Raw genomic sequence first — 56,604 nt, 5'->3', positions numbered from 1 at the left:
GACCGATGTCCTAGTCCGAAGCCCCGGGGCGAGTGCCCCGGGGCTTCGGCTTGCGGTCACTCCCCCGTCGCCCGCTGACCGCGAGGAGACCGTCGTGTACGACCACCGAAAGCTCGGCCGGGAACTGAACCTGTTCGCCACGGACCCGCTGATCGGCGCCGGGCTGCCGTACTGGCTGCCCGACGGCGCGACCGTACGGCACACCCTGGAGGAGTACATCCGCGCCGCCGAACGACGCGCGGGCTACGACCACGTCTACTCACCCGTCCTCGGCAAACGGGAGCTGTACGAGATCTCCGGACACTGGGCGCACTACCGCGACGACATGTTCCCCCCGATGGACCTCGGCGGCGAACAGGTCGTCCTGCGGCCCAGCCTCTGCCCGCACCACGCGGTGATCTACCGCTCCCGCGCCCACAGCTACCGGGAACTGCCCCTGCGGATGGCGGAACTGGGCGGAATGTACCGCTCGGAACTCTCCGGCGTCCTCGGCGGACTGACCCGGGTCCGGGCCATCCAGCTCAATGACGCGCATATCTTCTGCACCCCGGACCAGGTCGCGGACGAGACCCGGTCGGCGCTGGAGATGATCCGCCGGGCGTACGAGGACCTCGGCATCGTCCCCGCCCGCTACCGGCTCTCCCTCCCCGGCCCCGGCGGCAAATACGTCGCCGACCCCGAGAAGTGGCGGCGGTCCACCGCCCTGCTCACCGAGGTCCTCGACGCCTCCGGCCTGCCGTACGAGGCGGCCGAGGGCGAAGCCGCCTTCTACGGCCCCAAGATCGACGTCCAGATCACCGACGCCGCCGGCCGGGAATCCACCCTCTCCACCGTCCAGATCGACTTCCACCAGCCCGAACGATTCGATCTGCACTACATCGGCCCGGACGGCGCCAAACACCGCCCGGTCATAATCCACCGCAGTATCGTCGGCAGCGTCGAACGCGTCGTGGCCCACCTCCTCGACCACCACGGCGACGCGCTCCCCCCATGGCTCGCCCCCACCCAGCTGGCGATCCTCCCGCTCTCCGAAACCGAACTCCCCGCCGCCCACGCCGTCGCCGACCGCTGCGCGACCCTGGGCCTGCGCGCCCGGATCACCACCCCGGACGCGGGCAGCCTCGGAGCCCGTGTCCGGGAGACCCGCCGCATCCCCTACCAGGCGGTCATCGGCCCCCGCGAAACCACCCACAACCACCTCTCCCTCCGCCTCCGCGACGGCCGCCGCCCGGCCCCGGGCTCGGTGGAGGAGATCCTCACCCGCATCGACGCGCTGATCACGGCCCACAGCACCGAACTGTGGCCCGTGGGGTCGTAGAGCGTGTCCCTTTGACGGGTTGATCGGCTGATCGGATGTGCCTGTCCGGTTAGTGATCACTGCTTCTACGTGAGACCGGAGCGAGCCGCCGACACCGGCAGATCCGGTCCGCGGGCGGCGATGGCCCGACCACCACCGCACCATCGAGGCCATCGCGTGGAGGGGACGCGCTGGTTCGCCCTGGCGGGGATCTGCACGACAAGTTCGGGTTCGTTCAAAACCGCATACAAGCGGCTGCTCGGATGAGCCGTCGATGGCACCTGGGAAAGGATCTCCGCTGCCGTGATCGCGGTAGCTGACGCCAACAGCGGCATCGGCTGGACCGGGTCCGTGGACTCCACGATCTGCCGGACCCACCGGCCTGCCGCCGAAGCCAGGGAAGGGGGCTCCCAGCCGGGCAGAACCCGATCATCACGCGCTCGGACGCTCCCGGGCGCACTCCGCTTCTCCGCCGTCCTCATCCGGACACGACACCGAGTAACAGTCTTGGCAATCAGCTCAGTGAATGGACTACAAGCCGGTTCTGTTCTCCGTCGAAGATGCCCGCCAAGACCTCGCCATCTCTCCGACCGCCTTCGAAGAGCCCGCGTTGATCGACGTGCACGACCAGGACGTCGTAGCTGTCGATTACATCCGATATGCCGCGCGTGTGAATCGTGTCCGACCAGGCATCCGGATTCCTGCCGAACCACTCCGGCAGCCCGCACGGCTCGGCGACCGCATCCCAGAAATCCTTGAGTGTCTCGATCCGGCGACCCCGCAGGTCAACCGTCAACTCGCTGTCTTTCGTCACCGCAGCAGAGTAGTCAGCGAGACGCGGCAGCGACCGACCGAGGAGACAGAGCCTCGGGCCCTCCGGCCTCAGGCGGACCCCGCCACGGTCCCAGCCCCGGTGTCCGCCGCCGTCCGGGCGCATCCGGAACAGAAAGCGTGTCGCACTCGTCCGGCGCACCCCGAACTCGTACAGGACGAGGATCACGGCTAGTGCCCCGGAATCCGTCGCCTCCATACGCCCCACCCCATCGCGCCCTAGTGTGAAGCCGCCCCCGCCCGGAGGACAGTGTTCCCACGGCCTATGGACCCCTACCCGAGGCCGCTGCCAGTCGGGGGAGGCGGATGGGTGACCCCCGCGGGTGCGGGGAAGACACTTCTTCACCTGGGGTTTTGTTGGTGATCAAGGCCGTTTTCATTCAATTGCCTCAGCGGCGCGAAGCCCAGCTCCAAGTCGCCCAAGAGTCACCGCCGTAGCTCGAACCCTAGCCTCTGCGGCTGATCGATCAACCGGCAAATCGCCTGAATGGAAGCTGCGTTGGTAAACGGACGATCCGGCTGGTCCTGCCGTGATCGGCTGGGGCCGACGCCCTCCCCGATACGAGGGTGACCGCGACGGGCAGGGCGACGCCTTGGACATGGGGCTTCGTGCCCTACGCCTACGTGATCTCGTCCTCGGGGCTGGGCCCGGCGCCGTGTTCAGATGCGCAGGCGGGGCAGGCGTACCGTACGAAGCGGCAGCCGTTCGGCCAGTCCCCGGCACCGACGACAACAGGCGCGGCGGTCTCCCGGTCGCAGTACGCGCACGGTGGGGTGAACGGCGCGGGGGTGCGGAGGAGGGCTTCCCGGGTCACGGAGTCACCTCCGTGGGAATCCGGTAGTCCCGACCGGACTCCGCCCACGCCGCCGCCGCGTAGAACCACTCCCGTTGTTCGGGGGGCAGCTCTCGCGCTGCGGCCGCCATGAAGATCGCTCGGGCGGTACCGGATGACGGGCCGGTCCAGGGGCGGGACCAGGCAGAGACGGCGACAGGTGGCGGGAGCGGAGCGGCTCGGGCGCGGGCCCGGTGTCGGCCTCCGGAGGGAAGTAACAGATTCAGCGCCCATGAGAACGCGTGGACGATAAGGTCTCGCATGTCGGTTCAGCTCCTCGAAAGCTGATTCGGCGGAGCCCCGATGGACCGGCCCTAACCGATCCGTCGGGGCGTTCTCGTCGCTACGTGGCGCTTTCCGTGGCCGCCACGGGTACGCCGTCGTGAGCGGGGTGGCGGCGCATCAGCACGCGACAGTCCGTGGCCAAGGTGTGATCCCCGGCCGCCTGCGCCCGTGCGAGGAGTGCGCTGAGTCGTACGCACTCCGGGCAGTCCTCCAGCCGGTTCACCGCCGCCCTCCCGCGCGCTGATTCGCCTCGTCCACGAGGGGCCGGACCCGTGCCATGGTCGGGCTCTGCGAACGGGCGGGCTCGGGGACGGGCTCGACGCCCGAGTCCTCGGCGTCGGGGCATTTCGGGTGCCCGCATTCGCAGGGCGGCCAGCGGAATACGGCCTCGGAAACCAGTCGGGGCCCGGTCCCACCGACCCGGGCGTTCTCACGCCGGGCGGTCATCGACGCACCCGCCGTACGACCAGTGCGCTCGCGCACCTCGGTGGTGGGTTATTGATCATTCGACAACCTCCTCGTGCCGGTTTTCCGTTTCGAGCCCAGAGGAGCACAAGTTGCCGTACAGTAAGTGCAGTTGAACGACTCCAGTTAACAAATCGAAAAGCGTTCGACCCTGACCGGGTGACGAAACACAGAGGTCACATGCCATGGAGAATGACAGTCCGCAGTCGGCGTTAACTCCTGTTGAACAATTCGGCGTTGACGTGCGCGCACTTCGGGTCGCCCGAAGGATGAGCGTGCGCGGCCTGGGGTCGGTCATCGGCTGCTCAGGGGCCTACGTTTCCAAGGTCGAGAACGCCAAGCTCGTGCCCAGTGAGCGGTTTGCCGAAGGCTGCGATCGAGCTTTCGACACCGGGACAATGCTTACTCGGCAGCGACAATCGGCTGTCGAGGGTGATCACCCGACATGGTTCGAGCCCTACACCCAGCGCGAACGAAACGCGACGCAAATCCTCAACTACTCCACCATTTTCGTGCCCGGACTCTTCCAGACTCCGGACTATGCTCGCGCCGTATACCGCGCCAGTGCCCCACGTCTTTCAACTTCCGCGATCGAATCGCGGCTGGCCGCTCGAATGAGACGCCATGACGTGCTCGAACACAGCAACCCACCTGAAGTCTGGGCAGTTCTGTACGAGGCATGTTTGAGGATGCTGGTCGGTTCGTCCGAGGTGATGGCTCAGCAACTTGAGCGCCTAATGCTTGAATCGGAGGCGCCGAACATCACGATCCAACTCATCCCCTTCACCGCAGTGCCCGCATCCAGCACGGCCTTTACGTTGCTGGGCTTCGACCGAGCTCCCACTGTGCTCCATGTCGAAGGCCCCCACGGGGGTCGCCCGCTGGAGACACCGAAGGTCGTCAAGACCGGATTGGCTATCTACGATCGCCTACGGGCCGAAGCCCTGGGGCATGATGCGTCTATCGCTCGTATCGAGGAAATCCACAAGGAGTACGCACGATGACCTCCGAGTTCAACATAAAGGCTGCCATGTGGGTCAAGAGCACCTATAGCGGCCCTGAAGGCGGCGAGTGCATCGAGTGGGCACCCAACCACGCGACCATGACCGGCGTAGTCCCCGTACGGGACAGCAAGCGTCCGGACGGACCCGTCCTGATGGCGTCCTCCGCAGCCTTCGCCGGGCTCGTCGCTCTTGCCAAGGACGCCGGCGTCTAGCAACCGCGCAGACCGAACGAGGCATGAAGGGGTATTCCGTGACGACGATCAACTCCTCCCACCTCCACTGGGTGAAGTCCAGCTACAGCACCGACAACGGCGGCTCCTGCGTCGAGTGGGCGCCGTCCCACGCTTCCGCCACCGGCACCGTCCCCCTCCGGGACAGCAAGGTTCAACAGGTCCGATCCTGATGGTGTCCCCCACAGCGTTCGCCGCGCTGGTTGCGCTCGCCAAGGGACCGGCGTTGAGTAACCGAACATGCTGACTCCATGCCCGTGATCGACAAGGAGTGGCCCGTGACGACCACGACCCGTCCCGTCGCCCCACGTTGGCGGAAATCTAGCTACAGCGCTCCGAATGGCGGCGAATGCGTTGAATGGGACCCCGCCCTCGTCGCCGTAACCGGCACGATCCCCGTACGGGACAGCAAATGCCCGGACGGACCCGTCCTCATGGTGTCCGCCGCCGCATTCACCAGGCTGGTCACGCTCGCCAAACGGGCCGACAACTGAGCATCCGCACAGGCTGACCTTCCTATCCGTCCTCGACAGACACGAAGGAGCATCCCGTGATGACAAGCAACGCCTCCGCCCTGCGCTGGGTGAAGTCCTCCTACAGCACCGACAACGGCGGCTCCTGCGTCGAGTGGGCACCCGACCACGCGGCGGCGACCGGCATAGTCCCGCTCCGGGACAGCAAGCGCCCGGACGGGCCCGTCCTCATGGTGTCGCCCGCCGCGTTCGGCGGGCTCGTCGCGCTCGCCCGGGGTGCCGACGCGGGCTGACGGCGGCACGGCTGGAACTCGTCCGGCCCGGCCATGGTGTGGCCGGGCCAGACGCGCTCACTCACCGTCGCGTCAGTGGTGCCACGCCCGCCCGCCCGTGTTGTGGATGAACCGCTGCAACACCTTGAGGGTGGCCCGGTACTCCTCGTCGGAGATGCCCGTGTGCCGTTCCGCCCACAGTTCGTCCTGAAGGGCCGCCGCCTTGCCGTAGAAGGCCCGGCCCTCGGTCGTGAAGGCCAGGCGGCCCTCGGTGTCCTCGGTGATCCAGCCCTGGGCGACGACCGCGTCGATCTCCGAGTCCATGGTTTCCGGGCCGGTGTCGAGGTAGTTCCGAAGGACGCGGGAGACCTCGTCACGGGTTCTGGCCGGGGCGGCGCCCGCCACCTGGGCGAGGACCCACCACTGTGGTTGGGTGACACCGATCTCGGCCAGGGCGGCCCGGGTACGGGAGACGACTGCCTTGTAGGCCGCCCAACTCCAGTAACCGATGGGCTGCTTGATCAGATCGGCGTCGCTGTGCGAGTACTCCATGGCCAAAACCCCTGTCGCCGGCCGAGTTCGGTTCGATGAGTCCGACCGTAGAAACTCGACCAAACTTGAGGTCAAGGGCGTGCCGGGCGGCTGTCGCCGCGAACGAGAACGGACAGGTAGTGACTGACGCTCGCAGCACCGCGTGGGACACGTACTCGCAGAGCAAGCCCCAGCGCCGGAGGACCAATGCCGAGGGCGAGACCACGTGGTTCAACTGGACCCAGTACCCGGACCACGGCCCCGGAGCCGATGTACTCCGGCTCGAACCGGGAGACAGCGCGCTGGACCTCGGGTGCGGGTCTGGAGGGAATGCCGCTCATCTCGCGACGCTCGGCATGAAGTCCGTCGGGATCGACCTCTCCGCCAAGCAGCTCGACAAGGCGCGCGAGCGGTGGCCGGGTGTGGACGGGATGGAACTCCGCCAGGCCGACGCCCTCACGTACCTCGGAGACACATTGACGATCTTCGATGCGGTCTACAGCGTGTTCGGCGCCGCCTGGTTCACCGACCCCGGCTTCCTGCTGCCGGTCGTTCACGCGAACCTCAAGCCGGGTGGTGTCTTCGCCTTCTCCCAGCGGCCCCCGGTCGAGGGGTGCTACGGCTGCCAGGCGTCGTACATCCCCCGAGGGCCCGAAGAAGACCCCGCTGTCGTGAAGCGGTGGGACTACGAACCCGACGTGTGGGGGCTGATTCTCAAGGAACACGGCTTCGTGGACGTGTCGGCGTCCGTGCTCGCCCCGCCCCCGGGGAGCCGCCGCACAGGCACCCTGCTCGTCCGGGGCACCCGAGGTGTCGCGCCAGGCGGCTCGACGCCCGAGAACGGCGCGATTCCGGGTGGATTTCCGGGGGACTCGGGTTGATTCCGGCAAGAGGGCAAAACCGCGCGACACGATCAGTAGCGTGACGAAGTGACTACTGCAAGAGACAAAGACATTGATGAAGAAGCGGCCCCGTTGCGGGCGGCGATGGTGCGTGAGTTGCGCGAACTGGGCGCGATCATCTCTGATTCCGTCGCCGACGCGGTGGCCGCTGTGCCCCGGCATCTGTTCTCCGTCGGTGAGCCGTTGGAGGCCGCGTACGCCGCCAACCGGGCCCTGGTGATCAAGCGGGACGAGGACGGAACGGCCCTCAGTTCGCTGTCGGCCACGCATATCCAGGCGGTGATGCTGGAGCAGGCCGCGATCGAACCCGGCATGCGGGTCCTCGAAGTCGGCTCCGGTGGCTACAACGCCGCGCTGATCGCCGAACTCGTCGGCAAGGAGGGCGCGTCGATCTCGGTGGACATCGACGCGGAGATCGTGGAGCGCGCCCGGACGTGTCTGGACGCGGCGGGGTACGAGCAGGTCGAGGTGGTACGGGCGGACGCCGTCGCCGGAGTCCCGGAGCTGGCTCCGTTCGACCGGATCATCGTCACCGCCGGAGCCTGGGACATTCCGTCGGCGTGGCTGGACCAGCTCTCCGAGCGCGGCCGGATCGTCGTCCCGCTCCGGATGCGTGGGCTCACCCGGTCGATCGCCTTCGACCGGGTCGACGGCCCGGGACCGGAGCTGATCAGCGACAGCTACCGCCTGTGCGGCTTCGTGCCCATGCAAGGGGCCAGCGCGTACACGGAGCGGCTTATCCACATCACGGACGGCCTCGCGCTCCGGGTCGATGACCAGAAGCAGGACTTCGACACCGACGCCCTGGCCGCCGCCGTGCGCTCGCCCCGGCTGGAGGTGTGGTCCGGCGCGGCCTTCGACCTGCCGGACGAGTTGGAACTGTTCCTGGCGACGAATACGCCGGAGATGATGATGCTCCACGGCAGCAAGGACTTGGTCGATCAAGGTCTCCTCGCGCTGTCGGTGACGCGCGGAGTCCCGGCGCTGGTGAGCGGCGGGAGCTTCGCGTACCGCACCAAGAGGGCGAACGAGGCCACCGGCGGATTCGAGAGCGGCGTCCTCGCCCACGGCCCCGACGCCGAGCAGGTCGCGGCCCGGTACGCCGAGTTGCTGCGGCGGTGGGCGTCGGACCACCAGCGGCGCGGCGCTGCCCGGATCTCGTACCGGCCGATGCCCGCCGGTACGGCCGAACCGTCCCAAGGAGTCGTGGCGAAGCGGCTCGGCGCCGTCGCCTTCTCCTGGAAACGCACGTCGGACGACGTGTGCCAGCCGATGCCCGAACGCCGGTGCTCGTGGTCGTAGTACGCGATGAACGCTTCGAACCACTCACAGGCGTGGGTCGGCGAGTCGAACCGTTCGGGGTAGGACGACGGCCTTGTACGCCGCCCAACTCCATTAACCAATGGGCTGCCTGATCAGCTCGGCGTCACTGTGCGAGTACTCCATGGCCAAAACCCCTGCCGTCGACTGAGTCCAGTTCGATGAGTCCGACCGTAGAAACTCAACCAAACTTGAGGTCAAGCGCGGCTCAGCCGAGCGGGCACCGGGTACGTCGGCCCGGCGGGCCGGGCCGACGTCGTCGTTCCTAGGTGTTGAAGGTGTAGCAGCCCGTGCGGGCACCCGTCTCCAGGTGGTACTTGCCCCACTTCATCTTGTTACGGGTCTCGGGACCGTAGACACCGTCCACGGCCGCGCCCACCCGGCTCTGCACGTCGCGCAGCGCCGCCTTGGTTGCGGGGCCGAAGCTGCCGTCGATCTGGAGCTTCTTGCCGTAGCACTGGTTGAGGTTCTTCTGGAGGGCCTTGACGCCCGTGCTCTTGACGCCCTGGTACAGCGTGCAGGAGACCGTGTTCGGGTTCTTGTGGTATGGGTACCAGCTGTAGGTGGGGCTGTCCGACCAGTATCCGGTGGTAGTGGTGGTGCACACCGGAGTGGCGGCTGCCGCCGCCGAGGGGGCCGCCGCAATCGCGCCCCCCAGGAGGGTCGCGACCATCGCGCCCGTGGCGAAGACCGTCCGGGTCCGGCTGGCCGTGCTCGGCTTCCGTAGCCTCACTGCGCTCTCCTTGCGTTTGGAGCCTGCGTACTCAACCGCCCTACATCGAGACGCCGTTGAATCGTGTAGGCGAACAACAAGCCAGACGATCAGCATCCGATGGCCGGTTCCCGCCATTCCGACGAGATTCAGACGCACGGCCCCGGCCGGAAGCCCGCGACCGGGGTCCCGGCTACGACTCCGCGCCCCCGTACGTGCCGTACTCCGCCGTGCCCGTCGGGGCGTAGCGGTGGATCGCGATGCCGCCGGGGGTCGTCTCGTGGTGGAGCAGGCGCAGGCCGACCGGGGGGCCGTCCGGGGGGAAGAGGTGGCGGCCGGTGCCCACGACGACCGGGGCGATCGCCAGGCGGACCTCGTCGATCAGGCCCGCCGCCAGCAGGGCGTGGCCGAGGCGGGCGCTGCCGTGGATCTGGAGTTCGCGGCCCGGGCGGGCCTTTACCTCCGCGACCCGGGACGGGATGTCGCCGGAGAGGATCGTCGTCGGGTTCCAGCTCGCGTCCGCCTCGGTGAGGGTGTCGGACGCGACGTACTTCGGCAGACCGTTCAGGATCCGGGCGTTCGGGTGGTCCGGCATGTTCGGCCAGTCGCGGGCGAAGTTCTCGTACGTACGGCGGCCGAACAGGAACGCGTCCGCCTCCGCGAGCCAGCCCGACACCACCGTCTCGAACCGCTCGTCCAGGTGCGGGACGAGCCAGCCGCCCCGGGTGAAGCCGTCGCTGGTGTCCTCGTCGGGGGAGCCGGGGCCCTGGGAGACACCGTCCAGGGACAGAAACTCCTGCAACACCAATTTCATCGCGCGTCACTCCTCGTCTCGGGCCGCTTCCGCCCCTTCAGACCCCGTGATACGCCGGGACTCATCGGTCGCGGCTGAGGCGCGCCCGCCCGAATGGCAAGCTTGAAGCATGAACGACGCCGCCCCGGCCCCCGGCCAGGCCCCCGCTCCCGCGCCCCGCCGACGTGCCCGTGTCCGTGCTCCCGAGCTGGTCGGGGCGGGCGGCTGGCTGAACACCGGGGGCAAGGAGCTGAACCTCTCCGAGCTGCGCGGAAAGATTGTCGTACTGGATTTCTGGACCTTTTGCTGCATTAACTGCCTGCATGTCCTCGATGAGCTGCGCGAGCTGGAGGAGAAGCACCGCGACACCCTGGTGATCGTCGGGGTGCACTCGCCGAAGTTCGTGCACGAGGCCGATCATCAGGCCGTGGTCGACGCCGTCGAGCGGTATCAGGTGGCGCATCCCGTACTGGACGATCCCGAACTGGTGACCTGGAAGCAGTACGCCGTCCGGGCCTGGCCGACGCTCGTGGTGATCGACCCCGAGGGGTACGTCGTCGCCCAGCACGCGGGTGAGGGGCATGCCCACGCCATCGCGCGGCTGGTGACCGAGCTGGAGGCCGAGCACGAGGCCAAGGGGACCCTGCGGCGCGGCGACGGGCCCTATGTGGCGCCCGAGCCGGTCGCCGGGGATCTGCGGTTCCCCGGGAAGGCGCTGCGGCTGCCGTCGGGGAATCTGCTGGTCACCGACACCACCCGGCACCAGCTGGTCGAGCTGGCGGACGACGGGGAGACCGTGGTCCGGCGGATCGGCGGGGCCGGGGAGTTCAACGAGCCGCAGGGACTCGCGCCGCTGCCGGACGGGCGGATCGCCGTCGCCGACACCGTCAATCACCGGATCCGGGCGTACGACCCGGTCAGCGGCGCGATCGAGACCGTCGCCGGGACCGGGCGGCAGTGGTGGCAGGGATCCCCCACCGAGGGGCCCGCGCGCGAGGTCGATCTGTCGTCGCCGTGGGATCTCGCCTGGTGGGAGGGGCGGCTGTGGATCGCCATGGCCGGTACGCATCAGATCTGGACCTACGACCCCGATAGCGGGACCGTGCGGCGGGCCGCCGGGACCACCAATGAGGGGCTGGTCGACGGGGCCGCCGACGAGGCGTGGTTCGCCCAGCCCTCGGGGCTCGCGGCGGCCGGTGACCGGCTGTGGATCGCCGATTCGGAGAACTCGGCGCTGCGCTGGATCGACCGGGACGGGCAGGTGCGGACGGCGGTCGGGACCGGGCTGTTCGACTTCGGGCACCGGGACGGCGACGCCGGTCAGGCGCTGCTCCAGCATCCGCTGGGCGTCACCGCCCTGCCGGACGGGTCCGTCGCGGTCTGCGACACGTACAACCACGCCCTGCGCCGCTACGACCCGGCGAGCGGGCAGGTCACGACGCTCGCGACCGGGCTGCGGGAGCCTTCGGACGCGGTGCTAGTGGACGGCGACATCGTGGTGGTGGAGTCGGCGGCACACCGGCTGACCCGGCTGCGGCTGCCGGAGGAGGCGGTACGGGTGCCGGAGGTGGCGCACCGGACCCGGCGGGCGGCTACGGAGATCGCGGGCGGGGCGCTCCGGCTCGATGTGGTCTTCGAGGCGCCGACCGGGCAGAAGCTGGACACCCGGTACGGGCCGTCGACCCGGCTGCTGGTCTCCGCGACGCCGCCGGAGCTGCTGCGGGCCGGGGCGGGGACGGGGACGGAGCTGTCCCGGGAGCTGGAGATCGATCCGGCGGTGGGGGCGGGGGTGCTGCACGTCTCTGCGATGGCCGCGTCCTGCGACGACGATCCGGCGAACGAGTATCCGGCCTGCCATGTGCACCAGCAGGACTGGGGCGTCCCGGTCGTGGTGACGGAGGGCGGCACGGCCCGGCTGCCGCTGATCCTGGCGGGGATGGCCTGACGGGGGCGGGGTTGGACTGACGGGCCGGTCCGGGCGGCGGGGAGCCGGGTCGACGGTCGGGACCCGGGCCCGGGTTACGCGCGGGGCCCGGGTACGGGCCGGAGGCGGGCTACGGGGCCGGAGGCGCGCCCGCCAAGGCCGGAAAGCACGACGCGGGCGGTCGTGGGAGCCCTCGCCACGGCCGCCCGCGTCGCGGGATCTCGTAACCGGGGTTACGGGAGCTTGTTCTCCGCGATCGGGGAGACCGCGATACACGCGCTGATCGCCGCCGCGCCTTCGCTCTTCTTCTCCACGAGGACCTTGCCCTCGTGGGTCACCTTGCAGGTGATGTTCGCGGAGGCGGTCAGGTCGACGGCGGACGGGATCACCGTGGGGGCCATGATGCCGCGCAGCGTGACCGTCTTGGTCCACGGGAGCTTCGGGTTCTTGACCGTCTCCAGGGTCGGCTTGAGGGCGGTGCCCTCGCCGTTGGCGAACTCGATGGAGTCGATGCTCGCCCCGGTGACCTCGTAGGTCACCTGGTACTCCTTGTTGACCGTCTTGTCGACGGCGTCGGTCGCCTTGTCCTTCGCCGCCTCCTCCACCTCGGAGCAGGCGGAGAGGCCGAAGACGAGTCCGGCGGTGGCGAAGGCGGCGATGGCGGTGTGGCGCAGGTTGCGGCGCATGGTGGGGGACCCCCGGGGTCTCGATCGGCAGAGCCCGCAGACAACCGTAAAGGGAAGGTAAAAGTCAAACCGGGGGCCCCTGTTGACCCTGGTCAGCCCTCCAGGAATGCGGCCAGGGCGTTGGCCAGCAGATAGGGGTCGCGGGCGCCGCACAGTTCGCGGGCGCTGTGCATGGAGAGGATCGCGACGCCGATGTCGACGGTCTGGATGCCGTGCCGGGCGGCGGTGATGGGGCCGATGGTGGTGCCGCAGGGCATCGCGTTGTTGGAGACGAACGTCTGCCACGGGACGCCCGCCCGCTCGCAGGCGGCGGCGAACACGGCCCGCCCGGAGCCGTCCGTGGCGTACCGCTGGTTGACGTTGACCTTGAGGATGGGGCCGCCGTTGGCGCGCGGGTGGTGGGTGGGGTCGTGGCGCTCGGGGTAGTTGGGGTGGACCGCGTGGCCGGTGTCGGAGGAGAGGCAGACCGTCCCGGCGAAGGCGCGGGCCCGGTCCTCGTAGGCCCCGCCGCGGGCGTACACGGAACGTTCCAGCACGGTGCCGAGGAGGGGGCCCTCGGCGCCGGTGTCGGACTGGGAGCCGTTCTCCTCGTGGTCGAAGGCGGCGAGGACGGGGATGTACGGCAGGGAGCCGCCCCGGGCGGCGACGGCGGTGAGGGCGGCGACGCCCGCGTGTACCGAGAGGAGGTTGTCCATCCGGGGACCGGCGACCAGTTCGCGGTCCCGGCCGAGATAGGCGGGCGGCTCGACGGGGTGGACCATCAGGTCCCAGCCGGTGACGGAGCCTTCGGGCAGTCCGGACTCCTCCTCCAGGAATCGGATCAGATCGCCCTCGTGGACGTCGCCGAGGCCCCAGACGGGCTGCATATGGCGCTGCTTGTCGAGCTTCAGCCCCTCGGTGTTGACCGAGCGGTCGAGATGGACGGCGAGCTGCGGCACCCGCAGCAGGGGGCGGTCGACATTGACCAGCCGCTCGGAGCCGTCCCGGAGGGTGAGCCGGCCCGCCAGCCCCAGATCGCGGTCGAGCCAGGTGTTGAGCAGCGTTCCGCCGTACAGCTCGACGGCGATCTGCCGCCAGCCCGCGGAGCCCGCGTCCGGCTGCGGCTTGACCCGCAGGTTCGGCGAGTCGGTGTGCGCGCCGACGATCCGGAAGGGGGTGTGCGGCTCGGCGCCCGCGGGCACGTACCACGCGATGATCGCGCCGCCGCGGACGACATAGCGCCCGCCGGTCTCGCCGTCCCAGGCGTCGGCCTCCCGCACCTCGCGGAACCCGGCCTTCTCCAGCCGCTCCGCCGTGTTCGCCACGGCGTGGTACTGGGAGGGGGACGCGGCCAGGAACGACATCATGTCGTCGGTGTGCGCGGGGCCGAAGGACCCGGCCGCGCTGCTGGTGCTCTGCGGGCTGCTGCTCATGAGCCCACTTTAACGACCACCGCCCGAACGCCCCCGGGGCCTGTGGAAAACCTAGAGCCGGTCGTATTCGCCCAGGTCGATGTCGACGGCGAAGGGCCCGTCCACCTTCAGCCGGTCCCGGTGGACCCCGGTCGGCTCATAGGCGCGGCCGTCGGCGGAGCGGACGTGGGTGTGGACCACGGGCCGCTTGGTACGGGGGTCCATCTCGACGAGCCAGAAGTGGGGAATCCCGGCGGCGGCGTACTTGAGCGGCTTGGTCTCACGATCGCGGGACTCGGAGTCCGGTGAGACGACCTCGACGGCGAGAACGACGTCCTCGGCCCGGTAGCGGGTCTGCTCGTCGGCACCGTCGCTCTCGGCCGTCACGACGATCAGATCGGGCTCCGGGACGGTCTTCCGGTTCAGGACCACCGCCATCTCCCGGCGTACCCGCAGATGCCCGGGGACGGTCCGGCGCAGACCCACCTCCAGCAGGAACATCACCAGCGAGTGGAACTTGCGCTGCGGACTCACGAAGACCAGGCTCCCGTCGATCATCTCGGTGTGCGGCGGGAGATCGAGGGCGAAGTAGTCGTCCGCGGTGTAGCCGTCCTGCGGGGGCATGGGCCACGCGGAGCCGTCGGGCTGCCGGTGCTGTGCGTGGTTCCCGGCCTTGGCAGTCATGGTGATTCCTCCCATGGACGAGATCCTGGACGCCGATTTCAGCGTACCCAGTTGATACGAGGAAACCGTCGCCCGAAAGAGCGGCGTACCCGCCCGGAGTTGACGGTGACAGTACGGGTCCCCTGCTCGGCGGCCCCGCCCGGGTCAGTTCCGCTTCTCGTACGTCAGCGCGTTCTTCGGCAGGGACGCCGTCAGGGGCTTGCCCTGTTGCGCCTGGCGGGAGCGGTCGGCGATCAGGGTGCCGAGGGCGGCCAGCTCACTGGCCGTGTACTTCTTGGCGTGGTGTTTCATGCCGCCGGTGTGAAAGGTGACCACCGTCGAGCCGACGACGCTCACCACGACCGAGCCGGGGCCGTCGAGCCGCGTGGTGCCCGTCCTGGCGGTGGCCGCGTCGCCGACCCGGACCGGCAGGGCCGTGTCGGCGACGCCCCTCGGGAGGAGTTCCGCTTCCACGGTCCGGGCGGTGATCTGGGGGTACGCGGCGTTGGCCGCCTTGCCCGTCTTGTACGCCTGGACCGAGAACCGCAGGGTGCCCGCGTCGTCGTGGACGAAGAACCCGGTGGTCACCCGGAGGACGTCCGTACACCAGGCGGCGCCCTTGCAGGTGCGGGCCGCCGGGGCGAGGTCCGTCGTGGCCGGGGCGGCGGTGCGGCGCCAGCCGGGGAGTTCCGTGTCGGACGGGATCACGGAGACCATCCGCTCCTCGGTAAGAGGAGGGCCGGTGACCTCGGCGTCGTCCACCCGGGTGCGGGGCGCCAGGCCGGCGGGCGGCTTCCCCTCGTCGGTATGGGTCCAGCCCGGCTTCCGGCCCGGGTCCGGACCGGCCTTGTCGTCGTTGCCGGAGTTGCCGGACTCGCCGGACGAGCAGCCGGTCAGCAGGACGGCCGTGGCCGTCAGCGTCGCCGCGAGGCCGATGAGACGCGCGTTCCCCACCAGAGCCATGATCCCCCCATCCCGTTGGCGCGATCATACGAACGGTCCAGCTCCTTGGGGAATGCCAGGGGAGCCGGACCGGCGTACGCGTTCGGCTACAGGATCGCCACGAGCGAGCAACCCGGCAGCTCAGCGGGGGTACGGGATCAGAACGCGGCCTCGTCCAGGTCCATCAGCGACCCGTCGACCGACGCCGCCAGCGCCCGCTCCACCGAGACACCCGGCAGGACGTTCGCGGCGAAGAACTTCGCCGCGGCGACCTTGCCCTGGTAGAACGGCACATCCTTGGCGGACGCCGTGCCCGTGCGCAGCTTCTCCGCCGCCACGGCCGCGCCGCGCAGCAGCAGATAGCCGACGACGACATCACCGGAGGCGTAGAGCAGCCGGGTCGTGTTGAGGCCGACCTTGTAGATGTTCCTCACGTCCTCGCCGGTGGCGATGAGGTCGTTGGTCATGGTGCCGACGATGGCCTCCAGGTCGACCGCCGCCCTGGCCAGCGCGTCGCGGGCCGGGGCCAGCTCCTCGCCGCCCTCGCCGACCGCGAGGAACTTCTTGATCTCCTCGGCCAGTCCGTTCAGGGCCTGGCCCTGGTCGCGGACGATCTTCCGGAAGAAGTAGTCCTGGCCCTGGATCGCGGTGGTGCCCTCGTAGAGGGTGTCGATCTTGGCGTCCCGGATGTACTGCTCCAGCGGGTACTCCTGGAGATAGCCGGAGCCGCCGAAGATCTGGAGCGACTGGGCGAGCTGCTCGTACGACTTCTCCGAGCCGTAGCCCTTGACGATCGGCAGCAGCAGGTCGTTGAGGGCGACCAGGGCCGCCGCGTCCTCGCCCGCCGCCTCCTTGGCCGCGATGTCGTCCTGGACGGAAGCGGTGTAGAGGACCAGCGCCCGCATGCCCTCCGCATACGCCTTCTGCGTCATCAGGGACCGGCGGACGTCCGGGTGGTGGGTGATGGTCACCTTGGGCGCGGTCTTGTCCGCGAAGTCGACCAGATCCGTCCCCTGGACGCGCTCCTTGGCGTACTCCAGCGCGTTCAGGTAGCCGGTGGAGAGCGTCGCAATGGCCTTCGTGCCGACCATCATCCGGGCGAACTCGATAATCATGAACATCTGGCGGATGCCGTCGTGCTTGTCGCCGATCAGCCAGCCCTTGGCGGGGTGCCGGTCGCCGAACGTCATCTCGCAGGTGTTGGACGCCTTCAGGCCCATCTTGTGCTCGACGTTGGTGGCGTAGACGCCGTTGCGCTCGCCCAGTTCGCCGGTCTCCCAGTCGAACTCGTACTTCGGTACGAGGAAGAGGGAGAGGCCCTTGGTGCCGGGTCCGGCGCCCTCGGGGCGGGCCAGCACGTAGTGGAAGATGTTCTCCGCCATGTCGTGCTCACCGGAGGTGATGAAGCGCTTCACGCCCTCGATGTGCCAGGAACCGTCGTCCTGCGCCACGGCCTTGGTACGGCCCGCGCCCACGTCCGAACCGGCGTCCGGCTCGGTCAGCACCATCGTGGAGCCCCAGCGCTTCTCCACCGCGAGGGCGGCGACCTTCTTCTGCGCCTCGTTCCCCTCCGCGTAGAGGATCCCGGCGAAGGCGGGGCCCGAGGCGTACATCCAGATCGCGGGGTTGGCGCCGAGCAGCAGCTCCGCGTAGGACCAGATCAGGGAGCGGGGCGCGGTGGTGCCGCCGACCTCCTCGGGCAGGCCGAGCCGCCAGTACTCGGAGTCCATGAAGGCGTCGTAGCTCTTCTTGAAGGACTCCGGGACTGGCGCGGTGCCGGTCGCCGGGTCGAAGACCGGCGGATTGCGGTCGGCGTCGGCGAACGAGGCGGCCAGGTCGTTCTCGGCGAGCCTGGCCAGCTCCTCCAGGATGCTCTTGGCGGTGTCGGCGTCCATCTCGGCGAACGGACCCGTGCCGTACAGCTTGTCGCGTCCGAGGACCTCGAAGAGGTTGAACTCGATGTCGCGGAGATTCGACTTGTAGTGGCCCATGGCGACGGCTCCGTAAAGATCGAAACGCAATACCGGTGAGTAGCTACGCATGATGCTACCCATCGGTAATAAGGCGCAACCCCCTGACGCTCATCTGTGACTCGTTACTCTTACGGTCATGTACGGCTACGACCAGAGTCAGGGCGCTCAGCAGCAGCAGTACGCGTCCCAGCAGTCCTACGGGGCCCAGCCGCACGGCCAGCCGTCCCACGGGCAGCACGGCTCGGTACCGGGGCAGCACGGCTCGGTGCCCGGGCAGCCGCTCTACCCGGAGCCGTCCCCGCCGTCGCTCGCCGACGCCGTACGGGCCTTCACCACGGGATCGCTCGCCGCCGAGGACTTCCAGCAGATCTTCGCCACCTCGAAGGTCTACTGCCCGCGCGGCGACAATCCGGGCTTTCTGGCGCTGCACAACACCCAGCAGCCGGTGATCCCGATGTTCACGTCCCTGAAGGAGCTGCGGCGGTACGCGGGCAAGGAGTCCAAGTACTTCGTGATCACCGGCGCCGAGGTGATCGATCTGCTGCCGACCGGCTACGGCTTCGTCCTCGACATGGAGGGCGAGCACCGGATGGTCTTCGACGCGAAGGCCGTGGAGCAGATGGTCGACTTCGCGATGCGGCGGATGTACGGCTGAGACACCGGCCCGCACGGGCGGCACCGGCACAAGGGCACAAAGGCGCAAGGGCACAAGCGCAGGGCAGGACCCGAGGGTCCGGGGAACATCCCCGGGCCCTTCGTCGTTCCCGGTAGCAGGAAGTTCAGTATTCAACTAAACTGGCAACCAGAACATGGGTCACCAGCCGTACGAGGAGGTAGTCCCCATGCCCGCAGTGACTGTCGAGAATCCGCTCACCCTGCCGCGCGTCGCCGCGCCCGCCGACGCCGCGCCCCGCCCGGTGCTCGCCGTGTCCACCGCTCCCAGCGGCGTCGAGGGCGAGGGCTTCCCGGTCCGCCGGGCCTTCGCCGGGATCAACTACCGCCATCTGGACCCGTTCATCATGATGGACCAGATGGGCGAGGTGGAGTACGCGCCGGGCGAGCCCAAGGGCACCCCCTGGCACCCCCACCGCGGCTTCGAGACCGTGACCTACCTGCTGGACGGCGTCTTCGTCCACCAGGACAGCAACGGCGGCGGCGGCACCATCCAGAACGGCGACACCCAGTGGATGACCGCCGGTTCCGGCCTGCTCCACATCGAGGCGCCGCCGGAGGAGCTGGTGGTCTCCGGCGGTCTCTTCCACGGCCTCCAGCTCTGGGTCAACCTGCCCGCGGCGGACAAGATGATGGCCCCCCGCTACCAGGACATCCGCGGCGGCCAGGTCCAGCTCCTCACCTCGCCCGACGGCGGCGCGCTGCTCCGGGTGATCGCCGGTGAGCTGGACGGACACGAGGGTCCCGGGGTCACCCACACCCCGATCACCATGATCCACGCCACCCTGCGGCCGGGCGCCGAGATCACCCTGCCGTGGCGGCCGGAGTTCAACGGCCTCGCCTACGTCATGGCCGGACGCGGCACCGTCGGCGCCGAGCGGCGTCCGATCCGCCTCGGCCAGACCGCCGTCTTCGGCGACGGCGGCTCCCTGACCGTCCGCGCCGACGAACGCCAGGACGGGAACGCACCCGACCTGGAGATCGTCCTCCTGGGCGGCAGGCCGATCCGCGAGCCGATGGCGCACTACGGGCCGTTCGTGATGAACACCCAGGACGAGCTGCGGCAGGCGTTCGAGGACTTCCAGAAGGGCCGCCTCGGGACGGTCCCGGCGGTCCACGGGATGGGGTCCGAGGGTCCCGGAGGCGCGTGACGCCACGCCGGGCCGCGTGACGCCACGCGGCCCGGGAGCCCGGGCCCGGCCCGGGAACCGGCGCGCGCACGCGAGTGGAGCGGCGGCCGGATTCGTACCGGATTCCTATCATCTGCAATGATTGGCACTGACGGACCTGGTCTCACCGGCCTCGTCCCGTCCCAGACGCCGCCGGGCCGTTCCCCCCGACAGCCCGGCGGCCCCAGCCGCCCGCCCGGTCCCCCGCCAGGCGGGCGGCTCCTTTTCCGTCCCGGGGTACGGCTCCGAATCCGGCCGTACGGCTCCGGAAGCGGTACGGCTCCGGAAGCGCGGCGGGCCCCGGGACACGGCGGCCCCCGAGACGCGCCGTACGCCCCCGGCCGCCCCGCTCACCCGTCCGGCCGCCCATCCCGCGCCCCGCGCCCCCACCCGTGATCGCTTGGGAGCGTGCACACCCTGCTTCCCGAGCCGGTGCGGCGGTTCGCCGCCTGGTGCGTCGTCCTGCTGCTGGTCGCCGGGGTCGTCGCGGTCGGCATCTGGCTGGTCACCACCTTCCGGGCCGCCGTCACCCCGCTCCTGCTGGCGATCCTCGGTACGGCGCTGCTCGGACCCCTCTACCGGCGGCTGGTGAAGATGCGGGTCCACCCGTCGCTCGCGGCCGGGCTGACCTGCGTCGCCGTGGTAGCCGTCGTCGGCGGGGCGATGTACATCATCGTGGTGGCGCTGATCGACAACGGCGCCCAGATCGTGTCGTCGCTGCGGGACGCCGCCCAGGGCGTCACGGAGCATTTCGGCGCGGCCGGGACGTCCCTCTCCGACGTCGCGAAGAACGCCAAGGACCTGCTCACCAAATTCGGCGGAACCGCCGCGTCCGGTGTGATCAGCGGACTGAGCGTGGTCGGCCAGGGCATCGCCACCGCCGTACTCGCCCTGCTGCTGATCTTCTTCTTCCTCCGGGACTCCGACAAGGCCGCCGGACTCGCCCGCTCCGTGATCCCGGGCTCCGCCGGGGAGACCGTGGAGGCCATGGGCCGCCGGGCCTTCGAGGCGGTCGAGGGCTTTATGCGCGGTACGACCCTGATCGCCCTGATCGACGCCGTACTGATCACCGCCGGACTGCTGATCCTGCGGGTGCCGGGCGCGGTCGGTCTGGGCGCGCTGGTCTTCGTCGGCGCGTACATCCCCTACCTCGGCGCCTTTCTCTCCGGTGCGGTCGCCGTCCTGGTGGCGCTGGCCGACCGGGGCTGGGTGATCGCGCTCTGGGTGCTGGGCGTGGTGCTGGCGGTCCAGGTGATCGAGGGCCATCTGCTCCAGCCGATGATCCAGAGCCGGACCGTCCAGATGCACCCGGCGGCGGTGATGCTGGCGATCACGGCGGGCGCGGCGGTCGCGGGCATCCTCGGCATGCTGCTCGCGGTCCCGGTGACGGCGGCGGCGTTCGGCATCATCGGCGAACTGCGGAAGCGGTACGGCCGGGCTGACGAGCTGCCGGGCGGCCCGGGGAGCGGCGGGGCCGGGGCCGGACCCGTCGCCGATTAGTACGACCGGCGGGCCGGGACGCGGACTCCGGTGGCGTTAGTACGACCGCGCCACGGTGACCGGGTCCCGTAGAAGCCCCCGTACGACCCCACCGTCCCGCCCCCGGAACGGCGAAGGGTCCCGTACCGCCGTTCACACGGCGGTACGGGACCCTTCGGCGCTACTCGGGCCCTACGCGACTACTCGGCGGCGGCCGACGGCTTCGCGACCGGCTTGCGGAGCTGGAGGTTCAGCTCCCGCAGCCGCGCCTCGTCCAGCTCCGTCGGCGCGCCCATCATCAGGTCCTGGGCGTTGCCGTTGAGCGGGAAGGCGATGGTCTCGCGGATGTTGGGCTCGTCGGCCAGCAGCATCACGATCCGGTCGATACCGGGGGCGATACCGCCGTGCGGCGGGGCGCCGAGGCGGAACGCGCGCAGCATGCCCGCGAAGGCTTCCTCGGTGGTCTCCCGGGCGTAACCGGCGATCTCGAACGCCTTCAGCATGACCTCGGGCTCGTGGTTCCGGATGGCGCCGGACGACAGCTCGATGCCGTTGCAGACGATGTCGTACTGCCAGGCCAGGATGTCCAGCGGGTCCTTCTCCTCCAGGTCCTTCATGCCGCCCTGGGGCATCGAGAAGGGGTTGTGGGAGAAGTCGATCTTCCCGGTCTCCTCGTCGCGCTCGTACATCGGGAAGTCCACGATCCAGCAGAACCGGAACACGTTCTCCACGAACTGACCGGCGCGCTTGGCGGCCTCGACCCGGACCGCGCCCATAATCTTGGAGACCTCGTCGTAGTCCCCGGCGCCGAAGAAGATCGCGTGTCCGGCGGCGAGGCCGAGGCGCTCGGTGAGGACGGCGACGTTCTCGGCGGTGAGGAACTTGGCGATCGGGCCGGAGAGCGTGCCGTCGTCGCCGACCCGGACCCAGGCCAGGCCCTTGGCGCCCTGCTCGACGGCGTAGTCACCGAGCTGGTCGAAGAACTTCCGGGGCTGGGCCGCGACGTCCGGTACCGGCAGCGCGCGGACGTGCTTGCCCGCGAACGCCTTGAACTCGGAGCCCTCGAAGACATCGGTGATGTCCACCAGCTCCAGCTCGGCCCGCAGGTCGGGCTTGTCGGAGCCGTACTTCGCCATCGCCTCGCGGAACGGGATCCGGGGGAACGGCGAGGTGGCGTGCCGCCCGCCGCCGAACTCCTCGAAGATCTCCGTCATCAGCTTCTCGACCGGCTGGAAGACGTCCTCCTGCTCGACGAAGCTCATCTCCAGGTCGAGCTGGTAGAACTCGCCGGGCGAGCGGTCCGCGCGGGCGTCCTCGTCGCGGAAGCAGGGCGCGATCTGGAAGTAGCGGTCGAAGCCGGAGATCATCAGCAGCTGCTTGAACTGCTGCGGGGCCTGCGGCAGCGCGTAGAACTTGCCCGGGTTCAGCCGGGACGGGACGACGAAGTCCCGGGCGCCCTCGGGGGAGGTCGCGGCCAGGATCGGGGTCGCCATCTCGTTGAAGCCGAGGGCGGTCATCTTGTGCCGGATCGCGGAGATCACGGCGGTCCGCAGCATGATGTTGCGGTGCATCCGCTCGCGGCGCAGGTCGAGGAAGCGGTACTCCAGCCGGCGCTCCTCGTTGACCCCGTCCTCGGCGTTGATCGTGAACGGGATCTGGGCGGCGGCGCCCAGCACCTCCACCTCGGCGACCTCGACCTCGATCTCGCCGGTGGCCAGCTCGGGGTTGATGTTGTCGGCGCCCCGGCTGACGACCTTGCCGTCGATCCGGACCACGGTCTCCTTGGTGAGGTGGCTCAGCGCCTCGTTCGCGGCGGTGCCGGGGCGGGCCACGAGCTGGGTGATGCCGTAGTGGTCGCGGAGATCGATGAAGAGGATGCCGCCCAGGTCTCGGCGATTGTGCAGCCAGCCGCTCAGCCGGACGTCCGTGGAGACGTCAGAGGCGCGGAGCTCGCCGCAGGTGTGGGACCTGTACCGATGCATCGTCGTTCATCCAGTCTTGTGGTGGTCGGGGCGGGTGCGCCCGGTCCGGGCGGCCGGGGTCCGGGCCCGGTGACGGGCGCCGGGCCGGTAGGCGGCGGCGCCGGGGGGCGCGTGGTGCGGAGCCGCATACGCGCCGCACGCGAGGGCGAGGCCGAGCATGCGACCCTCAAAGGTTACCGCCCGCCCCTCGCGACCCTCATTGGCTTATACATGCCAGGCACCGGAACCGGCCGCGCGGGACGGCGGCGGGTTCCGGGGAAACGGGGCCCGGGCTGCGGGCGGCGGCGTACGGTCCGGGGCGCGTACGGCACCGTACGCGCCCCGGACCGTACGGAAACACGTACGAAGCCCCCGCCTGCCCCCGCCCGCCCCCGGGCCGTACGGGAGCCCGTACGCACCCCGTACACCGGCCTCCACCCGCCCGGACGCGAGCCGGGGGGCCCGCCCCGCGCACGCCCCCGGCCGGATCCGGGGCCGGTCAGGCGCCCCCGCCCCGGTGGGCTCACGGCCACCGGATCGGAATAAAGTGAGCAAATGCGTACCGAGGACGTCCTGGCCGCCATCGCGACGGGCCTGTGGCGATGGGACAACGCGGGCGGCACGGTCACCCTCGACGCGGAGGCCGCCCGCCTGCTCGGCCTGCCCGACGACCCCGCCGCGCCCGCCCCCGGCGGCTCCGCCGGCCCCGGGATCTCCGCCGCACCCGCCGACCCCGCCGTCTGCGGGATGTCCGGCGCCCGGGTCTCGTACCCCGAATCCGCCGTCCGGGCCCGGATCCACCCCGTCGACTGGAACGAGATCAACGGCGTGGTCTCCCTCTCCGTCGCCGAAGGCACGGTCGCCGAGGGCAGGCTGCGGGTCGTCGACACCGCGGGCCGGGTGCTCCGTACCGTACGGACCCGGACCAAGCCCACCTCCGTCGACGGCGGCGGCTTCGAGATGACCGGCATCATCCAGGAGGTCGCCGAACCCGCCGAGGGCACCGCCGCGCAGACCCCCGTCACCGGCGACTGGCGGCGCTCCCGCGAGGCGTTCCTGCTGGACGCGGGACGCGCCCTGGCCGAGGCCCGGTCCACCGCCGAGGTACTGCGGGTCGCCGCGTCCCTGTCGATGCCCGGCTTCTCCCCCGACGGCCTCGCGGTCTTCGGCACGGCCGCCGGGGACCGGCTGACGATCATCGGCCAGCACGGACACCAGAGCGCCGGGGGCGACCCGTTCTCGGACATGCGGGCCGACGCCGACCACCCGGCGGCCGAGGTCGTCCGGACCGGCCGGGCGATCTACCTCCCCTCCCCCGGCGACTACGCCCGCCGCTACCCCACGAGCTGGCCGCTGGCCCAGCGGCTGGGCCGCCGCTCGTGGGCGTACCTCCCGCTCATCGTCTCCGGGCGGACCATGGGCGCCTGGCTGGCCGCCTTCCGCCACCAGGTCGTCTTCACCCCCGACGAGCGGTCCGTCCTCACCACCGTCGCCCGGATGCTGGCCCAGGCACTCGCCAGAGCCGGGGTCGCGGAGACCGAACGGGAGCTGTCCGAGGGCCTCCAGCGGACGATGATGCCGGTGATCGGCCCGGCGATCCCCGGTATGGCGGTCGCCGCGCGCTACGTCCCGACCGGCGGCGGACTCCAGATCGGCGGCGACTGGTACGACATGATCCCGCTGCCGTCCGGCCGGATCGCCCTCGTCATCGGCGACGTCCAGGGCCACGACGTCTGGGCCGCCGGACTGATGGGCCAGCTCAGGATCGCCCTGCGGGCCTACGCCTCCGAGGGCCACCGCCCCGACGCGGTGCTCTCCCGGGCGTCCCGCTTCCTGCACGGCGTCACCGACGCGTACGACGGCGCCGAACACTCCGGGCTGCGGTTCGCGACCTGTCTCTACATGGAGTACGACCCGGCGAACGGCTGTGTCGAGATCGCCAGGGCCGGACACCCGGAACCCGCCGTACGGATGGCCGACGGCACGGTCATCATCCGGCCGACGGAAGGCGGCCTTCCGCTCGGGATCGACCCCGACTCGGACTACCCCACGACCCGGCTCACCCTCGAACCGGGCGAGACGATGATGATCTGCACGGACGGCCTGCTGGAGACCGGCGGCCACGACCTCGACACCGGCTGGGCCCGGCTCCGGGAAGTCCTGGAACGGCACCCGTCGACCGGATCGCTCGAAGAACTCGCCGACTCCCTGGTCTCCGCCGTCCACGGCCCCGTCTCCCACTACACGGTCGGCCCGCTCGCCGACCGCCGCGAGGACGACGTGGCGCTCGTGCTGCTCTCCCGCGAGGGCGAGCCGGGCCCGGTCGAGGAGGCGGCGCGCCGGACCGCGATGACCATCGCCCAGGCCGAACCGGAACGCATCGCGGCGGCCCGGGGCACCGTACGCGAACTCCTCCACGACTGGACCGACCCCGAACAGGTCGACTCGGCGGTCCTGATGGTCTCCGAGATGGTGACGAACGTGCTGGTCCACACGGACGGCAACGCCTATCTCGTCGCCCGGGTCACCACCCCCAACGGCACCGGACCCGCCGCCCGGGCCGGGGGCGCCGGACCCGCCGGACCCGACCCGTCGAAGTCCCGTCGCGTCCTGCGCGTCGAGGTCGCCGACACCAGCGACGAACTCCCCCACAAGCGCCGCCCCGGCGAACTCGCCTCGTCCGGACGCGGTCTGGTGCTGATGGAGATGCTGGCGGACGCGTGGGGGGTCGACCCCCGGGGCGAGGGCAAATGCATCTGGTTCGAACTCCACGAACCCCCGAAGAACGACTGACGACCGAGAGCAGGTACTTCTTGCCCGACTCCTACGACATATGGCGCCTCGCGGCCCTGCGCCGCGACGCCAACGCCCTGGCGCCCTTCGTCGCCTACGCCACCGACGACCCGGACACCGCCCGGCGGGCACCGCGCCTCGCGGCCCGGGTCTTCGCCGCCGCCCCGGCCGACCTGGACGAGGCACAGGACGCGGTCGACACCCTCCGCGCCTGGTCCCGGGCCCTGACCCCGCACCCCCACCAGCCGGACACCCCCCGCCCGGCGGAGGCCGACGCCCGCACCCGCGACTACGTCGCCGACATCCGCCGCGAAGCCCTGGACGGCGCCGCCCCGGAGTGGCGCTTCACCGTCGAGCTCTTCCTCTCGGTGGGCCTCCGCGAACTCCTCGCCCGCCCCCTCGCCCCCGAGGTCCACGAGGACGCCCGCTACCTCCACGCCCGGACGACCATGGCCCTCGACCTGGGCCACCGGGCGGCGGCCGAGGCGGAGCTGGCCCGCTTCCAGGAGCTGCGGCGGGAACACGCGTAGCCCGGGGCCCGGAGGCGGACCGCCCGTTCACCAGGTGCGGGAATCCGCCCAGTGGTCGGCGGCGGCGTCCTGGTCGGCGCGGAACGTCTCCGGGTCGACTCCGGCAGCCGTACGCGCCCCGGCCGCGAACTCGGGCCGCCCCACGAAACGCTCGCGAGGGCGGATCGCCGCCGGTTCCCGGTCGCCGTTCGCCCCGGTGCCCTCCGGGTGGAGGTCGGCGATCACCAGCCGGTAGCCGAGGTCGTAGGTGTCGCGGGCGAGGAGGTCGGCGTACCGGGCCCGCCAGCGGCCGGACGCCAGATCGTCCGCGAGCCGGGCCAGGCCGGGGGTGATGACGGTCTCGCCGGTCTGGGCCAGCAGGGAGATCCCGGCCCGGGCCCGGGGGTCGAGATAGGCGTAAGGGCGGCGCCAGTACGCGGCGGCGAACCCGTCCGCGCAGTCGTGCGGGACGGGCAGCGGCTCGATCCGGGCCCCGCCGAGGAGTTCGGCGAGCCGGGTCACCGGCACGGCCCGCGCGTCCTCGAACGCGGCGGCCTCCGGCAGATACTCCCGGATCAGCCAGAACCGCTCGCGGAACACCTCGTGATCCCAGGTCAGTACCACCACCCGGCGCCGGGCGACCCGCCGCAGCTCGGCGATCCCGGCGGCCGGGTCGGACCAGTGGTGCACGGTCAGCACCGCCAGGGCGGCGTCGGCGGCCCCGGCCCGTACCGGCAGCCGTTCCGCCACCGCCCGGACGGCGGGCGCGGCGCCCGGCGGCCGTTGCCCGATCATGGCCCGGCTGGGCTCGACGGCGAGCACGGTCCGCTCCGGTTCGTACGAACCGGCCCCCGCGCCCACATTGATCACATCCGCCGCGTCCCCGAGCGCCGCCCGGATCCGGGCGCCGATCCGGGGATCGGCCCGGCGGGTCGTGGCGTACTCCGTACCGATGGTGTCGTAGGTGGCCATGCCCTCAGGGTGCCCGCCGTACGACACCGGGGCGGGCGGTTCCGGCCGCGCGAGGCCGGGTCCATTCGCCCTTCGTCCGGCTGGCCTTCGTCCGGTCGGCCCTTCGCCACCCGGCACGGGGTCCGGGTGGCGAAGGGTCTCCAGGTCATCGCATCCGAGGCTCAGCGGCTCAGAAGGTCAGCTTCCAGCTGTCGATGTACCGGCCGACGTTGTATCCCGAACCCCGGACTCGCAGCTTCCAGGTGCCGTTGGCGGTCTCGGCGGACGCGTCGACACCGGTGGTGGCGATGCTGGGGCCGTTCTCCAGGGCGAAGCCGCTGACGAGCGGATACGTACTGCCGTCCGGGGCCACCAGCTCCATCCGCTGTCCGGCGTCGGCGATATTCGTATCGACGACCAGGACACTGGGGGCGTTTCCGGGGACGCCGGTGACGGTGATCGGCGAGTCGGCGGGCGACGTGTCGTCCGGGATCGGGTAGTTGCCGGTGTTCTCGAAGCTCGGCCCGACCGGACGCGGTGAACCACCGGGGCGGACGCCGACATTGACGGCCCCCCAGGCTTCCTCGACCTTCTGGTGCGTCGGCGAGGAGGCCCCGTAGAGGTCGGCCGTCGCCGCGAGGGTGGCGGCGCGCGCGCCGAGGTAGTCGGTGGTGGAGGTCATATAGACGGTGAGGGCCCGGTACCAGATCTGCTCGGCGGCGGCCCGGCCGATGGGCGTGACGGGCAGCCCGTCATGGGTGGGGCTGTCGTAGGAGACGCCGTTGATCGTCTTCGGACCGTCGCCTTCCGATACGAGGTAGAACCAGTGCGAGGCGGGCCCGGCCATGTACGTACCGTGTGAGCTGGAGGAGATCCGGGGGTGCCAGTAGTCGGTACCCCTGATGTTCTTCGACGGCCGGTCCATATAGCGCGGCCGGGCGTTGAGGCCGCCGTGGTCGACGTTCTCGCCGATCACATAGTCGCCGGGGTCGTTGGGGTTGGCCGCGTGGAACTCGACGCCGGTGGCGAAGATGTCCTTGGTCGCCTCGCCGATCCCGTTCGACTCGCCGTAGTACCCGAAGTTCGTGGTGCTGGCGATGATTCCGGCCGTGAACTCGTGGGCGGCCATGTCGATGGAGGTGTACGGGGTGGTGCCGCCGTCGCCGTACAGCACGCAGAAGCAGCCGTCCCGCCAGTAGGCGCCCCGGTAGTCGTTGTAGTAGTGCACCTTGCTCGACGCGCCGTCGCCGTCGTTGCGGACGCCGTAGCGCTTGTGCACGTCGGTGAGATAGTCCCAGGTCACCTGGGCCCCGTAGGCGGCGTCGACCGCGTCGGTCTGACGACTGGCCGAGGTGCCGTCGCCCCAGACGTTGTCGGTGTCGGTCAGGAGACGGCCGCCCTCGCCGTAGTAGGTGCCGCCGTTCAGGAGGTCGTACGTCCGGTGTCCGCCCCGGGCGCTGTCGGTCATGTTGTAGAAGGTGCCGAAGCGGGAGGTCCCCAGATCCACCTGGCCGCTGTAGCGGCTGTGGCCGACCCCCCGTGCCTCCGCGCGCTCGCCCCGGGCGGTGTTCCCGGTGTCCCGGCCCTTGTCCCGGGCCGTCTTCCGGTCGGCGGCGGGGGCGCCGCCGGGTTCGCCGGTCCCGAGGGCGTTCCGTACCGCCTCGCGGCGGTTCAGTTCGGCGCCGGTGGTCGCGTCGGTGACGACATGCAGCTCACTGGGCGTGCCGTCGGCCTGGGTGCCCTTGACGACGGTCTCCCAGGCCAGCACCGGCCGCTCGCCCGCCGCCCAGACCACCTTGCGGGCCGCGCGCCCGAGCTTCGCGTCCTCGGTGCCCGCCGCCTTCGCAGCGCCGACCGAGAACGCCTGGGCCGAGCCCGCTTTCCGGGCCGGGGTGGTGGACGGTACGGAGATCCGGCTCCTGGTCGCCTTGTCGACGCCCTTCAGGGTCCCGGCCGGGGCGGTGTGCACGACCAGATCGCCGCCCAGTACGGGTAACCCGTCGTAGGTCCGCTCGTACCGGGTGTGCAGGGTGCCGTCGGTGTCCTTGACGACACTCCGCGGCACCAGCCGCTCCTTGCCGCCCAGCCCGAGCCGGGCCGCGGTCGCCTCCCGGTCGGCGGTGGCGTCCTTGAGCAGCGCGCTCTGCTCGGCGGGGCTGAGATACGCGGGCAGCGCCCCCGCGCGGGGCGTCGCCGAGGCGGCGCCCGGGGCGGCCCCGGGCGCGGCTCCGGCGACACCCGGCGGCAGAACCGCCGCGAAGAGCGCGATACCGGTGAGCAGCGCCGTACCGGCGGCTGCTCTGCGAGGAAGTGGCGCCATGGAATGAACTCCTCTGCGTCGACGGTGAGTCCCGTCCGGACCGACCCCCGTCGGCGAGGTGCACCGACGGCGGAACGCCCGGTGGCTGTACGCCCCTTCGGCCGGACACACGGGTATCCACAGAGGGCACGCTCGGCGTGCCGTCAGGTTGCGAGAGGGGCTATGGGGAAGCGTGGCACCCGGGGTTTCCATGTGACAGAAGGGGTGGCCGATTGGCCATAACTCACCAGTCCCTTTCACCGCCCCCCGCCACGACGCGCCGATCCGGAGACCGGTACGGCCCCCTCGGTCCCGGTTACCGCCGCGTCAATCACGCGGCAATAGGGCCCCGCACCCGACGAAAAACCGCCGCGCGGCCCGGGGCGGCACGGCGCCGGGAGGCAGGTGGGCGTTACGGGCGGGGGTGCGGGCCGCGGGCGACGAGTGGCGGGGTGCCGTCCCCCGGCAGGACGACGAGGAAGCGCCAGGGGTCCGCCTCGACCCGGGCCAGCCCGATCGTCTCGGCGGCGAGCAGCGTCCGGGCCGCGGGCTCCTTCCCCTCGGACAGTTCGTCGAGCGCGGCGTAGCTCCGGGTGAGCGACCGGGCCGGGCCGTCGATCCACAGGGTGACGGCCGCCCCTCGGCGGAGTGCGGCGAGCAGGTCGTCCCGGGCCGGGCCCCCGGTGGCGGCCAGGACCCGGTTGTGGAGCCGTTCCTGGACGGACGGCCCTGGCGGGGTGTTCTCCGCGAGGTGGCGGCAGCGGCGGCAGGACTGGAGGGCTTCGGGCTCGAACAGGTGCAGGTAGTACGTGACGCACCGGGCGGCGATGCCGCACAGGGTGCCGCGCGGCCCGGCGGCGTGGTCGACTCCGGGGGCGCCGTTCACCTGGCAGGCGGCGAACCAGGCCGGTTCCCGGGCCGTTTCGGACGACCGGTCGTCGGCCGGGGTGTCGGTCATGTGGTCGAGGATGTCATGGCCGCCGGTGCGGTGATCGGCGTGATGCGGTGCCGTGCCGTTGCCCGGGCGTTCGTCCGGGCAACGGCGCGCGGGGTCAGTCCATGGGGTCGACGGACTGGAGTTCCTCGGCGGAGAGGGCGGTCAGGGACTGTTTGCCCACCATGAGGACGAACCGGTTGCTGAGGCCCACCGAGACGATGCTCTTGGTCTCGGCCGATACCGTGCGGGCCTTCTCCAGGAACGGCTGGGGGACCGCGATGCGTTCGGTGCGGCCCGGGAGGGCGAAGGTGTCGCCGACGGCGCCGGGGGTCCGGAGTTTGGTGCCCGAGCGGGCCGCCGTGCGGGACGGGCGGCGGACCCCCGGGTAGAGGGACGCGTACAGCCCGGCGAAGGCGGCCACGTGGTGGGCGCCGGGGACGGAGAGCCGGCAGACGGGGACGCCGTCGATCGCGGACTGCTCGACGAAGTGGGGCGGCAGGACCCGCGGGTCCCGGTGGAGGAGTACGGTGACCGCCCAGACGCCGGTGTCGGAACGGACCGTGGCGTCGGTGTTGTTGAGGTCGACCAGCAGCTGCCAGACGTCGGACGGCTGGGCGGTGCGGTGGAAGCGTTCCAGGCGGCCCGGGATGCGGTGCAGGCTCCGGATGTACATCTCGTTCCAGCGGTACAGGGCCTCCCGGGCGCCGTCCTGCCGTTTGCGGTCGGCGTCGTAGTCGGCGATGACCCGTTCCCGCTGGGCGCGGACGAATTTCCGCCGCAGCTCGCCGAGTTCGTAGGCGAGTACGCGTCTGAGGCGCTGCGGCGCCCGGCCGTAGGCGGCGGCCAGTTCGATCAGGTTGTCGTCCGTGGTGGTGGGGCCGTGCCACGGTCCGGGGCGGGGCACATAGCGTTCGGCCATCGCGAGGACCAGTTCGAAGGCGCGGGCCTGGCGGCGCTGTACGGCGGGGGTCCGGTCGACGGCGCGTTCCACCGTACGCCGGGACATGCCCAGGGCCGCGGCGACGTCGTCGACGAACCGGGGGCGGCGGCTCGGGACGATGCCCTCCGTCTCGAATCGGCGGTAGTTCTTCGGGGAGACCTCCAGCCGCTCCACCACGTCCTGGGCGCGGAGACCCGCGGCCCGGCGGAGGTCGGCGAGGGTCCAGGAGCTTCTGGACTCGGTGTTCATCAGCTGCCACGGGTGGATTCCCAGGGCCTCGGCGAGGGCCCGTACCCGCGGCGGATCCGGCACTCGGTGCCCGTTCTCGTATGCCAGGATCTGCGCCTTCGTCGCTCCGACGGCCCGGGCCAGCGCGTCCGCCGTGATCGACTCACGGGTGGAATCCCCGTCGGCGTTGGTCCTGTGGGTGCGCAGTGCGGCCGGATCGAAATCGCTGAGGCCCCGTGCCATTAACCTGCTCTTTCTCGTCAGCGGGACCGATTAAGGGGTACCATCCGGAGTAAGCGGGCCCTGCTTCCCCGTGTTCATGGAGAGCGCGACCTGGTCTGCCGTTCCTTTTAGCGGCAGAACTGCTGGATGTGCTCGTTGAAACACGGGATGTTAGGAATCGCTGACCGCACGGTTAAAGGACTTCGGTCCACGTGTATTGGTTAAGGAAAGACCCTGTACCTCCACGGTTCGCGAAGCCGTCGGCGGAGGCACAGGGTCGGCGTCTGGGAGCGATCTCCCGGGAAGGCCCTCTGTTGCCGCAGGGGGCCTTACGCGCCTAGAGGTGACCGTCGAACAGTTGACGCCGCAACCAGGCACCCAGTGCCTGAAGCGCCAGCCATACGGCGGCCTTCTTGACGATCTTCCGGTTGGTTCGCTCTCCGCCCTTCGGCGGATCGGCCATACGCGGCACCTTCCCTTTGACGACGGAGCCCGATCGGCCCCGATCGGGACAACCGATCGACCGGTGCCGCCTCGAAGAAGATGTTGGGATTACCTTACCGGGTGCGCCCGTACGTTCAGTGGCGTCGCCAATCGCGGTACTCCACGGCAATGTGACGCCGAGTCGGCCAGTGAATTGGCGTTAATTCCACTTAAGCCCCGCCTTGAGCGCTCTGAGCTGCGAACATACGGCCGAGCGGCTAATCAATTGGTCCATACCAAACCGGGTGGCGAGTAGAGTTTCTACGCCGTTTACGGCATCTGTGTACGCCGTCCACGACAACAGCCGCTCGCGCCCCTGTGGGCTATGTCACTTCAGGCGTTCCGCGACGAAGACGAACTCGCGCCCCGGGCGGTCCGGGGCGTCGCGGAGCTCGTAGGACCGGAAGCCGGCGGTATGGAGATCGGCGGCGATCTCGTCCCGGGTACGGAAGCGGAGCGTCGACGTCGAGGTGAGCGTCTCGGACGTGGCGCGGAAGATACAGGTCTGACGGAACGTCACCAGGGGGCCTTCGACGCCCAGGATGTCGTACCAGCTCTCGACCTCCCCCGTGCCCGGGATGTCCACGACCTCGTACGACTGCTCCCGCGTCCAGGACTCCCAGGCGCGGACGGCCGGGTCGCGGGTCTCGAAGACCAGCCGGCCGCCCGGGCGGAGGGAGCGGCGGGCGGCTTCGAGGGTGGCGTGCCAGTCCGCCGGGTCGAGGATCTGCTGCGCCGCGTTGGCGGTCATCGTCGCCAGGTCGTAGCCGGAGCCGAGGTCGGCGGGCGGGACGGCCGTCGCGTCGCCGTCGATCCAGCGGACCCGGTCCGCGCCCGGTTTGGCGCGCGCCACGTCGAGGGACGCCGCCGCCGGGTCGACGCCCGTCACCTCGATCCCCCGGTCGGCGAGCAGCAGGGCGAACACCCCCGTACCGCAGCCGATGTCGAGGACCCGGCGGGCCCCGAACTCGTCCGCCATGGCGAGGTAGGCGTCGAGATCGGAGCGGTCCGGGTCGAGCGGGTCGTAGATCGAGGCCAGTCGTGGGTCCTGGAAGATCTCATTCGGCATGGCATCCGACCGTAGTCACCGGCGGGCGGGGGCGCGTTCGGTTTTCCGGGGCGTACGTCGTCATTCGGACGGGCGAATCGGGGGTGTTCCGCGCGCCCCCGGGGCTCGTACGGGCCCAGGATGCCGTCCATGTCGAGCATCCGTCACCGATCCTTCCGCCGTCTGGCGCGGGGCGCGGCCTTCGCCGTGGTCCTCGCCGGGCAGGCCGTTCTGCTGCCCGCCGCCGGGGCGCACGCCGCCGTCTGCGCGCCGTCGACCGCCGCCTGCGGGTCCGTCGACATCGCGCCCGTGTCGCAGGAGCCGCCGTCCACCGGGCCCTGTGACAGTCCGGAACCCGTGGTCTGCCAGATCCGCGCCCAGACACCGGAACAGCGGGAGAAGTCCCGCGATATCCGGATGATGTACCACGGCCTGCTGCTGGACATGGACCGCGAGGAGTGCGAGATGCGGGCCGCCGGGGCGTCCGAGGAGCAGATCGCCCGGCGGATGGTGCAGCTCCGCAACGACGCCAAGGAGATCACCCGGGCCGGAATGAGCCCGGAGGAGGTCCGGCGCCTGGAGGAACGGAACATCGCCAAGTACGGCAACCCGCTGGGGCCGACGGCCGACCAGCTGTACGCCAAGTACGGCTCCTGGGCCGCGGTGACGGCCGCCGCGACCCGGACCAGCGTGCCCGTCGACCGGGAGCTGGGTCTGGAGTACCGGGAGTGCCCCTGCGCGCTCTGAACCGGCCCGCCGTCGAGACGGCGGACATCGTCGTCCCGGCGTCTCTCGCCGAGATCGTCTACGAGGTCCCCGTCTCCCGGCGATCAGGGAACGAGAAGCCGTCCACCCCCGGCATCCCCGTTTGAGAGACGGGGGTGGAGGCTGCTACCTACAGCTCGGTTTCCCGGGCGAGGGCGACCAGACCGGCCCACGCACGGGGGGTGACCACAATGACAGGGCCGTCGGGGCGCTTACTGTCCCGGAGAGGAACGACACCGGGGGCACCCTTGCCAAATTCAAGACAATTGCCACCATTGGTGCTGTAACTGGACTTGTACCAGGTGACGCTCAAGCGGCCGGGATTCATCTCATCGCCTCCAAGAGCAGATGGAACGATCCACCCCCGCCGTCCCCGCTTGAGACACGGGGGTGGACACGGCTATCTACAGGTTGGCTTCCCGCGCGAGGGCGACCAAGCCCGCCCACGCACGGGGGCTGACCACGACGACAGGGCCGTCAGGGCGCTTACTGTCCCGGAGAGGGACAACACCGGAGAGGCCCTTGCCCACCTCAAGGCACTGCCCGCCATTCGGGCTGCTATAGCTGGACTTGTACCAAGAAATGCCCAACTTGCTTGGATTCATCTCAAATTCTCCAAGTGCTCGCTGATGTGTTCAGCTGATGCCTCCGGCGACAGCGCATAGCTGATGAGCAGATCATATGCCCGTGCGGCGAATGCGACCTCCTCCCTTTCCAGTGCTGTCCTGCCTTGAGAGAAGCCGTCCACATAGAGGACATCATGCGGAGGCTTCCCACTCCCCTGATCGCGGCTTTGTTCGAAAGACAAGAGCGTGAAGGGGCCAGCGAGGCCGGGGTGTGCGGCAACCTCTCGCGGGACGATCTGGATGACGTTTCTGGGTTCCTGGCCGAGCACCAGCAGGTGTTCGAGCTGGGCGGCCATGACGTCGAGACCGCCGATTTCTCGCCTCAACGCCTGCTCATCGACGATGAACCAGCAGTACGGCGGATCATCTCGTTCGAAGATCGCCTGTCGCGTCATGCGTGCGGCCAGCAGGTCGTCCAGCCGGTCGGGACGCATGGCCGCCAGAGTTGCGCGGGCGTAATCCTCGGTCTGAAGCAGCCCAGGAATGACTTGGCTGTCGAACATACGGATAGCCGCCGCCTGGCCTTCCAGTTCGACGTACGGCAGGAACCACGACGGGTACGCGTACCGGATCACGAACGGATAGAACTCCGCGAAGAAGTCCGTTCCGAACGCCTGGTCGAGATCCCTCGCCAGGTCCGCCGACGGGACGCGCTTGGCGTGTTCCACATAGCTGATCATCGCGCCCGTGGTGTGGGCTTTCGTCGCCAGGTCACTCTGGGACCAGCCGTGTTCGATTCGGAGTTTCAGTAACCGGGAGCCGAAGAAGGCCAGCAGGCTGGACGTCGGTTCGGGGCGGCCGTGGTCGTTCTCCATCGTCATGGAGCCCCCTCAGGCTCAGAATGCCTTAACTCCTTACTTGTTAAGGCTCAGGGCCTGTTGAGGGTACGCGCGGAGCGCGACGCTTGCCTTACTAATGGTGATGTTTCATCCGGAACACCCGTGAAGGTAAGAGGTACTTACGTGTCCATGTCCCCGAGCCGTCCCGCCCTCGGAATTCCGCCGTCGCGGCGGGCCGCGAGCTTCCATGAAGTGCGCCGAGTACTGGACGCGTTGGGTTGTTGGCGGTTGAAGGAGTGGCCGGTCGTCGCCGGACTGGCGGCCGAGGCGGGGACCCTGGTCCGGGACGCACTTGTCGCGTCGGAGGTGTGGGAGTCGCTGCCCGGGGACACTCGGGCCGGGCTCCGGTGGTGTCTGGCGGACGCGCGGGAAATCGGGCGTACCTGGCCGGTCGAGACCGACGGGGAGGAGTACGGCCCGAGGATCACGGCGCTGTGCATGGACGTCGCGTACTTCGCAGCCCTGTACGACCCGAGTGGGGCCGGGCGGTGGCCGGAGGCCGACCCGGAGCGCACCCGGCATGCCCGGCTCGCCGCCGAACTGCTCCGTCAATGGGAGGTGCTGCCGGTGGCGTGGCAGGCGACGGTGCTGCGGAATCTGCACCACGGGGCCCGCGTCAGTCAGTCCGGGCGGCCGACTCTCGCGAAGGCCCTCGCGGTGGCGTCCGCGTACGCGCGAAAGGGGGAGGCGCCTCCCCTGCCCGACTACGACGACCTGCGCGCGATCGACGCGCCCGAACTCGTCCATCGCGTACGGCGGCTGCCGCGTGACTGGCGGATCGAGGTCTTTCGCCGAATCGGTGGCGGAGCAGATCCGATGCGGGTCGAAGCCGAGGCCCGGACCGTGCTCAGGACCACCCGCTAGAACAGAAGCGCCCCGACAGACCGCGCCAACGGTCCCGCCGGGGCTTGCCGATCAGCTTGCAGAAGGAGCTGAACGACCATGCGTGACCCTATCGTCCGCCTGCTCGAACGCGCCCGGCGGTTTCCGGTCCCGTACCGCCGTACCGGACCCGGACGGCACAGCGCCGCACATCGCGCAGTCCGCCGCACCCCGTCCGCCGAGACGGTCCGTGCGGACCCGTGGCGGAGGCCCTGGACCAGTCCCGGCAAGGAGCAGGCCCAGGCCATCCTCAAGGCCCGGGCGGAAGCCGCGCGGGCCCGGCGGAAGCTGTACATCGTGCCACCCGGCACGTATCTGCCGATCCCGGACGGGCTGCTCAGCCGATGATCCGCGACGGCCTGATCCGCGCGGCCCCACCGGCGGCGGACGACCCCTGCGTCATCTGCGGACGCGCGTCGCCCGCCGCCGTCGAAGTCGGCTCCTTCGCCGGAGCCGTCCGTTACGTCTGCCCGCAGCACGCCACCCTGGCCACCCCGGGCCCCTTGCCGGATGAACTGATCCATCTCAGGGACCCGTTCCCCCGGGTGCGATCGACCTGACGCGGTACCGGGCCGGGAGCGCCCCCGGATTTCCGGGCGCCCGGAGGTCAGGGGGTGCGGGGGCGGACCAGGCCCGACTCGTAGGCCGCGATGACCGCCTGGGCCCGGTCCCGTACCCCCAGTTTGGCGAAGACGTTCGTGACATGGTTCTTCACCGTCTGGACTCCGATCGTCAGGGACGCCGCGATCTCCGTGTTGTCCAGGCCCGAGGCGATCAGCCGGAGGATGTCCACCTCGCGCGGCGTCAGGCCCGACAGGTCGGCGGCGGCCGGGGGCGGGGCCGTGACGAAGGCGCCGATCAGGCGGGTGAGCAGGCGGGGGGCCACGACCGCCTCGCCGGAGTGGACCGTACGGAGCGCCGACGCCAGCTCCTCGGGTGAGACGTCCTTGGGGAGGAAGCCGGACGCCCCCGCGCGCAGCGCGCGGATCACGTACTCGTCCATGTCGAAGGTGGACAGGGCCAGGACCCGGCAGCCGGGTACCTCGGCGACCAGGCGTTCCGTGGCGCCGACGCCGTCGAGGACAGGCATCCGGATGTCCATCAGGACCACGTCGGGGCGGAGCCGCAGGGCCTCGGTGACGGCCTCCTCGCCGTTCCCGGCCTCGCCGACCACCTCGATGCCGGGGGCCGCGCGCAGGATCAGCGACAGGCCGGTCCGGACCAGCGGCTGGTCGTCCGCGATCAGGACCGTCAGCGGGCCGGGGGCGGGCGGCGGCGTGGGCGTGGTCATCGGGGGCGGCTCCTTCGTCGGGGGCTCGGGGGCGGGGTCATGACAGCTGTAGCGGCAGTGTGGCCGTCACCCGGAACCCGCCGCCTTCGCGGGGGCCCGCCTCGAAGGAGCCCCCGTGTACGGCGACCCGTTCCCGCATCCCCAGCAGACCGTACCCGCCGCCCGGGCAGCCCGGTGAGGGTGCCGCCGCCCGGCGGGGGCGCGCGCCCCGGCCGTCGTCGGTGATCTCGACGGTGACCTCTCCCGGGCGGTAGTCGAGCCTGACGGCGGCCCGCGCGCCCTCCCCCGCGTGCTTGCGCGCGTTGGTCAGCGCCTCCTGGGTGATCCGGTAGAGCGTCAGTCCCGTGGTCGCCGGTACGGCCGCGGGCGGTACGGGCGGGGCGCCGGTGATCCGCAGCTCCGCCGGGAGCCCGGCCACCGCCGAGCCCGCGACGAGCCCGGCGATGTCCGCCGCGCCCGGCTGCGGCTCCGACGGCGCCTCGTCCGGTCCGCCGTCGTCGCTGCGGAGCACCCCCAGCAGCTCCCGCATCTCACCGAGCGCCGAACGGGCCGATGTCTCCAGGGTCAGCAGCGCCTCGCGGGAGGCCGCCACGTCGTGGTCGAGCATCGTCCGCGCGCCGCCCGACAGCAGATAGACGGTGGTGATGTGGTGGGCCACCACATCGTGCAGTTCGCGCGCGATCCGGCGGCGCTCGTCGGCGACGGCGCGTTCGGCCAGCAGCCGCCGGGTGAGGTCGGCCTGCCGCCGCCACCGGGTGACCCAGATCCCGATGAGGGCGACGAAGAGCAGGCCGAGCGTGTCGGGGAGCGTGGTCATCGGGGCCGCGTCGCCCGCGAGGGTGCGCAGCGCGTTGGCGGTGGCGGCGACCGTACCGGCCCAGATCGTGGTCGGCAGGTCGGCGGTACGGACCACGCAGTAGAACGCGAGCATCAGGGCCACGCCGACGCCGTAGGTCATCGGGACGAACAGTCCGGACACCGTCTGGAGGACCACCAGCGCCGTGAAGGACCGGACCGGATCGTCCCGGCGGGGCAGCAGTACCAGGGGGACGAGGGCCGCGACGACGACCCCGACGGGGGATATCGACTGCTGGCTGTGGCCGGCGGTGGCGCTGTAGTCGAGGATCTCGAAGGCGATGGTCAGCAGGATCAGGACGTCGTTGCGGAGCCAGGAGAGCGCGTCGGAGGCTATGCCGCGCCGGGTGGCGTACCGGCCGTACCGGTGGCGCGCGCGGCGGAGGCGTGAGCGGGCGGTTCCGGTCTCGGGAGCCGCGTCGGAGCCGGTGCCGGGGCCGGGAGCCGCGTCGGAGCCGGGGCCCGGTCCGTTCGGGCGCGCCGTCGTCGGCCCCGCGACCGCCGTCGGCCCGGCCGACGGCGCGTGATCCGCCGTACCCGCGCCGGGCGCCGTACCGCCACCGCTGTTTCCGGTCATTCCACACCTCCCGTGCGATTCTCGCCGACCCGGACCCCCTCATCCGACCACGGCCGCCCCCCGCCCCTCTCCTCACCTCGGCGGATTCCCGGCCGGTACCCGGGTCCTGCCCCCGGGGCGGCCCGGACCCCGGTCCGGAACGGGCTCCGTTCCCGCGCACGATGTCCGGCGGGGGGTCGGCTTGATGAGCTTGGGACGTTCCCGGAACCCGCCCCGGAACCCGTCGCCGAAACGGGTTCCGGAGCCCGTTCCGTCCCGTCACCGTTCCCGTCCCCGGAAGAGGCCGAAAAGACCATGATCCGCAGTATCACCTCGTTCGCCACGCGGCGACGCTGGCTGACGATCGGCGTCTGGGTGCTGCTCGGCATCGCCCTGAGCGTCGTCGGCCAGTCCCTGATGTACAAGGCCACCGACTCCCAGACCGGGGACTTCCTGCCCAAGGGGTACGACTCCGCCGCCGCCCTGCGGATCGCCGAGGAGGAGTTCGGCGCGAAGCCCGACGCCAACGCGGCGACCGTGCTCCTCTCCCGTACCGACGGGAAGAAGCTGACCGCCGCCGACCGGGCCCGGATCGCCGACATCGTCCGGGAACTCGCCGACCGGCGGATCGAGGCGGCGAAGCCCGAGATGCCGCTGATGGAGGACCACTCACAGAAGCCCCGGCTCGGGATCGGGACCGTCGCGCCCGACGGCACGTTCCAGCTGGTCAGCCTCTCCCTCAAGGGCAATATGAACGACCCCGGGCTCCAGGAGGTCTACAAGGACTTCCGGGACGACGCCCGGAAGGAGTTCACCGGGGCCGGGATGAAGGCCGGGTTCACCGGCGGTATCGCGTCCTCCGTCGACTCCATCGAGGCGAGCAAGGAGAGCGAGCAGCTCGTCCACATAGCCACGATCGGGCTGATCGTGCTGCTGAACGTGCTTGTCTTCCGCAGCCCGCTGGCGGCCCTGCTGCCGCTGATCGCGTGTGTGCTGGTCGGCGGGGTCGCGTCGGGCGCGGTCGCCGGGTTCGCCGAACTCTTCGACATCAGTCTCGACGCGTCCGTGCCGTCCCTGATCACCGTCGTCCTGCTGGGTATCGGGATCGACTACTTCCTCTTCCTCCTCTTCCGGTTCCGTGAGGAGTTGCGGAACAACCCGGGAGTGAACGCCCGGGAGGCCGCCGCCACGACCGCCGCGAAGGTGGGCGGCGCGGTCACCTCGGCCGGTCTGACGATCGTCGCCGCCTTCGCCACCCTCGGGGTCGCCAGCTTCGGGCAGTTCCGGGTGCTGGGCCCGGCGATCGCGGTCTCCGTCCTGGTGATGCTGCTGGCCAGCCTGACCCTGATGCCCGCGATCCTCGCCGTCACCGGCCGGGCCATGTTCTGGCCGTCGAAGGCGTGGCAGCGGGAGCGGCGGGGCGGATTCGCGGCCCGGCTCGGTCTCGCCGTCGCCCACCGGCCGGTCCGGTACGTACTCGGCAGCCTGGCCCTGCTCGGGCTGCTGTCGGCGGGCGCGCTCGGCGTGAAGATGAGCTACGACATGCCGGAGCAGGACCGTACCGACGCCGTTCAGGTCGCCGAGGAGATCGCCCGCAGCATGCCCGCGGGCGCCGTCGACCCGCACACCGTGTACGTCCGCGGCGACAAGCCCCTCGACGAGCGGGCGGTGAACGGGCTCGGCGACGCGCTGCGGAAGACCGAGGGCGTGGCGCAGGTCCTGCCCGCGCGCTACGACGCCGATCGCGACGCGGCCAGTATCGGGGTCGTACTGAAGGTGGGGTCGGAGAGTTCGAAGGCGCGTGAGCTGGTGTCGGGGCCGGTCCGGGCCGCGATCGCCGAGCACCGGCCCGACGGGGCGGACGCGCACATCACCGGTACCGCGGCGATCTACGCCGATGTCTCCGAGGCGGTCGAGAAGGATCTGCGGCTGGTGTTCCCGATCGCGGCCGGACTGATCGCGCTGATCCTGCTCCTGCTGCTGCGGTCCCTGGTCGCGCCGCTCGTCCTGCTGGTCGCGGTCGGGCTCGGCTTCGCGGCCACGCTGGGCGCGGCGACCCTGCTGTTCCAGCACATGCTCGACCGGCCGGGGGTCCTCTTCACGCTGCCGCTGGTGCTCTTCCTCTTCGTGGTGGCGCTCGGTACGGACTACAACATCCTGATCGGCGACCGGATCCGGGAGGAGATGGCGAAGCCGGTCCCGGCCCGGCGGGCCGTCGCCGAGGCCGTACGGCACACCGCGCCCGCGATCGCCACGGCGGGCCTGGTCCTCGCGGGCTCCTTCGGCAGCCTGGCGGCGAGCCCGGCGACGCAGGAGGTCGGCTTCTCGACGGCGCTGGGGATCCTGCTCTCGGCCCTGGTCCTCTCCCTGGTCCTGGTCCCGGCCCTGGCCGCGCTCCTGGGGCGGTCGATGTGGTGGCCCTCGCGGGGCGATCGACACCAGCAGCAGCACGACCAGCGGGACGGTTCGGAATATCCGCAGCACCAGGGGCACCCCGAGCCGTCGTACGCGACGGGGTACGGGACCGAGTACGGGGCCGGGTACGCGCCGGAGCGGCACCCGGCGGGGCCTTCCGGGCCGGTGGGCGGTACGCCCCGGAGGTGATCGCGCCCCGAGGCTGACGAGGTGACAGCGGGACCCGGGCCGGGTGGCTCGGGTCCCGCTTCGCGTGCCCGCGAAGGGCCGGTTCCGGGGCGCCCTGCCGGGCGCCGAAAGGGGCATCACCTGCCCAATCACCGTGAAAACCAAGTCGGTTGAGCACACATCTTGTACCGGCTACTATCTCACTCGATAGCTTTCCTAAAAGGTACCTGGGGTGAGGACATGTTCTGCTCCGAGGGCGTGCCCGGTTCGTACGGGCCGGACCCGTACACCGGTGGACCTCCGCCGGACCGCCTTCCTCCGGCGCCCGCCCGGCCGCGCTGAGACGGCCCGGCGACCGTAAAGGCACGAGCACCAGAACCAGCACAGACAGCGGCACCGACGCGCGGCCGGAGCACCGGCAGGACCTTCACCGGCACCCGGAACCCCGTCCGACGCGACCAGATCGGCAGGCACACAGGCCGAACGACCTCGGGAGACCATCTTGTCCGTCCAACCTGTCCGATCCGCTCGACCCGCAAGACCTGTCCGGCCCGTCCCGCCGTACGTTCCGGTGTCCGGAGGAGCCGGAACGCGCGCGGCCCGGCGGGGAGTCGCCCGGTGAGCCGGTCCCGGCACGAGATAGCCGTCGTCGGCGCCGGACCGCGCGGACTCTCCGTACTGGAGCGGTTCTGCGCCCGGTTCGCCCGCGAGCGCGCCGAAACCCCGGTCACGGTGCATGTAGTGGACCCCTTCCCGCCCGGCCCCGGGGCGGTGTGGCGGACCGACCAGAGCCGCCATCTGCTGATGAACACGGTGGCGTCCCAGGTCACGGTCTTCACCGACGACTCGGTGACCATGACGGGACCGGTGACCGAGGGGCCGAGCCTCTACGAGTGGGCCCGGTTCCTCACCCTGATGGGTCCGCTCGGCGAGTTGACCGACGCCGTACTCCCCGAGGTCAGGGGCCTCGGACCGGACGACTACCCGACCCGGGCCCTCTACGGCCGCTATCTGGAGTGGGCGTTCCGGCGGGTGGTCGGCACGGCACCGGCCCCGGTCACCGTACGGGTCCACACCGGCCGGGCGGTGGCCCTGGACGACGAACCCGGCGGCGGGCAGCGGCTGCGGCTGGAGGACGGCACCGTCCTGGCGGGCCTGGCGTCGGTGGTACTCGCCCTGGGACACACCCCGTCCCGGGCCGACCGCACCCAGAACGGCCACGCCGCCTTCGCGCGCCGCCACGGACTCCGCTACGTCCCCCCGGCCAACCCGGCCGATCTGGACCTCTCCTCGGTCCGGCCCGGCGAGACCGTACTCCTCCGCGGCCTCGGGCTGAACTTCTTCGACCATATGGCGCTCTTCACCGAGGGCCGGGGCGGCGGTTACGAACGGGTCGGCGACCGGCTCGTCTACCGGCCGTCCGGGGCGGAGCCGCGCCTGGTCGCGGGGTCGCGGCGCGGGGTCCCGTACCACTCGCGCGGCGCCAACGAGAAGGGCGCGTACGGCCGTTACTCACCGCGGCTGCTGACCGTCGGGGCCGTCGCCCGGCTGCGCGGCCGGGGCGATACCGGGATCGACTTCCACACCGAGCTGTGGTCGCTGATCTCCCGCGAGGTGGAGTGCGTCTACTACGAGGCCCTGCTGCGCCGGGCGGGCCGGGCCGGCGACGCCGAACGGCTGGCCGCCGCCTACCTGGCGGCCGGGACCGCCGGGGAACGGACCGCCGTCCTGGACCGGTTCGGGGTCGCCGCCGGGGACCGGTGGGACTGGGACCGGGTCGCCCACCCGCACCGGGGCCGCGAGTTCACCGGGCCCGCCGACTACCGGAGCTGGCTCCTCGGCTACCTCCGGAAGGATCTCGCGGAGGCCCGTCAGGGCAATGTCAGCGGACCGGTGAAGGCCGCCCTCGACGTGCTGCGCGATCTGCGCAACGAGGTCCGGCTCGCCGTCGACCACGCCGGACTCACCGGCGAGTCCCACCGCGCCCACCTCGACCACTGGTACACCCCCCTGAACGCCTTCCTCTCGATCGGACCGCCCGCGGGCCGGATCGAGGAGATGATCGCGCTGATCGAGGCGGACGTCCTCGACGTCCTCGGGCCGGAGCTGCGGATCGGCACCGACGACGACACCGGGGTGTTCACCGCCCGGTCCGGAGCCGTCGGCGGGGAGCCGGTACCGGGCCGGGTCCTGATCGAGGCCCGGCTGCCGGTGCCCGACCTGCCGGAGACCGCCGATCCCCTCCTCGCCCAACTGCTCGCGTCCGGCCAGGCCCGCCCGCACACGGTGCCCGGGGCGCCCGGCGGGACCGGCTACCGGACGGGCGCGGTCGCGGTCACCGAACGGCCCTGCCATGTGATCGACGCCCGGGGCCGCCCCCATCCCCGCCGATTCGCCTACGGCGTACCGACCGAGGCCGTGCACTGGGCCACCGCCGCGGGCATCCGCCCCGGTGTGGACTCCGTGACGCTGGGGGACTCCGACGCGATCGCCGCCGCGCTGATGGCCCCGCTGACGGCGCCGACGACGCCACTGCCGGACCCGGCGGCGGCGCTGACGGAACCGCTGCCGGTCCCGGACCCGGCGGCCCCGGGACCCGGCCCGCACACCATGTCCGAGGTGGCCCGGTGAACGATCGCCCGGCCGGACCACCGCATACGGCCGACGAGTCGGCACATCCGGCGGCCGAGCCCGACACCGGCCTGCTGACACCCGTCCGGGCGGGCACCCCCGTCGAAGCCGCCGTCGGCGACCTGGCCTGGCTCCGGGCCATGCTGGACGCCGAGGCGGCGCTCGCCCGGTCCCAGGCCCGGCTCGGCACCATGCCGAAGAGCGCGGCGGCCGTGATCACCGAGACGGCCCGGGCCGAGCGGTTCGACTGCCGCGCCATCGCCCTGGGCAGCCGGGAGACGGCCAACCCCGTGGTCGGGCTGGTCCGCGCCCTCACCGACGCCGTGGCGGAGACCGACCCGGCCGCCGCCGAATACGTCCACCGGGGCTCCACCAGCCAGGACATCCTCGACACCGGCGCGATGCTGGTATCGCGGAACGCCCTGCGGCTCGTCGTGGCCGATCTGGCGCGCGGCTCGGAGCTGCTGGCCCGGCTGGCCGCCGAGCACCGCGACACCCCGATGGCCGGACGCACCCTCGGACTCCAGGCCGTCCCCATCACCTTCGGGTTGAAGGCGGCGGGCTGGCGGCGGCTGCTGGACGACTGCGCCGACCGGCTCGGGCGGCTGCTCGACGGCGGGCTCCCGGTCTCGCTCGGCGGTGCCGCCGGGACCCTGGCCGGATATCTGGAGTACGCGGAGCTGGACGGCCAAGAGCCGGACGGCCCGGACCGGGGCCGGGACACCGGCTCGTACGCCCGGGAACTCGGCCGGACCTTCGCCGAAGAGACCGGGCTCGCGGACCCGGGGCTGCCCTGGCACGCGCTCCGTACCCCGGTCGCCGATCTGGCCGGCGCGCTCGCCACCACCGCCGGGGCGCTGGGCAAGATCGCCCTGGACGTCCAGTCGCTCAGCAGGACCGAGGTCGCGGAGGTCTCGGAGCCGGGCGGGACCGGGCGCGGCGCTTCGTCGGCGATGCCGCACAAGCGCAATCCGGTACTGGCGACGCTGATCCGGGCCTCGGCCCTTCAGGTGCCGCTGCTCGCGGCCGGTCTGACGCAGTGTCTGCTGGCCGAGGACGAGCGTTCGGCCGGTGCCTGGCACGCGGAGTGGGAGCTGCTGCGGAGCTGTCTGCGGCTGACCGGCGGCGCCGCGCACACCGCCGTGGAACTGATCGCCGGACTGCGGGTGCACCCCGGGCGGATGCGGGAGAACCTGTCCGTCACCGGCAGTCAGGTCGTTTCCGAGCGGGTCGCCGCCGCCCTCGCCCCGCACCTGGGCCGGGCGGCGGCGAAGGCCCTGCTGACCGAGGCGTCGGCGACGGCCGACCGCGAAGGCCGGACCCTCGGGGAGGTGCTGGCGGCCCGTCCCGGGGTCGGGGACCGGCTCGGCCCGGAGCGGCTCGCCGGGCTCCTCGACCCGCTCCGCTACACGGGAGCCTCGGCGGAACTCGTGGACCGCGCCCTGGAGTCCGGCGGGGGCACGGGCTCGGCGGCCGGCCGGACCGGCTGACCGCGCGACGGCCCGGGCCCGGACGACGGCCCCGGGCCGCGGAGTTCCCCCGGCCGGGTGGCCGGACGCCGATGCCGTGACCACCCGGCCGGGCACCCGGCCGACGGACGACAACGACCCAGGACACGAACGGCGAAGGACGGCCGCCCGGGCCATGTCTTCGAAATGGCGCCGTCCGCCCGAAGGGCGCGGCCCGCGGCGTCCGGTGCGTGCGGTCGCGACGGCGGTGCGGCGTCCCCGGCGGCGCCAGGGGGCGGTTTCCCTCGTACCGGACGTACTCGGGAACCCCGACAACGCCGGGGGCACGCCCCCTGGGCTCCGCCCGGGGGGACCCCCACCGTGCCCCAAGGGCTACGGGGGAGAACGCGCGGGCCGGGCGTCGCGGGCCGGGCGCGATTTTGAAGACACGGCCCAGGTGGGCAACTGTGCGCGGCGCGCGGTTGCCCACCCCGGCCCGTCCCGGCGGACACCCGGTGTCAGGAGAGGCATGAAACCGAAGACGACGACGGGCGCCACGGCACCCGTACGCCCCGTGAATCGCACGCACCCCGCGAGTCCCGCGAGTCCCGCGCACCACCGGCCCTCCGGCCGCTCGCGGCAGCAGCCCACCGCCGCGTCGCCGGTGCCGCTCTCCGTGCTGCGGCCCGCCGACTCCCCCCGTACCGACCCGGAGAACGCGGAGCATCTGCGGGCCCTGATGGCCGCCGAGGAGGCCCTGCCGCCGATCGTCGTCCACCGCCCGACCATGCGGATCGTCGACGGCACGTACCGGCTGCGCGCCGCCGAGCTGCGGCAACGGGAGGAGATCCAGGCGCGGTTCCTCGACTGCACCGCCGACGAGGCTTTCCTGTACGCCGTCGAGGCCAACACCCGGCACGGTCTGCCGCTGACGTTCGCCGAGCGCACGGCGGCGGCGGAACGCGTCCTGCTGACCCGCCCCCATTGGTCGGACCGGGCGATCGCGGCCGTGACCGGGCTCTCCCCCCATACCGTCGCGTCCCTGCGCCGGGACGCCGACCCCGGTACGGACTCCCCCGGCACGGCGTCGTCCGAGCGTCTGGGCCGGGACGGCCGGGTACGGCCGCTGAGCACGGCGGGGGCCCGCCGGGAGGCGCAGCGCCTGCTGGCCGGCTCCCCCGGCTCGTCCCTGCGGGAGATCGCCCGGCGGACCGGGCTCGCCCCGGCCACCGTCCGCGACGTACGGAACCGGATGCTGCGCGGGGAGGATCCCGTACCGGCGCGGCAGCGGGCGGGCGAGCGCCACCTCCGGGACCGTACGGAGCCCGGCGCCGCCCCGGAACCCCCGGCCGTACGGGACCGGAACGGCGAAGGCGGCGCGGGCGCGGGCGGCGGGGACCGGGGCGGGCAGGATCCGGCGGACGTCTACCGCCGCCTCTGCGGCGACCCGGCGATGCGGCAGAGCGAGACGGGTCGGCTGCTGCTGCGGCTGCTGAGCGCGCTCGCGCTCTCCACCGCGCACTGGCAGGGGCTCGCCACCGAACTGCCGCCGCACCGCGTGGACACCGTCACCGGTCTCGCCCTGGAGAACGCCCGGGTGTGGGACAGCTTCGCCCGCCGGGCCCGGGCGGCGCACCGGATCCCGCCCGGGCCCGCCGACGGCCTCCCGGCTCCCGGTACCGGCCGTCAGTAGGTGACCGTACGGGTCGTGGGTCCGTAGGGCGCCGCGTCGAGCCAGCGGCCCGCGGCCGGCCGGTGGGCGGCGACCCGGGCGGCGGCCCACTGCCGGACCCGTTGGCCGCGCCGCTCCGCCAGCAGATGGTCGAGGGCGGCGCCCGCGGCCCGTACGTTGGCGATCGCGGCGGCCCGCCGCTCGGCCGCGTACCGGGGGACCGTGCCCTCGGCGACGGCGCGGGCGGCCTCGACGGCGTCCACGACTCCGGAGTTCATCCCCCGCGCGCCGAACGGCGGCAGCAGGTGGGCGGCCTCGCCCGCCAGCAGCACCCGGTGGCGGGGGTCGGTGAAGCGGGCGGCGACCCGTCGCTGGAAGCGGTAGACCGACGTCCAGGTGATCCGTACCGGGGAGACGTCGGGGAGCAGTCGCGGCACCCAGCGGTCGGCGGTGGCGGCCGTCCGCCGGGCGTCGTCGCCCGGGCGGCACTGGACGTCGACCCGCCAGCCGCCCCGGAACGGGACCAGCAGCACATTGCGGCCCCCGGCGGCGGGATGCCGGTAGTGGAAGACGCGGGCGGCGCCGGAATCGGGCGCGCCCGCGACGTCGACGACGACGAACTCCGTCTCCGACGTGCTGCCCTCCAGCTCGATCCCGGCGCGGTCGCGGACGGCGGACCGGGCGCCGTCGGCCGCGATCACATGACCGGCCTCGTAGGCCGTACCGGCGGCGGTACGCAGCCGGACGCCGCCGGGGCGGTGCTCCAGCTCCCGTACGGCATCGCCCCAGACCGTGCGGATGCCCGCCGCGTCGCAGGCCCGGCGGAGCACGTCCTCGACCTCGTTCTGCGCCAGACACGTGAAGGGGACCAGTCCGGAGGGGGCGGGATAAACCCGGTGGTGGACCGGGCGGCCCGCCCACAGGGTGCTTCTGGTGCTCCAGACCAGGCCGCGCGCGGTGATCTCCGAGGAGAGCCCGGGGTCGACCCGGGCGAGGTGGTCGAGGGTGGCCCGGTGGACGAAGACGGCCCGGCTGCCGGGGCGTACCGCGTCCCGGGGACGCGCCTCCAGCAGGACGGTTTCCAGGCCCCGGGCGTGCGCCGCCAGGGCCGCGGTGAGCCCGACCGGTCCGGCCCCGACCACGGCTACGGCGGCGGACACGGACGCGGACGCGGGTACGGACGCGGCGGCCCCGGTGCTCATGCCGTCCTGCCGAGGGGCGGGCGGAACCCGGGGAACAGCGCCGGGTGGCCGGGGCGCGGCAGCGGCGGCGCCACGGCGGGATGGAACGTCTCCCGTACGTAGAGCGGCGCCTCGCCCGCCAGATGGATCAGGTACTCCCGGGCGGCGGCGGGCGCGGCGCCGTCCGGTCCCGGCCATTCGCCCAGACCGGTGGTGAGGAGGGTCCGCCGGTTCGGCACGCCGAGCCGGGCCAGGGCGCGGCCCAGGGGGGCGGTCCGGCCGGTGACGGACGCGGCGACCGAGGCGTCGGACGGCACCCGGCCGAGCACCAGATTGCGGGAGACCGCCCGGCCCAGCGGAGTCACCAGTTCCGTACGGCGGGACAGCGCCGGGACACCGGGGGCGAGCCGCAGTACGTCCCGGAGCCCCGGGTCGGCGAGTTCCGGCGCGGCCGGGGTCTGCTCCAGGACCCGGATCCGCAGGCGGCACCGTTCGCGCCGCTCCAGCAGTTCGGTGGTGAGTCCGCGGTGGGCCAGCAGCCGCCGGGTGAAGGGGTCGTGGAACGCCTCCACCGGGAGGGCCCGGATCGGCCGGACACGGATCGGTCGGACACGGATCGGACTGCTCCGGGCGGCGGACATGGCGGGCCCTCTTCACTGGTGTCGGGGGGGGCGCCGCGGTCGCCGGGGCGGCCACGGCCGGGGGATCCGGTACTCGGGCGGCGGTGAGCCCGGCCGGGCGGAAGACGACGGCCGGGCTCGGGGGACGGGTGGGCTCCGGGGCGGGGGAACCGGGGTGGGTCAGGCGGCGGGGAGGCGGGGGCGGTCAGGCGCCGGGGTGGTAGTGGCCCGCGACGCGCCGGGAGGTGACCGCGACCCGGTTGTAGGCATTGATCACCACGATGACCCAGAGGAGCTGGGCGAGCTGCTCCGCGCCGAAGACCTTCACCGTGCGCTCGTACACGTCGTCCGGCACATGGCCGTCGTGGATCAGGGTGACGGCCTCGGTGAACTCCAGGGCGGCGCGCTCCCGTTCGGTGAAGAAGGGCGCCTCCCGCCAGGTGGCGAGGGCGTACAGGCGCTGCTCCGAGTCGCCCGCGCGGCGGGCGTCGACGGTGTGCATATCGACACAGAAGGCACAGCCGTTGAGCTGCGAGGCCCGGATGCGGACCAGTTCGACCAGCGCGCCTTCGAGACCGGATTCCCCGGCGGCCCCGGCGGCGGTCGAGGCCAGTCGGTGCATGGCCTGGTAGGTCCGCCCGGACAGGGCGTCGAGGTCGAGGTTACGGCTGCTCCCATGAGTCATGGCGGGGACAGTAGGAGCGGCCCGCAGGTGGCGGCCAGTGCCCGGTCCGGCAGTTGACCGGGGCGGCTCCGGGTGATGCTTGACCGCCAAGATGCCTCATGGAAAAGGTAATTCGGGACGGGGCGGGGCCGGGACGGTCCGGGCTCCTGAGCCCCCGCCCCCACGGCCTCGTACCCGCCGCACAACCCGTTCCGCCCCCACCCTCGCCCCGGCCGCCCGGCGAGCGGGCGTACCCGCCCGGGCTCCACGGCACCCCACGGCACTCCACGGCTCTCCGCGCGCACTCGTGACCGATCCCCCGGTGCCGGCTGGCACCCATCCGACGAAACGGCTGGACCTATGACTGAGCTGGCAGACGACACCCCGGCGGCGGGGAGTCCCGGTACGACTCCTACGACTCCCGAGGCTGCGGCGGCTCCGGCCGCTCCGGCGGGATCGCCGAACCCCGAGGCCCCTGAGCATCTGCGCGCCGTCCTGAACTGGCACTTCGACCCCGCGACCGGCTCCCCGTTCTGGCTGCGCGAGGCCGCCGGGCTCGGCTTCGACCCGCTCACCGATATCCGCGACTGGGCGGATCTGCGCCGCTTCCCGGACCTCAGCGACAAGTTGCGGACCGTCCCGGTGGAGGAGCTGATCCCGGCCGGGAGCGCGGCCGGCGGGTTCGAGGTCTTCGAATCGGGCGGCACCGTCGGAGCCCCCAAGCGCGTGGTGGACTCCACCGCGCGTACCGCCAACGTCGACTGGGTGAGCGAAGTCCTGGCCGAGCACGGCTTCCCGGGCCGGGGCCACTGGCTCCACGTCGGCCCCACCGGGCCGCATGTCGTCGGCCGGACCGTCCGGCACCTGGCCCGGCTGCGCGATTCCCTCTGCTTCACCCTGGACTTCGATCCCCGCTGGGTGAAGCGGCTGATCGCGTCCGGCCGCCCGGAACTCGCCGCCGAGTACCGCGAGTATCTGCTCGACCAGATCGAACTCGTCGTGGCGAGCCAGGACATCGCGGTCCTGTTCATCACCCCGCCGGTTCTGGAAGCGGTCTGCGCCCGCCCCGGCCTGTACGAGCGGCTGGAGCGGTCCCTGAAGGCGATCCTGTGGGCCGGTACCAGTATCAGCGCCGAATCGCTGCACCAGATCGAGGAGACCTTCTTCCCCCGGGCCAGGGTCGCCGCCATCTACGGCAATACGGTGATGGGCATCGCCCCGCAGCGCCCCCGGGAGAGCGGCGACGAACACCCCTGCGTCTTCCGGCCCTACTTCCCGCAGTCCGTGGTGGAGCTGGTGCACCCGGAGACCGGTCTGCCGGTGGCGTACGGGGAACGCGGCCAGGTCCTCGTCCACCAGCTCAGCCGGGACATGTTCCTGCCCAATGTGCCGGAACGGGACACCGCGATCCGGGTCCGGCCCGGCAAGGGCGACGACATCGACGGCCTCGCCGACATCCAGCCCCTGAGGACCGAGGGCGCGGCGACCGCGATCGAGGGGGTCTACTGATGTCCGGCTCCCTGCCCGCCGTCGATCCCGTCATCGGCGGCCGGGACGTCCCCAGCCGGGACCGGGCGGTCCTCACCGCCCTCGACGGCACCCCGCTCGCCACGGTCGGACTCGCGCCCCGGCTGCTCGCCCAGGCCGCCTTCAACCGGATGCGGGCGGCGGACCCGGCGCCCGCCCCGGTACCCGAACTGTTCGCCGCCGCCGGTGAACTCTTCGCCACGGCCGAACTGGCCGGGGAGTCGCCGGAGACGTACCGCCGCCGGGTCGTCCTCGCCACGGGCACCCCGTACGGCGCCATCGCCCGCGCGGTCGGCAACATCGGGAACAGCCTGGGGATGATCGACCGGATCAACCGGGCGGAGCTGCCCGCGCCGTTCGCCGTACCCGGCTGCCGCACGGTCTGGGTGCCGCGCGGCGCGCTGCTCGCCGCCGTCGTCCCCAACAACCACCCCGAGCCCAATGTCACCTGGGTACGGGCCCTCGCCATGGGCGCCCGGGTCCTGGTCCGCCCCGGCAGCAAGGACCCCTTCACCCCGCGCAGACTCGTCACCGCCCTGCTCGCCGCGGGCCTCGACCCGGACACCGTGGCATTTCTCCCCGGGGACCACGAGTCCGGTGAGAACCTGCTGGCCAGGGCCGATCTGGGGCTGGTGTACGGCGGCCCGGCGGCGGCGGCCCGGTTCGGCCACCGCAACGACGTCCTCGTCCGGGGCCCGGGACGCAGCAAGGTCCTGCTCGGCCCCGGGGACCAGGAGGACGAGGAACTCCTCGACGACCTCGCCGGCTGGATCTCCGACGACGGCGGGGTGCGGTGCAACAACATCTCCCTCGTTCTCACCAGCGGTTCCGTCCACGATCTCGCCGAGGCGCTCGCGGAGCGGCTCGCCGCCCTCCCGGTCCGTCCGGTGACGGACGAGCGCGCCGCCCTACCGGCGCTCGGCCCCGAACACGGCAAGGCCCTCGCGGACCACGCCGTCGGCCTGGCCGCCGCCCACGGCGCGCGCGACCACAGCAGCCACCGCTACGGCGGCGCCCCGCTCGCCGACCCCGGCGACGGGACCGTGGTGCTGCGCCCCCTGGTGATCTCCGTCGACCGTGCCGACGCCCCGCCCGCCGGGACCGAACTCGGCTTCCCCTTCGTCGTGGTGGCGCCCTGGCGGCCCGCCGACGGGGTCGCGCCGCTGCGGAATTCGCTGGTCGTCGGGCTGCCCGGCGAGCACGCGGAGCTGGCCGGGGCCGTACTGCGCGAGCCGACCGTACGGAAGGTGGTCACCGGGCGGGTCCGGCCGTGGTCCGGCGCGCCCGAGACACCGCACGACGGCAGCCTGGCCCAGTTCCTGCTGGAGCCGAAGGGCCTGATCACGGCCGAAACCGAGCCCGAGCCGGAGCCGGAGCCCGCGTACGAGCCCGAGTCCGGCACCGGGACCGAGCCCGAACCCGAGCCCGCAGCCTGACGGCCCGTACGCGGTCCCCGCCCGTGGCCCCGCCCTCCACCGACGGAAGTGAGTAAGCCGTGACCTTCGCCGATGTCCCACCGGCCGCCCCGGAACCGGCCGTCCTCCCCGTACCGCCCGCCGTCAACTGGCGCAATCTGCCCGCCGAGCAGCAGCCGAGCTGGCCCGACGCCCATGAGGTGGACCGGGTCCAGGACCAGTTGTCCCTGGCCCCCGCCCTCACCGCCCCGGCCGATGTCCGCCGGCTGGGCTCCGCCCTCGCCCATGTCGCCGCCCGCCGGTCCTTCCTGCTCCAGGCGGGCGACTGCGCCGAACCCCTGGGGGCCCGGGGCCTGGCCGCCGTCGCGGGCAAGCACCGGATCGTGGGCGAGATGGCCGAGATCATCAGCGACGGCGCCGCCCTGCCCACCGTCACCGTCGGCCGGATCGCGGGCCAGTACGCCAAGCCGCGCACCCGGCCCGAGGAGACCGTCGACGGGCGGCGGCTGCCGGTCTACCGGGGCGACATGGTCAACTCCCACGCCCCCGACGACACCGGCCGGATCCCCGACCCCCGGCGGATGCTCGCCGCCTACTCCAGCGCCCGGGCCGTCCTCGGCGAACTCCACCGGATCGCCCACGGCACCGCGTCCGGGCTGCTGCCCGAGTACCCGGCCGGGCCGGACGCCCCAGGGCTGCCCAACCGGGCCTGGGACGGCAGTCTGCGCTCCGTGCTCAAGGACTACGGCCGGACCGTCGAAACGGCCGGGCGCTGGCACCGGACCGGGCTCTGGACCAGCCACGAGATGCTGGTCCTGGACTACGAGCAGTGCCTGGTCCGCCGGGACGCGCACACCGGGGAGCAGTATCTGCTCTCCACCCATCTGCCCTGGATCGGGGAGCGGACCCGCCGGGCCGACGGCGCCCATGTCGCCTTTCTCGCCCGGGTCGCCAATCCGGTGGCCGTCAAGATCGGCCCCGGCGCCTGCCCCGAGGACGTCCTCGGGCTCTGCGCCCGGCTCGACCCGCACCGCAGGGCCGGACGGCTCACCCTGATCACCCGGTTCGGCGCCGGGCGGATCCGGGAAGCCCTCCCCGGCCTGGTCACGGCCGTCCGCGCGGCCGGGCACGACGTGGTCTGGGTCTGCGACCCGATGCACGGCAACACCGTCACCACCCCGGGCGGCGTCAAGACCCGCCGGATGAGCGCCGTACTCGACGAGACCGCCGGATTCTTCGAGGTCCTGTTCCGGGCCGGTGAGTGGCCGGGCGGCGTCCATCTGGAGATCGCGGGCGACCACGTGACGGAGTGCCTGGGCGACGGCGGCCCCGCGCACGAGGCGGGCCTCGGCCGCGCCTACCGGTCCCTGTGCGACCCCCGGCTCAACGACGACCAGGCACGGCTGGCCGCCAGGACCGTCGCCGAACTGCTCGCCGAGGGATGAACCGGCCCCGGGCCGGCCGACCGTCCGCGACTTCCCAGAAAGCCGAGCCATGAGAACTCTGCTGATCGACAACTACGACTCGTACACCTACAACCTCTTCCAGCTGATCGCCGAGGTCAACGACGCCGAACCCGTCGTCATGACCAATGACGCGCCCCAGGCCCGCGACCTCGACCTGTCCGCCTTCGACAATGTCGTGATCTCCCCGGGGCCCGGCCATCCGGCCCGGGAGCGCGACTTCGGGATCTCCGCCCGCGCCATCGCCGCCGCGGACGTCCCCCTGCTCGGGGTCTGCCTCGGCCACCAGGGCATCGGCCACGCGGAGGGCGCGGCCGTGGTGCCCGCCCCCGAACCCCGGCACGGCTATCTGAGCCGGATCGACCACGACGGGCAGGACGTCTTCGCCGGACTGCCGCAGGGCTTCACCGCCGTGCGCTACCACTCGCTGAGCGTCGCCGAACCCCTCCCCTCCGCCCTGGAGGCGACGGCCTGGTCCGAGGACGGCGTCGTCATGGGCCTGCGGCACCGCGTCCGGCCGCTGTGGGGCGTGCAGTTCCATCCGGAGTCCGTGTGCACCGAGTACGGCCGCCGGATGCTGGCCAACTTCCGCGACCTCACCCGGGCCAGGGGCCGGGGCCGGTCCACCCGTACCGCCGTCCCTTCGGCCACCGCCACCGCCACCGCGCCCGTCGCCCGGCCCGCCCGCGCCACCCCCGGACCGGCGGAACCGGCCGCCGGATACCGGATCCAGCTCCGGACCATCGAGACCGCCGTCGACACCGAGGCCGCCTTCACCCGGCTCTACGCGGACTCCCCGGCCCCCGCGTTCTGGCTGGACAGCGCCCATGTCGAACCGGGCCGCTCCCGGTTCTCCTATCTCGGCGACGCGTCCGGCCCGCTCGCCGAGACCGTCCGCTACCGGCTCGCGGACGGCGAGGTGGAGACCGTACGCGGCGACGGCACCCGGGAGCGGACACCGGGTACGGTCTTCGACTACCTCCAGGCCCAGCTCCGGCGCCGCCGGGTCGACGTCACCGACGTACCGTTCGACTTCACCGGCGGCTACGTCGGCTACTTCGGCTACGAACTCAAGGGCGACCTCGGCTCCGTCAACAAACATGTCGCGCCGACCCCGGACGCCGCCTGGATCTTCGCCGACCGGGTGATCGTCGTCGACCACCAGCAGGACAGCACCTATCTGCTCGCCCTCAGCGACTCCACCCCCGGCACCGAGACCGCCGCCACCCGCTGGCTCGACCGGACCGCCGCCGCCCTGCTCTCCCTTCGGCCGCCGGCGCCCGTCCCCGCCACCGGCGGCGGTACCGACCCGGAGCGGTGGCTCGCCCACGACCGGGCGGAGTACCGGGCCCGGATCGACGAGATCCAGCGCAACCTGCGGGCCGGCGAGACCTACGAGGTCTGCCTCACGACCTCGCTCCGGCTCCCCGCCGACGGCGACGGCTACACCTACTACCGGGCCCTGCGCCGGGCCAACCCCGCCCCGTACGCGGCCTATCTGCGGCTCCCCGGGGTCGAGATAGCCAGCTCCTCGCCGGAACGATTCCTCAGTATCGACCGCTCCGGCACCGTGGAGACCAAGCCCATCAAGGGAACGGTGCCCCGGAGCGCCGACCCCGACCAGGACGAACGGCTCCGCGCCTCCCTCGCGGCCAGCGCCAAGACCCGGGCCGAGAACCTGATGATCGTGGACCTGCTCCGCAACGACCTCGGCCGGGTCTGCGAGGTCGGCAGCGTGCACGTACCCCGGCTGATGGCCACCGAGAGCTATGCCACCGTGCACCAGCTGGTCTCCACCGTCCGGGGGCGGCTGAAGCCGGACGCCGACGCCGTCGACGTGGTCCGCGCCTGCTTCCCCGGCGGCTCGATGACCGGCGCGCCCAAGCTCCGCACGATGGAACTCATCGACGAACTGGAGCCGGAGGCGCGCGGCGTCTACTCCGGTTCGATCGGACTGCTCTCCGCCAACGGCACCGCCGATCTGAACATCGTGATCCGTACCGCCGTCAGGGTCGACGACCAGTGGCGGATCGGGGCCGGGGGCGCGATCGTGCTCGACTCCGACGCCGACGACGAGTTCGACGAGATGGTCCTCAAGGCCGCCGCCCCGCTGCGCGCCTACCGCACGGCCGACCCGGTGCCCGCCCGGCGGTGAGCGGACCGGAACGCGGGGCCGGGGGCCGTGCTTCCCACGGCCCCGGTTCCTCCGGCCCCGGATGCCAAGGGCCCGGTCCCTCCCACGGCCCCGCTCCCTCCCGTACCGACCGACGACAGGAGTCACACAGGTGAACACGGCCGCAGCCCTTGAGCTGACCGCCGCGGAGCACGGGTGGACGACACGTACCGCTTTCCACGAAGGCGACAGCGC

The 56,604-nt window shown here is 71.8% G+C and carries 52 protein-coding genes and 2 pseudogenes (2 of these 54 running past the window's edge); 29 read left to right on the top strand and 25 right to left on the bottom strand.

Translation table 11 applies throughout. The features are described 5' to 3' along the window. Positions 1-1,318, top strand: the 3' portion of a protein-coding gene (gene thrS / locus AB0G74_RS11895; protein ID WP_361143872.1) for a threonine--tRNA ligase. The gene continues 2 nt to the left of window position 1, outside the view; only the last 1,318 of its 1,320 coding nucleotides appear in the window; only part of the start codon is in view: it crosses the left edge, with 1 base visible at position 1; the stop codon is at positions 1,316-1,318. 37 nt (positions 1,319-1,355) lie between these two features. Then, a pseudogene (locus AB0G74_RS11890) lies at positions 1,356-1,751 on the top strand (transposase); the annotation flags it as partial. Positions 1,752-1,811: 60 nt separating this feature from the next. On the opposite strand, the gene AB0G74_RS11885 reads toward AB0G74_RS11890, so the two are convergent. Further along, positions 1,812-2,111, bottom strand: coding sequence for a barstar family protein (locus AB0G74_RS11885; RefSeq protein WP_361143793.1), 300 nt, complete (start codon positions 2,109-2,111; stop codon positions 1,812-1,814). A gap of 637 nt (positions 2,112-2,748) precedes the next feature. Continuing rightward, the gene (locus AB0G74_RS11880) at positions 2,749-2,943 is read right to left on the bottom strand and encodes a hypothetical protein (RefSeq protein WP_361143790.1); all 195 of its coding nucleotides are present in this window, start codon (positions 2,941-2,943) and stop codon (positions 2,749-2,751) included. 953 nt (positions 2,944-3,896) lie between these two features. Here AB0G74_RS11880 and AB0G74_RS11875 point away from each other — a divergent pair. The 5 genes and pseudogenes from AB0G74_RS11875 to AB0G74_RS11855 all read left to right on the top strand — a co-directional run bounded on the left by AB0G74_RS11875 (position 3,897) and on the right by AB0G74_RS11855 (position 5,711). Beyond that, a complete protein-coding gene (locus tag AB0G74_RS11875; protein ID WP_361143787.1) occupies positions 3,897-4,715 on the top strand; it encodes a helix-turn-helix transcriptional regulator in 819 nt (272 codons plus the stop codon). Continuing rightward, positions 4,712-4,927 (top strand): DUF397 domain-containing protein, encoded by a 216-nt coding sequence (locus AB0G74_RS11870; protein WP_361143784.1) that lies wholly within the window; start codon positions 4,712-4,714, stop codon positions 4,925-4,927. Before AB0G74_RS11875 ends, AB0G74_RS11870 begins: the two co-directional genes overlap by 4 nt. Positions 4,928-4,950: 23 nt before the next feature. Beyond that, a pseudogene (locus AB0G74_RS11865) lies at positions 4,951-5,192 on the top strand (DUF397 domain-containing protein). A gap of 31 nt (positions 5,193-5,223) precedes the next feature. Continuing rightward, positions 5,224-5,439 (top strand): DUF397 domain-containing protein, encoded by a 216-nt coding sequence (locus AB0G74_RS11860; protein WP_361143781.1) that lies wholly within the window; start codon positions 5,224-5,226, stop codon positions 5,437-5,439. A 59-nt stretch (positions 5,440-5,498) separates the two neighbouring features. After that, on the top strand, positions 5,499-5,711 hold the full coding sequence (locus AB0G74_RS11855; protein WP_361143778.1) for a DUF397 domain-containing protein: 213 nt from the start codon (positions 5,499-5,501) through the stop codon (positions 5,709-5,711). A gap of 72 nt (positions 5,712-5,783) precedes the next feature. On the opposite strand, the gene AB0G74_RS11850 is transcribed toward AB0G74_RS11855, so the two are convergent. Continuing rightward, positions 5,784-6,242 carry a MarR family winged helix-turn-helix transcriptional regulator gene (locus AB0G74_RS11850; RefSeq protein WP_361143775.1) on the bottom strand — a complete coding sequence of 153 codons (459 nt, stop codon included), beginning with the start codon at positions 6,240-6,242 and terminating at the stop codon, positions 5,784-5,786. A 119-nt stretch (positions 6,243-6,361) separates the two neighbouring features. On the opposite strand from AB0G74_RS11850, the gene AB0G74_RS11845 reads away from it, so the two are divergent. Next, positions 6,362-7,102, top strand: coding sequence for a class I SAM-dependent methyltransferase (locus AB0G74_RS11845; protein WP_361143772.1), 741 nt, complete (start codon positions 6,362-6,364; stop codon positions 7,100-7,102). Positions 7,103-7,150: 48 nt separating this feature from the next. Then, positions 7,151-8,425, top strand: coding sequence for a methyltransferase, FxLD system (gene fxlM / locus AB0G74_RS11840; protein ID WP_361143769.1), 1,275 nt, complete (start codon positions 7,151-7,153; stop codon positions 8,423-8,425). Between the two features lie 283 nt (positions 8,426-8,708). Here the strand turns inward: fxlM and AB0G74_RS11835 are convergent, their stop codons facing one another. Both AB0G74_RS11835 and AB0G74_RS11830 read right to left on the bottom strand, forming a co-directional pair. Further along, on the bottom strand, positions 8,709-9,176 hold the full coding sequence (locus AB0G74_RS11835) for a peptidoglycan-binding domain-containing protein (RefSeq protein WP_361143766.1): 468 nt from the start codon (positions 9,174-9,176) through the stop codon (positions 8,709-8,711). Positions 9,177-9,348: 172 nt separating this feature from the next. Then, positions 9,349-9,969, bottom strand: coding sequence for a dihydrofolate reductase family protein (locus AB0G74_RS11830; protein ID WP_361143763.1), 621 nt, complete (start codon positions 9,967-9,969; stop codon positions 9,349-9,351). 109 nt (positions 9,970-10,078) lie between these two features. On the opposite strand from AB0G74_RS11830, the gene AB0G74_RS11825 reads away from it, so the two are divergent. Beyond that, positions 10,079-11,893 carry an NHL domain-containing thioredoxin family protein gene (locus AB0G74_RS11825; protein WP_361143761.1) on the top strand — a complete coding sequence of 605 codons (1,815 nt, stop codon included), beginning with the start codon at positions 10,079-10,081 and terminating at the stop codon, positions 11,891-11,893. 212 nt (positions 11,894-12,105) lie between these two features. Here AB0G74_RS11825 and AB0G74_RS11820 read toward each other — a convergent pair whose 3' ends face one another. The 5 genes from AB0G74_RS11820 to AB0G74_RS11800 all read right to left on the bottom strand — a co-directional run bounded on the left by AB0G74_RS11820 (position 12,106) and on the right by AB0G74_RS11800 (position 17,545). Continuing rightward, positions 12,106-12,558, bottom strand: a complete 453-nt coding sequence (locus AB0G74_RS11820) for an MmpS family transport accessory protein (protein ID WP_361143757.1) — start codon at positions 12,556-12,558, stop codon at positions 12,106-12,108. A gap of 92 nt (positions 12,559-12,650) precedes the next feature. Continuing rightward, positions 12,651-13,970, bottom strand: coding sequence for a M18 family aminopeptidase (locus AB0G74_RS11815; RefSeq protein ID WP_361143754.1), 1,320 nt, complete (start codon positions 13,968-13,970; stop codon positions 12,651-12,653). A gap of 51 nt (positions 13,971-14,021) precedes the next feature. Continuing rightward, entirely contained in the window at positions 14,022-14,633 is a 612-nt protein-coding gene (locus AB0G74_RS11810) for a Uma2 family endonuclease (RefSeq protein WP_361143751.1), read from the bottom strand. A 144-nt stretch (positions 14,634-14,777) separates the two neighbouring features. Further along, a complete protein-coding gene (locus AB0G74_RS11805; protein WP_361143748.1) occupies positions 14,778-15,566 on the bottom strand; it encodes a hypothetical protein in 789 nt (262 codons plus the stop codon). Between the two features lie 146 nt (positions 15,567-15,712). Further along, positions 15,713-17,545: an acyl-CoA dehydrogenase gene (locus AB0G74_RS11800; protein ID WP_361143869.1), complete on the bottom strand. Its 1,833-nt coding sequence runs from the start codon at positions 17,543-17,545 to the stop codon at positions 15,713-15,715. A gap of 118 nt (positions 17,546-17,663) precedes the next feature. Between AB0G74_RS11800 and AB0G74_RS11795 the strand changes: the two genes are divergently transcribed. From AB0G74_RS11795 to AB0G74_RS11785, 3 genes are all read left to right on the top strand, one after another. After that, complete coding sequence (locus AB0G74_RS11795) at positions 17,664-18,182, top strand: SseB family protein (RefSeq protein ID WP_361143745.1); 519 nt, start codon at positions 17,664-17,666, stop codon at positions 18,180-18,182. Positions 18,183-18,369: 187 nt separating this feature from the next. Beyond that, on the top strand, positions 18,370-19,350 hold the full coding sequence (locus AB0G74_RS11790; protein WP_361143742.1) for a pirin family protein: 981 nt from the start codon (positions 18,370-18,372) through the stop codon (positions 19,348-19,350). Between the two features lie 426 nt (positions 19,351-19,776). Next, a complete protein-coding gene (locus AB0G74_RS11785) occupies positions 19,777-20,868 on the top strand; it encodes an AI-2E family transporter (RefSeq protein WP_361143739.1) in 1,092 nt (363 codons plus the stop codon). A gap of 179 nt (positions 20,869-21,047) precedes the next feature. On the opposite strand, the gene aspS is transcribed toward AB0G74_RS11785, so the two are convergent. Beyond that, the gene (gene aspS, locus AB0G74_RS11780) at positions 21,048-22,829 is read right to left on the bottom strand and encodes an aspartate--tRNA ligase (protein ID WP_361143736.1); all 1,782 of its coding nucleotides are present in this window, start codon (positions 22,827-22,829) and stop codon (positions 21,048-21,050) included. 534 nt (positions 22,830-23,363) lie between these two features. Between aspS and AB0G74_RS11775 the strand changes: the two genes are divergently transcribed. Beyond that, positions 23,364-25,601, top strand: a complete 2,238-nt coding sequence (locus tag AB0G74_RS11775; protein ID WP_361143733.1) for a SpoIIE family protein phosphatase — start codon at positions 23,364-23,366, stop codon at positions 25,599-25,601. Between the two features lie 20 nt (positions 25,602-25,621). Beyond that, a complete protein-coding gene (locus AB0G74_RS11770) occupies positions 25,622-26,131 on the top strand; it encodes a hypothetical protein (protein WP_361143731.1) in 510 nt (169 codons plus the stop codon). Between the two features lie 27 nt (positions 26,132-26,158). Here AB0G74_RS11770 and AB0G74_RS11765 read toward each other — a convergent pair whose 3' ends face one another. The 6 genes from AB0G74_RS11765 to AB0G74_RS11740 all read right to left on the bottom strand — a co-directional run bounded on the left by AB0G74_RS11765 (position 26,159) and on the right by AB0G74_RS11740 (position 33,239). Further along, positions 26,159-27,082 carry a methyltransferase domain-containing protein gene (locus AB0G74_RS11765; RefSeq protein ID WP_361143728.1) on the bottom strand — a complete coding sequence of 308 codons (924 nt, stop codon included), beginning with the start codon at positions 27,080-27,082 and terminating at the stop codon, positions 26,159-26,161. A 169-nt stretch (positions 27,083-27,251) separates the two neighbouring features. Then, positions 27,252-29,381, bottom strand: coding sequence for a M4 family metallopeptidase (locus tag AB0G74_RS11760; protein WP_361143725.1), 2,130 nt, complete (start codon positions 29,379-29,381; stop codon positions 27,252-27,254). Positions 29,382-29,772: 391 nt separating this feature from the next. Beyond that, positions 29,773-30,318 (bottom strand): hypothetical protein, encoded by a 546-nt coding sequence (locus AB0G74_RS11755; RefSeq protein WP_361143722.1) that lies wholly within the window; start codon positions 30,316-30,318, stop codon positions 29,773-29,775. A gap of 94 nt (positions 30,319-30,412) precedes the next feature. Next, complete coding sequence (locus AB0G74_RS11750; RefSeq protein ID WP_361143720.1) at positions 30,413-31,708, bottom strand: helix-turn-helix transcriptional regulator; 1,296 nt, start codon at positions 31,706-31,708, stop codon at positions 30,413-30,415. A 316-nt stretch (positions 31,709-32,024) separates the two neighbouring features. Continuing rightward, on the bottom strand, positions 32,025-32,150 hold the full coding sequence (locus AB0G74_RS11745) for a hypothetical protein (protein WP_358824577.1): 126 nt from the start codon (positions 32,148-32,150) through the stop codon (positions 32,025-32,027). Positions 32,151-32,498: 348 nt separating this feature from the next. Continuing rightward, positions 32,499-33,239 (bottom strand): class I SAM-dependent methyltransferase, encoded by a 741-nt coding sequence (locus tag AB0G74_RS11740; RefSeq protein WP_361143716.1) that lies wholly within the window; start codon positions 33,237-33,239, stop codon positions 32,499-32,501. A 129-nt stretch (positions 33,240-33,368) separates the two neighbouring features. Here AB0G74_RS11740 and AB0G74_RS11735 point away from each other — a divergent pair, with 129 nt between their 5' ends. Further along, positions 33,369-33,965 carry a hypothetical protein gene (locus AB0G74_RS11735; RefSeq protein WP_361143714.1) on the top strand — a complete coding sequence of 199 codons (597 nt, stop codon included), beginning with the start codon at positions 33,369-33,371 and terminating at the stop codon, positions 33,963-33,965. Then, on the top strand, positions 33,947-34,090 hold the full coding sequence (locus AB0G74_RS11730) for a hypothetical protein (protein WP_361143711.1): 144 nt from the start codon (positions 33,947-33,949) through the stop codon (positions 34,088-34,090). Before AB0G74_RS11735 ends, AB0G74_RS11730 begins: the two co-directional genes overlap by 19 nt. A gap of 23 nt (positions 34,091-34,113) precedes the next feature. On the opposite strand, the gene AB0G74_RS11725 is transcribed toward AB0G74_RS11730, so the two are convergent. The 3 genes from AB0G74_RS11725 to AB0G74_RS11715 form a co-directional block, all read right to left on the bottom strand. Continuing rightward, complete coding sequence (locus AB0G74_RS11725; protein WP_361143708.1) at positions 34,114-34,311, bottom strand: DUF397 domain-containing protein; 198 nt, start codon at positions 34,309-34,311, stop codon at positions 34,114-34,116. A gap of 76 nt (positions 34,312-34,387) precedes the next feature. Further along, positions 34,388-34,588, bottom strand: a complete 201-nt coding sequence (locus AB0G74_RS11720; RefSeq protein ID WP_361143705.1) for a DUF397 domain-containing protein — start codon at positions 34,586-34,588, stop codon at positions 34,388-34,390. Continuing rightward, positions 34,585-35,430 carry a helix-turn-helix transcriptional regulator gene (locus AB0G74_RS11715; protein WP_361143702.1) on the bottom strand — a complete coding sequence of 282 codons (846 nt, stop codon included), beginning with the start codon at positions 35,428-35,430 and terminating at the stop codon, positions 34,585-34,587. Before AB0G74_RS11715 ends, AB0G74_RS11720 begins: the two co-directional genes overlap by 4 nt. A 246-nt stretch (positions 35,431-35,676) precedes the next feature. On the opposite strand from AB0G74_RS11715, the gene AB0G74_RS11710 reads away from it, so the two are divergent. From AB0G74_RS11710 to AB0G74_RS11700, 3 genes are all read left to right on the top strand, one after another. Then, positions 35,677-36,312 (top strand): hypothetical protein, encoded by a 636-nt coding sequence (locus tag AB0G74_RS11710; RefSeq protein ID WP_361143699.1) that lies wholly within the window; start codon positions 35,677-35,679, stop codon positions 36,310-36,312. Positions 36,313-36,390: 78 nt separating this feature from the next. Further along, entirely contained in the window at positions 36,391-36,678 is a 288-nt protein-coding gene (locus AB0G74_RS11705) for a hypothetical protein (RefSeq protein WP_361143696.1), read from the top strand. Further along, complete coding sequence (locus AB0G74_RS11700) at positions 36,675-36,890, top strand: hypothetical protein (protein WP_361143693.1); 216 nt, start codon at positions 36,675-36,677, stop codon at positions 36,888-36,890. Before AB0G74_RS11705 ends, AB0G74_RS11700 begins: the two co-directional genes overlap by 4 nt. 47 nt (positions 36,891-36,937) lie before the next feature. Here the strand turns inward: AB0G74_RS11700 and AB0G74_RS11695 are convergent, their stop codons facing one another. Both AB0G74_RS11695 and AB0G74_RS11690 read right to left on the bottom strand, forming a co-directional pair. Continuing rightward, the gene (locus AB0G74_RS11695) at positions 36,938-37,621 is read right to left on the bottom strand and encodes a response regulator transcription factor (protein WP_361143691.1); all 684 of its coding nucleotides are present in this window, start codon (positions 37,619-37,621) and stop codon (positions 36,938-36,940) included. A 37-nt stretch (positions 37,622-37,658) separates the two neighbouring features. Next, a complete protein-coding gene (locus tag AB0G74_RS11690) occupies positions 37,659-39,053 on the bottom strand; it encodes a histidine kinase (RefSeq protein WP_361143688.1) in 1,395 nt (464 codons plus the stop codon). A gap of 294 nt (positions 39,054-39,347) precedes the next feature. On the opposite strand from AB0G74_RS11690, the gene AB0G74_RS11685 reads away from it, so the two are divergent. The 4 genes from AB0G74_RS11685 (at position 39,348) to AB0G74_RS11670 (ending at position 47,387) form a co-directional block, all read left to right on the top strand. Beyond that, the gene (locus AB0G74_RS11685; RefSeq protein WP_361143685.1) at positions 39,348-41,636 is read left to right on the top strand and encodes an MMPL family transporter; all 2,289 of its coding nucleotides are present in this window, start codon (positions 39,348-39,350) and stop codon (positions 41,634-41,636) included. 597 nt (positions 41,637-42,233) lie between these two features. Then, a complete protein-coding gene (locus AB0G74_RS11680; RefSeq protein WP_361143682.1) occupies positions 42,234-44,246 on the top strand; it encodes an FAD/NAD(P)-binding protein in 2,013 nt (670 codons plus the stop codon). Positions 44,247-44,317: 71 nt separating this feature from the next. Beyond that, positions 44,318-45,736 carry a 3-carboxy-cis,cis-muconate cycloisomerase gene (gene pcaB, locus AB0G74_RS11675; protein WP_361143866.1) on the top strand — a complete coding sequence of 473 codons (1,419 nt, stop codon included), beginning with the start codon at positions 44,318-44,320 and terminating at the stop codon, positions 45,734-45,736. 487 nt (positions 45,737-46,223) lie between these two features. Continuing rightward, positions 46,224-47,387 (top strand): ParB/RepB/Spo0J family partition protein, encoded by a 1,164-nt coding sequence (locus AB0G74_RS11670; protein WP_361143679.1) that lies wholly within the window; start codon positions 46,224-46,226, stop codon positions 47,385-47,387. Here the strand turns inward: AB0G74_RS11670 and AB0G74_RS11665 are convergent. From AB0G74_RS11665 to AB0G74_RS11655, 3 genes are all read right to left on the bottom strand, one after another. Next, positions 47,381-48,568, bottom strand: coding sequence for an FAD-dependent monooxygenase (locus tag AB0G74_RS11665; protein WP_361143675.1), 1,188 nt, complete (start codon positions 48,566-48,568; stop codon positions 47,381-47,383). The genes AB0G74_RS11670 and AB0G74_RS11665 overlap by 7 nt on opposite strands. Next, positions 48,565-49,188, bottom strand: coding sequence for a hypothetical protein (locus AB0G74_RS11660; protein ID WP_361143672.1), 624 nt, complete (start codon positions 49,186-49,188; stop codon positions 48,565-48,567). The genes AB0G74_RS11665 and AB0G74_RS11660 overlap by 4 nt, the downstream gene beginning before the upstream one ends. A 184-nt stretch (positions 49,189-49,372) precedes the next feature. Then, entirely contained in the window at positions 49,373-49,852 is a 480-nt protein-coding gene (locus tag AB0G74_RS11655) for a carboxymuconolactone decarboxylase family protein (RefSeq protein WP_361143669.1), read from the bottom strand. Between the two features lie 339 nt (positions 49,853-50,191). Between AB0G74_RS11655 and AB0G74_RS11650 the strand changes: the two genes are divergently transcribed. From AB0G74_RS11650 to AB0G74_RS11630, 5 genes are all read left to right on the top strand, one after another. Then, complete coding sequence (locus AB0G74_RS11650; protein ID WP_361143667.1) at positions 50,192-51,340, top strand: phenazine biosynthesis protein; 1,149 nt, start codon at positions 50,192-50,194, stop codon at positions 51,338-51,340. Then, positions 51,340-52,794, top strand: a complete 1,455-nt coding sequence (locus AB0G74_RS11645; protein ID WP_361143664.1) for an aldehyde dehydrogenase family protein — start codon at positions 51,340-51,342, stop codon at positions 52,792-52,794. The genes AB0G74_RS11650 and AB0G74_RS11645 overlap by 1 nt, the downstream gene beginning before the upstream one ends. 59 nt (positions 52,795-52,853) lie before the next feature. After that, on the top strand, positions 52,854-54,218 hold the full coding sequence (locus tag AB0G74_RS11640; protein ID WP_361143661.1) for a 3-deoxy-7-phosphoheptulonate synthase: 1,365 nt from the start codon (positions 52,854-52,856) through the stop codon (positions 54,216-54,218). A gap of 49 nt (positions 54,219-54,267) precedes the next feature. Continuing rightward, positions 54,268-56,391 (top strand): aminodeoxychorismate synthase component I, encoded by a 2,124-nt coding sequence (gene pabB, locus AB0G74_RS11635; protein WP_361143658.1) that lies wholly within the window; start codon positions 54,268-54,270, stop codon positions 56,389-56,391. Positions 56,392-56,521: 130 nt separating this feature from the next. Beyond that, positions 56,522-56,604, top strand: partial view of an AMP-binding protein gene (locus tag AB0G74_RS11630; RefSeq protein WP_361143655.1) — the 5' portion only. Its footprint extends 1,390 nt past the window's final position; the window shows 83 of its 1,473 coding nt (coding positions 1-83); its start codon is at positions 56,522-56,524; its stop codon lies beyond the right edge, outside the window.

The sequence above is a fragment of the Streptomyces sp. NPDC020875 genome (genome assembly GCF_040641415.1).
Lineage (GTDB): Bacteria > Actinomycetota > Actinomycetes > Streptomycetales > Streptomycetaceae > Streptomyces.
Note: the sequence above shows the minus strand (reverse complement) of the source record. Positions and strands in the feature narration are given on the sequence as shown.

Bases quoted from the DNA above. Each gene is read 5' to 3' on its own strand.
- AB0G74_RS11875 (WP_361143787.1), top strand. From the start codon at position 3,897: ATGGAGAATGACAGTCCGCAGTCGGCGTTAACTCCTGTTGAACAATTC.
- AB0G74_RS11760 (WP_361143725.1), bottom strand. From the start codon at position 29,381: ATGGCGCCACTTCCTCGCAGAGCAGCCGCCGGTACGGCGCTGCTCACC.
- AB0G74_RS11775 (WP_361143733.1), top strand. From the start codon at position 23,364: ATGCGTACCGAGGACGTCCTGGCCGCCATCGCGACGGGCCTGTGGCGA.
- AB0G74_RS11700 (WP_361143693.1), top strand. From the start codon at position 36,675: ATGATCCGCGACGGCCTGATCCGCGCGGCCCCACCGGCGGCGGACGAC.
- AB0G74_RS11745 (WP_358824577.1), bottom strand. From the start codon at position 32,150: ATGGCCGATCCGCCGAAGGGCGGAGAGCGAACCAACCGGAAGATCGTC.
- AB0G74_RS11645 (WP_361143664.1), top strand. From the start codon at position 51,340: ATGTCCGGCTCCCTGCCCGCCGTCGATCCCGTCATCGGCGGCCGGGAC.
- AB0G74_RS11825 (WP_361143761.1), top strand. From the start codon at position 10,079: ATGAACGACGCCGCCCCGGCCCCCGGCCAGGCCCCCGCTCCCGCGCCC.
- AB0G74_RS11855 (WP_361143778.1), top strand. From the start codon at position 5,499: ATGACAAGCAACGCCTCCGCCCTGCGCTGGGTGAAGTCCTCCTACAGC.
- AB0G74_RS11755 (WP_361143722.1), bottom strand. From the start codon at position 30,318: ATGACCGACACCCCGGCCGACGACCGGTCGTCCGAAACGGCCCGGGAA.
- AB0G74_RS11720 (WP_361143705.1), bottom strand. From the start codon at position 34,588: ATGAATCCAAGCAAGTTGGGCATTTCTTGGTACAAGTCCAGCTATAGC.
- AB0G74_RS11655 (WP_361143669.1), bottom strand. From the start codon at position 49,852: ATGACTCATGGGAGCAGCCGTAACCTCGACCTCGACGCCCTGTCCGGG.
- AB0G74_RS11750 (WP_361143720.1), bottom strand. From the start codon at position 31,708: ATGGCACGGGGCCTCAGCGATTTCGATCCGGCCGCACTGCGCACCCAC.
- AB0G74_RS11820 (WP_361143757.1), bottom strand. From the start codon at position 12,558: ATGCGCCGCAACCTGCGCCACACCGCCATCGCCGCCTTCGCCACCGCC.
- AB0G74_RS11790 (WP_361143742.1), top strand. From the start codon at position 18,370: ATGCCCGCAGTGACTGTCGAGAATCCGCTCACCCTGCCGCGCGTCGCC.
- AB0G74_RS11705 (WP_361143696.1), top strand. From the start codon at position 36,391: ATGCGTGACCCTATCGTCCGCCTGCTCGAACGCGCCCGGCGGTTTCCG.
- AB0G74_RS11715 (WP_361143702.1), bottom strand. From the start codon at position 35,430: ATGACGATGGAGAACGACCACGGCCGCCCCGAACCGACGTCCAGCCTG.
- AB0G74_RS11765 (WP_361143728.1), bottom strand. From the start codon at position 27,082: ATGGCCACCTACGACACCATCGGTACGGAGTACGCCACGACCCGCCGG.
- AB0G74_RS11850 (WP_361143775.1), bottom strand. From the start codon at position 6,242: ATGGAGTACTCGCACAGCGACGCCGATCTGATCAAGCAGCCCATCGGT.
- AB0G74_RS11690 (WP_361143688.1), bottom strand. From the start codon at position 39,053: ATGACCGGAAACAGCGGTGGCGGTACGGCGCCCGGCGCGGGTACGGCG.
- AB0G74_RS11660 (WP_361143672.1), bottom strand. From the start codon at position 49,188: ATGTCCGCCGCCCGGAGCAGTCCGATCCGTGTCCGACCGATCCGTGTC.
- AB0G74_RS11650 (WP_361143667.1), top strand. From the start codon at position 50,192: ATGACTGAGCTGGCAGACGACACCCCGGCGGCGGGGAGTCCCGGTACG.
- AB0G74_RS11795 (WP_361143745.1), top strand. From the start codon at position 17,664: ATGTACGGCTACGACCAGAGTCAGGGCGCTCAGCAGCAGCAGTACGCG.
- AB0G74_RS11815 (WP_361143754.1), bottom strand. From the start codon at position 13,970: ATGAGCAGCAGCCCGCAGAGCACCAGCAGCGCGGCCGGGTCCTTCGGC.
- AB0G74_RS11695 (WP_361143691.1), bottom strand. From the start codon at position 37,621: ATGACCACGCCCACGCCGCCGCCCGCCCCCGGCCCGCTGACGGTCCTG.
- AB0G74_RS11725 (WP_361143708.1), bottom strand. From the start codon at position 34,311: ATGAATCCCGGCCGCTTGAGCGTCACCTGGTACAAGTCCAGTTACAGC.
- aspS (WP_361143736.1), bottom strand. From the start codon at position 22,829: ATGCATCGGTACAGGTCCCACACCTGCGGCGAGCTCCGCGCCTCTGAC.
- AB0G74_RS11810 (WP_361143751.1), bottom strand. From the start codon at position 14,633: ATGACTGCCAAGGCCGGGAACCACGCACAGCACCGGCAGCCCGACGGC.
- pabB (WP_361143658.1), top strand. From the start codon at position 54,268: ATGAGAACTCTGCTGATCGACAACTACGACTCGTACACCTACAACCTC.
- AB0G74_RS11665 (WP_361143675.1), bottom strand. From the start codon at position 48,568: ATGAGCACCGGGGCCGCCGCGTCCGTACCCGCGTCCGCGTCCGTGTCC.
- AB0G74_RS11735 (WP_361143714.1), top strand. From the start codon at position 33,369: ATGTCGAGCATCCGTCACCGATCCTTCCGCCGTCTGGCGCGGGGCGCG.
- AB0G74_RS11670 (WP_361143679.1), top strand. From the start codon at position 46,224: ATGAAACCGAAGACGACGACGGGCGCCACGGCACCCGTACGCCCCGTG.
- AB0G74_RS11870 (WP_361143784.1), top strand. From the start codon at position 4,712: ATGACCTCCGAGTTCAACATAAAGGCTGCCATGTGGGTCAAGAGCACC.
- AB0G74_RS11740 (WP_361143716.1), bottom strand. From the start codon at position 33,239: ATGCCGAATGAGATCTTCCAGGACCCACGACTGGCCTCGATCTACGAC.
- AB0G74_RS11830 (WP_361143763.1), bottom strand. From the start codon at position 9,969: ATGAAATTGGTGTTGCAGGAGTTTCTGTCCCTGGACGGTGTCTCCCAG.
- AB0G74_RS11685 (WP_361143685.1), top strand. From the start codon at position 39,348: ATGATCCGCAGTATCACCTCGTTCGCCACGCGGCGACGCTGGCTGACG.
- AB0G74_RS11800 (WP_361143869.1), bottom strand. From the start codon at position 17,545: ATGGGCCACTACAAGTCGAATCTCCGCGACATCGAGTTCAACCTCTTC.